Raw genomic sequence first — 57019 nt, 5'->3', positions numbered from 1 at the left:
TCCGGGCACGAGGGCGAGCCGGTGCTGCCCGGCACGTTCGTCGACTACGAGGGCTCCCCGCGCGAGTACGAGCTGAGCGTCGCGCAGACGGTGCTGCGCGTCCACACCCGCGTCGCCGACCTCTACAACGAGCCGATGGACCAGGTGGAGCAGCAGCTCCGGCTGACCGTCGAGGCGCTGCGCGAGCGGCAGGAGCACGAGCTGGTCAACAACCGGGACTTCGGGCTGCTGCACAACACCGACCTGACGCAGCGCGTCCACACCCGGTCCGGCCCGCCGACCCCCGACGACATGGACGACCTGCTCACCCTCGTCTGGAAGGACCCGGCGTTCTTCCTCGCCCACCCGAAGGCGATCGCGGCGTTCGGTCGCGAGTGCAGCGCCCGCGGCGTCTACCCCGACAGCGTCGACGTCGGCGGCCACAAGGTGCCGGGCTGGCGCGGCGTCCCGATCTTCCCCTGCAACAAGATCCCGGTCAGCAGGACCCGGACCAGCTCGATCCTGCTGATGCGCACCGGCGAGGCGACGCAGGGCGTCATCGGCCTGCACCGGACCGGGCTGCCCGACGAGTACCAGCCGGGCCTGTCCGTCCGGTACATGGGCATCGACGACAAGGCGCTCATCAACTACCTGGTCAGCTGCTACTACTCGGCGGCCGTCCTGGTCCCGGACGCGCTCGGCATGCTGGAGTCCGTCGAGATCGCGCACGGTGGTGCGGCGTAGTGCAGCCGTTCGAACTCCCCGAGTTCTACATGCCGCACCCCGCGCGGCTGAACCCCCATGCCGAGGCGGCCCGCGAGCACTCCCGCCGCTGGGCGCACGCCATGGGGATCCTCGGCCCCGACCCGACGGGGCCCGAGGTCTGGGACGAGGACGAGTACGACGCGCACGACTACGCGCTGCTCACCGCGTACACGCACCCGGACGCGCCCGGTCCCGTCCTGGACCTGGTGAACGACTGGTACGTGTGGGTGTTCTACTTCGACGACCACTTCCTCGAGCGGTACAAGCGGCCCCGCGACCTCGCGGGCGCCAAGGAGTACCTCGCGCGGCTCCCCGCCTTCATGCCGGTGAAGGCGGGGGGTCCGCCGCCCCCCGAGCCGGCGAACCCGGTCGAGCGGGGCCTCGCCGACCTGTGGGAGCGGACCGTCCCGCTCATGTCGCAGGAATGGCGGGCCCGGTTCGCCGAGAGCACCCGCAACCTGCTGCAGGAGTCGGCGTGGGAGCTGGCGAACATCGACGAGGCGCGCGTCCCGAACCCGGTCGACTACGTGCAGATGCGCCGCAAGGTCGGCGGCGCGCCCTGGTCGGCGGACCTCGTCGAGGTCGCGGCGGCCGCCGAGGTGCCGGCGCGGGTCGCCGGGACGCGCCCGCTGCGGGTGCTGAAGGACGCGTTCTCCGACGCCGTCCACCTGCGCAACGACATCTTCTCCTACCAGCGGGAGACCGAGAGCGAAGGCGAGGTCAACAACGGCGTCCTGGTGATGGAGCGGTTCTTCGGGACCGATCCGCAGCGCGCCGCGGAGATCACCAACGACCTGCTGACGTCCCGGATGCAGCAGTTCGAGCACACCGCCGTCACCGAGCTGCCCGCCCTGTTCGCTGAGCACGGGCTGAGCCCGGCGGAGCGCCGCGACGTGCTGCGCTACGCGCGGGGCCTGCAGGACTGGCAGTCCGGCGGGCAGCAGTGGCACCTGCGGTCCAGCCGGTACATGAACCAGGGGGCGGTGCCGCGGCGCGGGCTGTCGGGCCTGCCGGAGATCGCCGGGCTGCTCGGGCTCGGCACCTCTGCCGTGCGGATCCGGTCGCTGACGCGCCCGCCCGGGCCGCCGCCCGGCGGCGGGGGGTTCCGGCCGCCCGAGTTCTCCCTGCCGTACGAGCCGCTGCTCAACCCCCGGATCGCCGGGCTCCGCGCGCACACCGCGGAGTGGGCGCGCGGAACGGGCATGCTGGACGGCGCCGTCCCCGGCACGTGGACGCCGGAGGCGTTCGACGCCGCCGACTACGCCCTGTTCGCCGCGCTCACCCATCCCGGCGCACCCGGGCCCGAGCTCGAGCTGATCGCCGACTGGCACCTGTGGCGGTTCTTCTTCGACGACCTCTTCGCCGCACGGTTCAAGCGGCCCCGCGACCTGCTCGGCGCCCGCGCGTACACGGCCCGGCTGCTCGACCCGCCCGGCGGGCACGAACCGTCCGACCCGGTGGAGCGGGGCCTCGCCGACCTGCGGGCCCGCACCGCCGCCGCCATGACCGAGGACGAGCGCGCCGGGCTCGACGCGGCACTGCGGGAGCTCACCGACAGCTGGCTGTGGGAGCTGGCGGGGCTCGTCCACAACCGCGTGCCCGACCCGGTCGACTACATCGAGATGCGCCGCCGGACGAGCGGCGCCGCGTTCACCGCCGCGCTGCTGCGGCACGCCCACGCGGGCGGGCTGCCGCCGGACGTCCTCGCGGCCACGCCGATGCAGGCGCTGCACGACACGTTCGCCGACATCGCCGGGCTCCGCAACGACCTGCTCTCCTACCCCAAGGAGATCGGGCCGGAGGGCGAGCACCACAACGCGGTCGTGGCCGTCGAGCGGTTCCTCGGCTGCGGGACGCAGCAGGCCGCCGACATCGTCGCCGACCTCGTCGAGGCGCGCGTCCGGCAGTTCGAGCGGACCGCCGCGAGCGAGCTGCCGATCCTCGCCGCCGAGTCCGGGCTGGACGCCGCCGCCCGCGACGGCCTCGCCCGGTACGTCCGCGCGATGCGCGACTGGACGGCCGGCGACCTGCGCTGGTCCACGACGACCGGCCGGTACGCGCCGCCCGGCGGCACCGGCCCCGCCCCGCCGCCGGCATCCGCCGCCGGGTTCCGCGCTCCGTCCGGCCCGCCCGGACCCGGCGCGGCGGCGGCCCGCCCACCCTTCCGGCCGGTGCGCCCCGCACCGGACCGGCACAACGAGGCACAACCAGCCATCCCCGGAGGTAGCGGCACATGACCGACCCGCAGCTGGCCCTGAGCACGCGGGCAGCGCGCAATCTCGCGACGACCACCAAGTCCGTGCCGCAGATGCAGGGCATCACCCCGCGGTGGCTGCTGACCCTGCTGCCGTGGGTGCGGGCGGACGCCGGCTCCTACCGGGTGAACCGGCGGCTCACCTACGAGCTCGGCGACGGGCGCGTCACGTTCGTCAACGACGGCGCCGCCGTCCGCGTCATCCCCGGCGAGCTGGCTGAGCTGCCGCAGCTCAGCGGCCTGGACCCGATGGTGCTGGACGCGGTCGCCGGCCGGTTCACCCAGACCGAGTACGCGCCCGGCGACACCATCGCCGCCGCCGGCGACCCGCTCGACCGCGTCCACCTCATCGCGCACGGCAAGGTCGCCGAGACCGGGACCGGCGAGTACGGCGGCGAGACGCAGGTCGGGATCCGCGACGGCGGCGACTTCTTCGGCGACGACGCCCTGCTCGGCGACGCCGGCACCTGGCCGCACACCTTCCGGGCCCTCACCCCGACGATCGTGCTGACGCTGTCCCCGGCCGCGATCGTGGAGGTCACCGAGCGGTCGGAGACGCTGCGCGCCCGCCTGGAGGAGTACCGCAACGCGCCGAAGCCGCCGCAGACCCGGCACGGCGAGGCCGCGATCGACCTGGCGTCCGGGCACGAGGGCGAGCCTGCGCTGCCCGGCACGTTCGTCGACTACGAGGCCTCGCCCCGCGAGTACGAGATGAGCGTCACGCAGACGCTGCTGCGCGTCCACACCCGCGTCGCCGACCTCTACAACGAGCCGATGGACCAGGTCGAGCAGCAGCTCCGCCTCACCATCGAGGAGATCCGGGAGCGGCAGGAGCACGAGCTGGTCAACAACCGCGACTTCGGCCTGCTGCACAACGCCGACCTGCGGCACCGGATCCAGACCCGCGGCGGCCCGCCCACCCCCGACGACATGGACGAGCTGCTCGCCCGGCGCCGCAAGACCCGCTTCTACCTCGCCCACCCGAGGGCGATCGCCGCGTTCGGCCGCGAGTGCACCCGGCGCGGCGTGTACCCGGGCACCGCCGAGATCGAGGGCGGGCGGCGCATCCAGGCGTGGCGCGGCGTCCCGATCTACCCGTGCGACAAGATCCCGGTCACCCCGACCGGCACCACGTCGATCATCGCGATGCGGACGGGCGAGGACGACCAGGGCGTCATCGGCCTGCGGCGCACCGGGATCCCCGACGAGGTGCAGCCGGGCCTGTCGGTGCGCTTCACCGGCATCGACGACAGGGCGATCATGTCCTACCTGGTCAGCGCCTACTACTCGGCCGCCGTGCTGGTGCCCGACGCGCTCGGCGTCCTGGAGAACGTCGAGATCGGGCGCTGACGGGGGGACGGGGCATGTCGGTGGAGACGTCCGCCCGGTCCGCCGCCGAGATCCTGGCGTGGAGCCGGGGACTGGTGGAGCCCGCGATGCGGTCGGTGATCGGGGCGATGCCCGGTTCGATGCGCGGCATCGCCGAGTTCCACTTCGGCTGGCGCGACGAGGCGGGCCGGGCCGCGGCGGGGGCGGGCGGCAAGGCCGTCCGCCCGGCGCTGGTGCTGCTGGCGGCGGAGGCGGCCGGCGGGACGGCGGCCGCCGCCCTGCCCGCCGCCGTCGCGGTCGAGCTGACGCACAACTTCTCGCTGCTGCACGACGACGTCATGGACGGCGACCGCACCCGCCGGCACCGGCCCACCGCGTGGACGGTGTTCGGGGTCAGCGCCGCGATCCTGGCCGGGGACGCGCTGCTCGCCGGCGCCTACGAGGCGCTCGCGGAGGCGCCGTCCCCGGATCCTTCGGGCGCGGTCCGGGTGCTGAGCCGCGCGGTCCTGGAGCTGGTGGAGGGGCAGAGCGCCGACACCGCGTTCGAGGACCGCGCCGACGTCACGCTCGCCGAGTGCCTGGCGATGGCGGGCGGGAAGACCGGTGCGCTGCTCGGCGGCGCGTGCGCGCTCGGCGCCCTGTACGGGGGCGGCGCCGGGCGCGCGGCGCGGTACCGGGCGTTCGGCGAGCGGCTCGGCCTGGCGTTCCAGCTGGTGGACGACCTGCTGGGCATCTGGGGCGACCCGGAGGTCACCGGCAAGCCCGTCCACTCCGATCTGCGCAACCGCAAGAAGTCGCTGCCGGTGGTGGCGGCGCTGACGTCGGGGACGCCGGCGGGGGAGGAGCTGGCGGCGCTGTACCTGCGGCGCCGGGCGCTCGCCGGCGACGAGCCGGCCCGCGCCGCGGCGCTGATCGAGGCGGCGGGCGGGCGCGCGTGGGCGGCGGCGGAGGCGGACGCGCTGGTCGCGAGCGCCCTCACCGAGCTGGACGCGGCCGGCCCGGTCCCGGCGGCCGCCGGGGAGCTGCGGTCGGTGGCGCACATGCTCACCCATCGGGACCACTGAGGGCCCGCCGTACGGGCGCTGGAGAGGGGGCGCGGAAGGTGCCGGACAGACGTTGTCAACCCCGGGAAAACCCGGCGTCGCCGTCGTTATAGTGCGGGTGTGCCGGACCTTCACCCCCTCGAACCCACCGACCCGCGGCGGCTCGGCGGCTACCGGGTCACCGGGCGGATCGGGGAGGGCGGCCAGGGCGTCGTCTACGCCGCCGTCCCCGAGGGCGGGGGCGACCGCGTCGCGGTGAAGCTGTTCCACGCGCAGCTCACCGGCGACCCGGGCGCGGTCGGCACCTTCGCCCGGGAGCTGGAGGCCGCCAAGCAGGTCGCCCGGTTCTGCACCGCCCAGGTGCTGGACTCGGGGGCGTTCGGCACCCGGCGCTTCATCGTCAGCGAGTACGTCGACGGGCCGCCGCTGAGCGCCGTCGTCCGGGACGGCGGGCCGCGGTCGGGCAGCGCCCTGGACCGGCTGGCGATCGCGACGGCGACGGCGCTGGTCGCGCTGCACGACGCCGGGGTGGTGCACCGCGACTTCAAGCCGCACAACGTGCTGATCGGCGCGGACGGCCCGCGCGTCATCGACTTCGGCATATCGCGGGCGCTGTCGGGCGCGCAGACCGTGGTGAGCCGCGCCGTCGGGACGCCCGCGTACATGGCGCCCGAGCAGCTCCAGCCGGGCGAGCTCGGGCCGGCGGTGGACGTGTTCGCGTGGGCGTCGACGATGGTGTTCGCGGCGACGGGGCGTCCGCCGTTCGGGAACGAGTCCATCCCGGTCGTGATGAACCGGATCGCGCACGAGCCGCCGCGCCTGGACGGCGTCGAGGAGCCGCTGCGCGGGCTGCTCGCCGAGTGCTTCGCGAAGGACCCGGCGCGGCGTCCGACGGCGCAGAACGTGCTGGACCGGCTCGTCCGCCGGTCGCAGCAGACGTCTCCCGGCGGCGTCGGCGCGCCCGGTCCGCCGCGCAGCCCGGCGCCTGTGCCGGTGCAGGGTGAGGCTGCGGCGGACGTGTCGACGCTGCCGCGGGAGCGGCGGCGCAACCGGAGGCGTGCGGGCGTGCTGGCGGGCGCGGGCGCCGCGGTCGTCGCGGGCGCCGCCGTGTTCGGGATCGTGCAGTTGGCGGACGGCGACACGGGCGGCGGCGGCCCGCACGCGACGCCGCAGGGGACGGCGGGCACGGCCGCGGGCCAGGGCGGTACGGCGGAGGCGGGGCACGCCGCGGTGCCGGGGAGCGGGTCGCCGAGCACGACCGCGAGCCGGAGCCCCGGTGCGGGCCCGAGCGCGGCGACGTCGCGTCCGGCGCCGTCGAAGAAGCCGTCCGGCGGGCCGTCGGCGAGCCCGTCCTACCAGCGGGTCGAGCTGGGGCCCGGCCATTTCTCGGCGTACTGCGCGAAGCTCGGCTGGGAGTGGGAGGAGTACCGGACCACTCCGGCGCCGGGCGCGTACTGCGTGGCGCACAAGCGCGCCGCGCAGCTGATGTCGAAGGCGCAGCTCGACGCGGGATGCCGCTGGCGGTACGACGACCCCCGCGCCCGGCACTACTTCAAGGGCCAGTCGAACTACTGCTACACGCTGAAGCAGGTCTCCTAGCCCTGGCCGCTCGCCCGGCCCCGGCCGCGCGCGGTGGCGGCCAGGCCGACGATCACGATGACGCCGACGACCAGGTGCATCGCGGTCAGCGCCGCGAAGGTGCCGCCGTGCGCGGCGCGCGGGCCGGTCAGCGACACCCCGAGGACGACCGCGGCGGTGATCGCCCAGGTGCGGGCCGGACGCTTCGCGCGGCGCTCCATGACGGCCAGCAGCCCCCAGCCGGCCAGCCCCGCCACCAGCGAGGACACGACCACCATGGCGGGCCCGACGTGCTGGTCGCCGGCGTGCATGCCGGCTCCGAGGACGGGGTCGGCGACCACCCAGACGGCGAGCGCGGCGGCGGCCGCGGCGACGACGGTGAGGGAGCGCCGGATGGCGGTGCCTCCGGCGGCGGGACGGGTTCCGGTCATCTCGTTCATGACCGCAACGATCGCCGCCCGGCGCGGCGCGGCGCATCGGGCGCGGGGCTGCGGCGAGTCCGTCCGCCGGCCGGGGCCACCCCCTACTTCGGTAGGTGTCGCGGCGCGCGGGCCCGTCTTACGCTGACCCCGTGAACAGCGAGAACGCCTGCGAGGTGGAGCAGCGCGACCCGCGGCTCGCCGCCGGTGCGGCCGGGGTGATCGCCACGGTGGGGGCGCTCGGCGCGCTGACGGTGTGGGGCCGGTCCGGCGGGCCGCCGGGGGCGCTCGCCGTCGACATCGCCGCCGGGGCGCTCGCCTGCGTGCTGGCGCCGCTCGTCCTGTGGCGGCCGGTGGCGGGCACGCTCGTGCTGAGCGTGCTGGCCGCGCTGTCCCCGGCGGCGACGCCCGCGGCGACGTTCGGCGCGCTGCACGTCGCGCAGCGGCGCCGGTTCCCGGTCGCGCTGGCCGTTGGCGCGGCGGGCGTCGCCGGGCACGCGGTGCAGGGGCTGTGGCGGCCCGAGGGCGGCATCACCTACGGCTGGTGGCTGCTGGTCGTCGCCCTGGCCTACGGCGCGCTGGTCGGCTGGGGCGCGCTCGCACAGGCGCGCCGCGCGCTGCTCGCGTCGCTGCGCGAACGGGCCCGCCGCGCCGAGGCCGAGCAGGGGCGGCGCGTCGCCGAGGCCCGGATGCTGGAGCGCACCCGCATGGCCCGCGAGATGCACGACGTCCTCGCCCACCGGCTGTCGCTGCTGGCCACCTACGCGGGCGCGCTGGAGTACCGTCCGGACGCGCCGCCGGAGAAGCTCGCGCAGGCCGCCGGGGTCGTGCGCGCCGGGGTGCACCAGGCCCTCGACGAGCTGCGCGAGGTGATCGGCGTGCTGCGCGACGAGGACGCCCGCGACGACGACCGCCCCCAGCCCGTCCTCACCGACCTGCCGGCGCTCGTCGCCGAGTCCCGCGACGCGGGCGGCAGCGTGCAGCTGCGCGACGAGGTGGTCGAGCCCGCCGCGCTGCCCGCCGCCGCCGGGCGCACCGCGTACCGGGTCGTCCAGGAGGGGCTGACGAACGCCCGCAAGCACGCGGCCGGCCGCCCGGTGCGGGTGGCGGTCGAGGGGCGCCCCGGCAGCCGGCTGGTGATCGACATCCGGAACCCGCTGGCGCCGGACGGCGCCGTCCCGCTCGCCCCCGGCACCGGGACGGGCCTGGTCGGGCTGACCGAGCGGGTGCAGCTCGCGGGCGGCCGGCTGGACCACGAGATCGCCGCGGGGGAGTTCCGGCTGCGCGCCTGGCTACCATGGCCGGCGTGAACCGCCCCCTGCGCGTGCTGATCGTCGACGACGACGCCCTCGTCCGCGCCGGCCTGTCGATGATGCTGGACGGCGTGCACGGGATCTCGGTCGCCGGGGAGGCGGCGGACGGCGCCGAGGTGCCGGAGGCCGCGGACCGGCACGCGCCCGACGTCGTCCTGATGGACCTGCGGATGCCGCGCGTCGACGGCATCACCGCCACCCGGGCGCTGCGCGGCCGCGACCCCGCGCCCGAGGTCATCGTCCTGACCACGTTCGACACCGACGAGAACATCCTGCACGCGCTGCGCGCCGGGGCGAGCGGCTTCCTGCTGAAGGACACCCCGCCCGCGCAGATCGTCGAGGCGGTCCGGCGGGTGGCGGCCGGCGAGCCGATCCTGTCGCCGCGGATCACCCGCCGCCTGATGGACCGGGCCGCCACCCAGGCCGGCGCCTACGAGCGCGCCCGCGCCGCGCTCGGCCGGCTCAGCCCGCGCGAGAACGACGTGGTCGCCGCGATCGCGGCGGGCCGGTCGAACGCCGAGATCGGCGCCGCGCTGTTCATGAGCGTGGCGACCGTCAAGGCGCATGTTTCGAGCATCCTCACCAAGCTGGACCTCGACAACCGCACCCAGATCGCGCTGCTCGCCCACGACGCCGGCCTCACCTGAACCGGCGTCAGGCGGCGGCCACGCGCAGGGTCGCGGCCGTCAGCAGGAGGCACAGCGGTGTGTAGACGGCCAGGTTGAGCTTGTAGAAGGCCGAATCGCGGCTGGCGCCGACGCCGAGCGCCCAGACGACGCCGGCACCCGCGCGCAGCGCGACGCCCCCGGCGACGGCGATGCTCCCGGCCGCCGTCAGCCACCCGGGCAGGCCGGGGAGGATCAGGCCGGCCCGCGCCAGCACGGCCGCCGCGCCGACCGCCAGGACGGCGACGAGCGGCGCCAGCACCCGGGGAGCGAACGGGACGTCGGCGTTCAGCAGGCCGCGGGACAGGGCGGTGACGTCGCGCGCGGGCCAGGTGCGTCCGGTCATCCAGTACACGTGCAGGAGGGCGTCCAGGGCGAGGACCGTCGCGGCCAGGACGGCCGCCAGTTCGTAGATGTGCATGCCTGGAAGAGGACGCGACGCCCCCGTATCACTCCAGTGATCCGCGTCACTCCTCCGGCGTGAACCGCCTGACGAACCGGCGCAGCACGACGGGACCGAGCGCCCGGCGCAGCACCGGCCCCGCGAAGCGCATGCCCGGGACGCGGAACCCGGCCATGTAGGCGAAGCGCGTCGCGTCCCCGTCCCGTACCGCCGCCATGCCGAACACCAGGAAACGGCTCTGCATCAGGCACCAGCCGGGGCGCAGCACCATGTCGAAGCGCGCGCGCAGACCGGAACGGCCCCGCACCAGCGCGCGCATCCGCTCGCCCTCCCGTTCGGTGACGCGCAGGGACCGGACGTCCGGCACCAGGCCGGGGAACCCGCCCTCCGGGTCGCCCAGCACCGCCCACACGTCCTCGAACGCCGCCGGCAGGACCGCCTCCTCCAGCAGGACGCCGGGGAGCGCGGCGGCCAGCGCGCGCAGCCGGCGCACCTCGTCCAGCTCTCCGAGCGGCCACGTCACGGCGGGCTCCCTTCGTCGCGCCAGCTCAGCCGGAAGCGCGCCCGCGCCCGGAACAGCCGGGACCGGACCGTCCCCGTCGGCACCCGCAGCATCCGCGCCGCGGTCTCCTCGTCCAGCCCCTCCAGGTCGCGCAGCACCAGCACGGCGCGCTGCTCGGGCGGCAGCCGGTCGAGCACGTCGCGGACGTCGGCGGCCAGCGACGGGTCGCCGGGCGCGGGCAGATCCGCCGGCTCCGCCGGGACCGCCCGCGCCGACTGCCGGGCGGCCCGGACCGCCTCCCGGACGGCGATGACCCGCACCCACCCGAGGAGCGCGGCGGGGTCGCGCAGCGTCTTCAGGCCGCGCATGACCGCGATGAGCGTCTCCTGCGCGGCGTCCGGCGCGTCCTGCAGCGCGATCGGCCCGCAGAGCCGCCGGACGTACGGGGCGAGCGCGTCGAGCACCTCGTCCAGCGCCATCAGGTCGCCGCGTTGCGCACGCCTCACGACGTCGGGATCGGGCGCGCTCACCGGCCCGACACTACCCCCGAATGCCTCGATAGTATGTTCGAGTCGTGCATGTCCCGTTCCTGTGCCCCCGCGGCCACCGCCTCGTCCCCGGCCGCGTCATCGTCGGCTGGTCGCCCTGCGTCTGCCCGCCCTGCGGCGGCCGCGCCCGCGGCCTGCGCGGCCACCGCACCTACCTGTGCCTCGACTGCAAGGACGAGCACGTCACCACCAAGTGCTACCTGCCGTACCACGTCCCCGCGCAGGGCACCGCGTACCGCTGGCCGTGACGCCGGAGGCTAGGCTGACGATCATGACCGGACGATGGGCGCTGGGCGGCGACCTCGACGTCGCCAGGATCGGGTACGGCGCGATGCGGCTGTCGGGCTGGCCGGGCGGCCCGCGCCCCGACCGCTACACCGCCCTCGCCGTGCTGCACCGCGCCGTCGAACTCGGCGTGAACCACCTCGACACCTCGAACTACTACTCCCACGACGGGGTGTCGGCCAACGAGCTGATCCGCGAGGCACTGCACCCCTACCCGGACGACCTGGTGATCGTCACCAAGGTCGGCGCGCTCGTCGAGGGCTCCGACGTCCATCTGCCGGCCGAGGAGCACACCGGCCTCACCCCGTCCGGCCTGCGCCGCGCCGTCGAGGCGAACCTCCGCACCCTCGGCCTGGACCGCCTCGACGTCGTGAACCTGCGCATGGGCGTCTTCGGGACGTCCGAGGAGTCCCTCGCCGCGCCCCTGGAGACCCTGGCCGCGCTCCGCGACGAGGGCCTGATCCGCCACCTCGGCGTCTCCAACGTCACATCCGCCCAGGTCGCCGAGGCCCGCGCGATCGCGCCGATCGCCTGCGTCCAGAACGAGTACAACGTCTCCCTGCGCGCCGACGACCCGCTCGTGGACGCCTGCGCCGGAGCCGGCATCGCCTACGTCCCGTTCTCCCCGGTCGGCGGCTTCCAGCCGCTCACCGCCGACCACCTCGACACCGTCGCCGCCCGGCACGGCGCGACCGTCCCGCAGGTCGCCCTCGCCTGGCTGCTGGCCCGCTCCCCGAACATCCTCCTCATCCCCGGCACCGGCTCCCCGGCCCACCTGGAGGAGAACCTCGCCGCGGCCGGCCTCCACCTCACCCCCGAGGACCTCGCCGACCTCGCCTGACGCCTTCCGCGGGAACCCGGGAGCGGCCTCCAAGGGATAACCGGTGTAGACACCGCGAACCATGGGAGGCCCCCCGATGACAGAGCCGCCGACGCGACCGGCCGCGTGGTGATCGGTATCCGGGCGCGGCCGGGCCCCGCGGCGGGGACGGCGCGGGGCGACGCCGAGCCGATCCGCAGGTCCCTCGCGGAACCGGAGGCGTTCACCGCCCTGTACGACCGGCACGCGCCGGCGATCCACCGGTACGTCGCGCGCCGCCTCGGACCCGACGCCGCCGACGACCTGATGGCCGAGACGTTCCTGATCGCCTTCCGCAAGCGGGCCCGCTACGACCTGGCCCGCGCCGACGCCCGGCCCTGGCTGTACGGGATCGCGACCCGGCTCGTCGCGCGGCACCGCAAGGCCGAGACGGCCCGCTACCTGCTGCTGGAACGGCTCGGCGGCGAGACGGCGGCCGACCCCGTCGACAGCGAGGCGCGGGTGAGCGCGCAGGCGCTGCGCGGCCCGCTCGCCCGCGCGCTCGCCGGCCTGCCCGCGATCTACCGGGAACCGCTGCTCCTGGTCGCCTGGGCCGACCTGAGCTACGAGGAGGTGGCCGCGGCGCTGGAGATCCCCGTGGGCACCGTCCGGTCCCGGCTGTCGCGCGGCCGCGCCCGGCTCCGCGCGGCGCTCGGCGGCGCCGACCCCACCGAGGAGGACATCGATGGATGAGATGGCGATGCTGCGCGCGGCCGGGCCGGACGTCGCGCCGCCCACGGACGCCGCCCTGCAAGCGGGACGCGACCGGCTCACCGCCGCCGCGCGCCCCGCCCGCCGCCGGCGGCCGCGCCTCCCGAAACCGGCGGCCATGGGCCTGCTCGCCGGGGCCGCCGCGGTGGCCGGCGCCGCCGCGATCACGATCGCGCAGGTCGTCGCGCCGGACGGCCACGGGTCCGCCACGGCCGCCGCCGCCGAGGTGCTGCGCGACGCCGCGGCCACCGCCCGCAGCGCGCCGCCGGTCAGGACGGGCGCGTACAGCTACACCAGGGAACTGGTCGTCGGCACGGGCACCGGGCCGGACACCAGGCAGTGCGCGGAGACCTGGTTCCGGCGGGACGGCTCCCTGGCGGCGGGCGAGGGATACCCGGAGCGGGCCGGTGGCCGCTGCGATCCCAAGGACCACCCGAAGGGCCCCCCGCTGCCCGCGGACGGCGCCGACGACCACCGCCCGCACGCCGACGTCCGCACCCTGCCGGTCGACCCGGCCGCGCTCCGCGGGCGGCTGTACTCCGACGCCGCCCACGACCGGGGCCAGAACCCGGGCGACGGGGGCTCCCGCGACGAGCGCGTCTTCGACCGCATCGGGCGCCTGCTGCGCATGACGCTCCCGCCCGAGCTGCGGGCGGCGCTGTTCGAGACGCTCGCGACGATCCCCGGCGTCGACGTCGCCCGCGGCGAGAAGGACGCTCTCGGACGGACGGGGATCGCGCTGGCCCGGCCCTTCGGCGATGCGCGGTTCCCGGGCCGCGTGGAGATCATCCTGGCCCCCGGCACGTACCGCTACCTCGGCGCCAAGGCGGTGCAGGACATGGGGGACGGATCCGAGACCGACCTCTCGGCCCTGCTGGTCACGGCCGTCGTCCCCCGGCCCCTCCAACGCCCGTGAGCCCCCGCCCGGCCCGCCGGCCGGGCGGGGTCACGCGCTCGGCGGGAGCGGCGGCAGCGGGAGGGGCAGGCCCGGCAGGCCATCGATGCTGGTCGCGACGTGCTCCTTCTTGTGGAAGTACGCGTCGAGCGACTCGTCGTCCTCCCGCGCGAACCGCGACGCGTGCAGCGGGCGGTCCTCCTCGTACGTCATGAACGGGACCGCGTACCCGCAGGTGTCGCGGATCTTCTCGGCCCTGACGACGATGATCGCGCGCAGCCCGTGCACGGTCACGTCGATGTCCGGGAAATGCCGCATCAGCCCGTCCCAGCGCGGGTCGTCCCGGAACACCGGCTCGCCCCGCCCGTGCACCCGCACGATGTTCGGCGGACCCTCGAACGCGCACCACATCAGCGTGATCCGGCCGTTCTCCCGCAGGTGGGCGATCGTCTCGGCGTTGCTCCCGGCGAAGTCGAGGTAGGCCAGCGTCAGCTCGTCGAGCACCGCGAACGACCCGGTCAGCCCCTTCGGCGACAGGTTGACGGTCCCGTCCCCGTCCAGCGGCGCCGTCGCGGTGAAGAAGATGCGCTGCGCCTCGATGAACGCCCGCAACCTGCCCTCAATACGCTCATAACTCTTCCCCATCCCCCGAGTATGACGGCGCCGAGTGCCGTCCTCTCAGCCGAGTTCGGCGAGGGTGGTGCGGGTCTCTTCGAGGAGGGTGCGGGAAGGGGCGGGGGGCAGGGCCTTTTCCTCGACGAGTTTCCAGGTGTCCCACAGGTCGGCCTGGGCGGCGTCGATGCCGAGGGCGGTGTGGACGAGGGAGATGCGCTCCGTGACGCCGGGGAACTCCAGGACGTCGAAGGCGCCGTGCAGGCCCGGGTAGGCGCCGATGCCCATGGGGACGACGCGGACGGTCGTGCGGGCGCCGGCGGCGAGGTCGAGCAGGTGCGCGACCTGGGCGTGCAGGACGTCCGGGCGGGGGCCGGAGTAGTCGAGCATGTAGCCGTCGATGATCACGTCGAGGGTGCGGGGCTCGCCGCCGGCGCGGTGCTCCTGGCGGTTGCGGAGCAGGTCCCACTCCTCGTCGGGATCCACGCCCGGGGCGCGGTGCCCGAAGACCATGCGGGCGTACTCCTCGCACCAGACCAGCTCCGGCATCCGGGCGATGCCGAACGTGTGGACGTACGGGGACTCCGACTCGACGGTGTAGATGTCGCGGACGAGGGCCTTCAGCCGGCCGACGTGCCGCGCCAGCCACGGCGGACCGGCGGGACGGCCCGCGAGGTCGACCAGGACCGCGCGGACCCGGTCGGGCGCGCCGTAGGCGTCGAGCATCGCGCCGACCTGCTCGGGGGTGGCGTCGCCGAAGCCCGTCTCGACGCGGGCGAGCCAGTCGGCGTCGCGGCCGAGCAGGGCGGCCGCGTCGGGGTAGGACAGCTCGAGGAGCTCCCGGATCTTCCGCAGCTGCTGCCCGAGGCTGCGCGCGTTGATGTTCGGGGCTCGGTAATCCACCGGCATGCCCCCAGGGTAGGAGCAGGCCGGTTCCGGTGCGTGCCTTTTCCGTCGCCGAACGTGACCGTCACTTCAGGGTGTGCTCGGCCTGGTTCCAGAAGTCGCTGAGGGCGGCCGCGGTCGTCTCCGGCGCCTCCCAGGCGGGGGAGTGCGCCGCGCTCGGGATCACGACCCGGGCCGCGTTCAGCCGCTCCGCCATCTCCGCCTGGACGCGCGGGTCCCACACGTCGTCGTCCTCGCCGTACAGGACGAGGGTGCGCAGACCCGTGTCGCCGCAGTGCTTGGCGAGCTCGTCGACGCGGTCGGGCGCGGTGAGGATCTCGCGGGACATCCCGATCAGGCCCGCCTCGGAGTTGCCGAGCGTCCGGTCCTTCAGGAACGCCAGGATCTCCTCCTGGACGCCGCCCGCGACATAGTCGGGCTCCAGGCCGATGCTCCAGATCGCGGCCATCCCCAGCTCGGGGATCGCGTCCTTCAGCGCGCGCGCCTTGTCGGCGGAGTTCCCCGTGACGGCGGACGGCCCGGAGCTCATCAGCGTCAGCGACGCCGGGCGCTCCGGCCCCGCCAGCACCGCCTCCCGCGCCACCAGCCCGCCGAACGAGTGCCCGACCAGGTGCACCGGGTCGGGGCCGAGCGCCTCCAGCAGGCCGGCGAGGTCGTCGCCGAGGGCCGCGCGGCCGTAGGCGTCCGGGTCGTCCGGCCCCGGCGTCTGGTGCTGCCCGCGCATGTCGATCGCGACGACGCGGCGGCCGGACGAGGCGAGCGTCGGCAGCATCGCGAGGAAGTCCTCCTTGCTGCCGGTCAGGCCCGGCACGAGGAGGGCGGGACACCGCTCGGGCACCCGCGACCCCGGGAGCGCCTCCAGCGCGGCGAAGGGGCCGCGGGACGTCTCGACGGTCGTCCGGCTCACGCCGGGGGGCAGGGTCAGGAACCGGGGCGTACTCACGGAGTGCCACCATACCAACCGGGCATCCGCCGGCCACCGCCGCGAAACCCCGCGGTGGTAGCGTCGCAGCGTGCGAGCGAAGCCGGCGGTCTCGGCGCATCGACGGGACGAGGCGGGCCTGGACGGCCTGCGGGACGCGGTCGGATCGGGGGCCGAGTACGTCGAGATCGACGTCCGGCGCACCGGGGACGGACGGCTCGTCGTCCACCACGACCGGGAGATCGGCGGGGTGCCGCTGGCGCGGCTGTCCTACCGGCGGGCCAGGGAGCTGTCGCCGCGCCCGCTGCCGCTGGTCGACGAGGCCATGGAGATCATCGCCACGGCGGGCGCGCAGGGCCACCTGGACCTGAAGGAGCGCGGCTGCGAGCACGAGACCGTCGCGCTCGCGATCGAGGCGTTCGGGCCGGGCCGGTTCGTCGTGACGACCCGCGAGGTGTCCTCGCTGGTAGAGATCAAGAGGACGTTCCCGCGGACCCGGACGGCCCTGTCGGTGGGCCGCAACCTGTGGGAACCGGGCGTCGCGCGGGATCTGGCGCCGCTGCGGCAGATCCGCCGCGCCGGCGCCGACATGGTCGCGCTGAACCACCGGCTCGCCCGGGTCGGGGTGCTGCGCCAGTGCGGCCGCGCCGGGATCCCCGCGATGATCTGGACGGTCAACGCGGAGCCGCTGATGCGCCGCTTCCTCGGCGACCCCCGCGTCGCGGTCCTGGTCACCGACCATCCGACGACCGCCCTCGGCATGCGGGACGGTGCTTGATCGCGATCGCGACGTCTGAGGCCTGCGGCGCTTCCCCCTGACCGGCCGCTTTGCGCGGCCGGAGACGGACAACCGCGAGAGCACGGGGCGGGCCGTGTCTCGCGGTCGGCGTGGTCGTCAGGCCGTCTGGGTGGCCTCGGTGTCGGCGGCGGGCTTGCCGGCGCGGGTGCGGCGCCGGGTGCGGCTCCGCTTGCGCTCGGTGGCGACGGCGTCGACGACGTTGTCGGCGGCGGGCGCCTCGGCGGCCGCGGCCTCGCCGCTCTCGGTCGCCTTGCCCTCGACCGGCTTGCCCCCGCGGGTGCGGGTCCGGGCGCGCTTGCGGCGGCGGGGGCGCGGACGCTCCCGCTCCTGGTCGTCGCGGCGCGCGGTGCTGCGCGCCTTGCCCGTCTCGCCGATGTCCTCCAGCTCCTCGGCGTCCAGCCCGGCGCGCTCGTGGCGCTGCTCCTTGGGCAGGGTGCCCTTCGTGCCCTCGGGGATGCCGAGCGCCGCGAAGAAGTGCGGGGACGTGGAGTAGGTCTCCTCGGGCGCCGCGAACGGCAGGTCGAGGGTGCTGTTGATCAGCTTCCACCGGGTGAGGTCGGACCAGTCGATCAGCGTGACCGACACGCCCTCCTTGCCCGCCCGGCCGGTGCGGCCGATGCGGTGCACGTAGGTGTCCGCGCTGTCGGGGCACTCGTAGTTGACGACGTGCGTGACGTCGTCGACGTCGAGGCCACGGGCGGCCACGTCGGTGGCGACCAGCACGCCGATCTTGCCGCTGCGGAACGCGCGCAGCGCCCGCTCGCGCTGGCTCTGCCCGAGGTCGCCGTGCACGGCGGCGGCGTCGAAGCCGCGCTGGACCAGGTCGGCGGCGACCCGGTCGCAGGCCCGCTTGGTCTGGCAGAAGATCATCGTCAGCCCGCGGCCCTCGGCCTGCAGCAGCCGCGCCAGCATCTCCGGCTTGTCCATCTGGTGGGCCTGGAAGACGTGCTGGACGACCTGCGGCGTCGTCTCGGACTCGGCGTGCGCCTCGGCCCGCACGTTGGTCGGCCGGGTCAGGTAGCGGCGCGACAGCGCGACGATCTCGCCCGGCATGGTCGCCGAGAACATCATCGTCTGCCGCTGCGCGGGGATCCGGTCGATGATCCGCTCGATGTCGGGCAGGAACCCGAGGTCGAGCATGCGGTCGGCCTCGTCCAGCACCAGCACGCCGACCTGCGAGAGGTCCAGGTGCTTCTGCTTGACCAGGTCGAGCAGCCGTCCGGGGGTGCCGACGACGACGTCGACGCCCTCGCGGAGCGCGTCGATCTGCGGCTCGTAGGCGCGGCCGCCGTACACCGACAGCACGCGGGTGCCGAGCTTGCCGCCGGCGACCAGCAGGTCGTCGGTGACCTGCAGGGCCAGCTCGCGGGTCGGGGCGACGACGAGCGCCTGCGGCTTCTTGCCGCCGTGCTCGATGCGCTGGAGCAGGGCCGCGCCGAACGCCAGCGTCTTGCCGGTGCCGGTCCGGGCCTGCCCGATGATGTCGTGGCCGCCCAGCGCGATCGGCAGGGCGAGCTCCTGGATGGGGAACGCTTCCACGATGCCCTCGGCTTGCAGGGCATCTGCTATCTCGGGGACGACCCCGAGTTCACGAAAGGTAGTCAGGGCTTTCAGCCTCCAATATGCGGGGTCCTCGCTCCCCGGTGCGGCGCGGCTCGGCGCCCACGTCGGCCGGATGCCGGTGGGCGGGCCCGTCAGGGGCGCTCTCGATCGAGGTCACAGTGGCCGCCGGCAGGTCTTCGCCGTCCTGGCGCGCCCGCCGATCGCTTCCTGTGGCCGCGCGCTCGCGCGGGAGGGACCAGCCGTCAATCAAAATTTCTCGGCGACCGCAGTCAGGGGTTGAAAGCAGTCACTCGCTGTGGCTGCGTGCGGTCACACTCCGCCACGCAGTGTACCGACCGTCAGTTGCATACACCAATAGCCGATCACTGGACCCAACGTTTCCGCGTTTTCGTCTATTCCATCCCCGCCCGCCAGCGCCGATCCGCAGCGTGGAACGGGCCCGGACGGACCGCCGCGCGCCGCCGCCCCCGCGGCCACATCCGGACACCGGCGGCCGCGGACGATCACCGGTTGCCGGGGCGGCGCGCCGTGCCGCAGATTGTGGGGCGTGACCGAACCGTCCGCCGCCGCCGAACCGTCCGCCGCGCCATCATCCGCCGCAGAGCCGCCGCCATGGCGCGTCGAGGGCTTCACCGAGGTGCGGGAGCTGGGCTCCGGCGCGCAGGGCCGGGTGGTGCTGGCGCGGCACGCCGCGGTCGGCGCGCCCGTCGCGATCAAGTACCTGGTCCGCCGGGACGGCGACGGCGAGGCGATCGAGCGGCTGCGCGCCGAGGCGGTGATGCTCGGGCGGGTGGACGATCCGCACGTCGTCCGGCTCTACCGGTTCGTCAGCGCCGCGCGCGGGGCCGCGCTGGTGATGGAGGCCGTGGACGGGGTGTCGCTCCGGCGGATCCTGGCCGAGCACGGCGCGCTGGAGCCGGAGGCGGCGCTCACCGTGCTGAAAGGCTCGCTGCGCGGGCTCGCGGCGGCCCACGCGGCGGGCGTGGTGCACCGCGACTACAAGCCCGCCAACGTCGTCGTCCGGGCGGACGGGCTGAGCAAGCTGATCGACTTCGGGGTCGCGACCGTCACCGGGGACGGCGCCGGGGCCGGGACGCCCGCCTACATGGCGCCCGAGCAGTGGGAGCGGCGGCCCGCCTCGCCGGCCACCGACGTGTACGCCGCGACCTGCGTGTTCTTCGAGTGCGTGACCGGTGCGCGGCCGTTCTCCGGGGACCTGGCGGCGCTCATGGGCGGCCATCTGCGCGGCGACGTCCCGGTCGACCGGGTCCCCGAGGGGCTGCGCGACCTGCTCGCGCGGGGAATGGCCAAGTCCCCGGACGAGCGGCCGCCGGGCGCCGCCGCGTTCGCCGCCGAGCTGGAGGCGGCGGCCGCCGCGGCGTACGGGCCCGGCTGGGAGAGCCGGGGCGTGCGCGCCCTCGCGGGTGCGGCGGTGGCGTTCGCGGCCCTGTTCCCGCTGGCCGCGGCGGGGCTGGCGCCGGTGGCCGGTGGCGCCGCGGCGGGCGGTGCCGCGGCGGGCGGAGCGGCCGCGGCCGGTGGAGGCGCGGGCGCCGGTGCGGCGGCCGGCGGCGGGCTGTTCGCGGCGGCCGGAGCCAAGGCCGCGCTGGCGGTGGCCGCGGCGGCGGCGGTCGCCGCGGGTGGCGCCGGCGTGTACGCGGCGAACTCCGGGACCAAGCCGCGGCCCTCGCCGCAGGCGCTGCACGTCCGGCCCGTCTCGTTCACCCGGACGACCGACCACCCCACGACGCACGTGACGGCGAAGTACCCCCAGGTCAGCGGGCTTCCGGCGGCGCTCCAGGCGAAGGTCAACGCGGTGATCAGGGAGCCCGCCGAGACCTGGTCGCGGACGGCAGGCCCGGACATGTCCGCCTTCACCGGCCCCAGCGACCCGCCCAAGCCCTTCACCGGCGATGTGCGGTACGACATCGGGCTCTCCGGCCCGAAACTGCTCTCCGTCCGGTACAGCTTCGACGGGACGGTCCTGAACCGGAACTCCGCGCTGGTCCAGGTCGTGACGGTCGATCTCGGGACGGGGCGCGCCGTCCCCGTCCAGGACATGTTCCGCGCCGACGCGCTCACCACCGCCGCCACCCATGCCTTCACGCGACTGCTCACCGACTACGGCCCGGGAGGCGGCTCGCTGTGCGAGGGCCCGTTCTGGAACCCGGACCAGCGGCGCTACGCCGCCGTCCCGCCGGACGCCGAAGACGTCAGCCCCGGCCTGATCAGGGACGGCTCGGTGCACGCGATGCCGACGCGCAAGGGCGTCGACTTCTACCTGCCGCTGTCGCGGATGGGCTACAGCATGGCGTGCGGACGGGAGTACCGGGCGTTCAGCGTCCCGTACCGGCGCCTCGGCCGGTACCTCCGGCCGGACGTCTTCCGCGCGGCCGGGGCGCCCGTCCCCGCGCCGTCCCCCTGACCCGGGCACGGGACGGCCCCCGCCGGGACGGGCGGGGGCCGGTCGCCGATCAGGTCAGAAGGTGCGGCTGCGGCGCCGGCCGCGCCAGCCGCCGCGCCGCCACCCGCCGCCGCGGGTGTTCGCCGAGGTGAGCCCGGCGACGCAGAGCGCGGCGATCACGAGCGCGAAGACGAACGCGATGATCGAGCCGGCGCCGAGCGCGCTGGCGATCACCCCGCCGACGATCGCGCCGACGATGCCCACCCCGATCGTCAGGAGGATCCCGATCGGGTTGCGGCCGGGAACGAGGAGCCGTGCCAGGGCCCCGATGACGGCACCGACGATGATGAACCAGAGGATCGTCGAGAGCATGTCAGATCAGTCCATTCCGTTTCGGTGGGCCCGCAGTCACTCCCGGGCCCGTGGTCGCAGACCGGTATGCCCGTTCTGCCGGAATGAAACAAAGACCTGGTCAAGCGGGGTACGGTCGCGGCAAAGCCACGCCGCGCCCGCCCGTCACGCGTACTGGGAGCCGAACCCCACGCCGCGCCGCTCGTCCTCGGCGATCTCCAGGTAGCCGACCCGCTCGGCCGGGACGACGACCCGCCCCGAGCGCCGGTCCTTCAGCACGAAGACCCCGCGCGGCTCGGCCAGCGCGCCGGCGAGGGCCTCCTGCACCTCGTCGGCGGACTGGTCGGTCTCCACGACGATCTCCTTCGGCACGTTCTGCACGCCGATGCGAACCTGCACGCGCTGCTCCCCTCGTCCGTCCCGTACCCCCGCCCGGCGGGCGGTCTCTCACGATGGTCGCACGATCACCGACGCGACCACATCAGCCCGCCGCCCCGGCCCCGCGCCGACCCGAACCGTCGCGATCGCGAGCGAAGCCGGATTCGAGCGAAGCGAGAATCCGATCGCGCAGCGAGCCCCTGGGCGAGCCGGAGCGATGCAGCGATCGCACGCAGCGCCCGTTGAAGGGAAGGCGCTCTAGCGCCTGACCGCCGAGGGCGATGCAATCAGAGCGCAGGGAAGCCGGAGATGCCGCGCCAGGCGAGGCGGGCGATGATCTTCTCGGCGGTGTCCTTGGGGATGGCGCGGTGCTGCGACAGCCAGAACCGGGCGCTGACCTCGGCCATCCCGACCAGGCCCATGCCGAGCAGGTGCGCCTCGTCGCTGGCGGCGCCGGTGTCCTCGGCGATCACCTGGGCGATCATCTCGGCGCACTGCTGGTTGGCGCGGTCGACGCGGGCCCGGACGGGGGCGACGTTGCGCAGGTCGGACTCGAAGACCAGCCGGTACGCCTCGCCGTCGCCGGCGACGAAGTCGTAGAACGCCTGCATGCTCGCCTGCACGCGCAGCTTGTTGTCGGTGGTGGACTCCAGCGCGTCGCGCACGGTCTTCACCAGCGCCTCGGCGTGCTCGTCCAGCAGCGCCAGGTACAGCTCCAGCTTGCCCGGGAAGTGCTGGTAGAGCACGGGCTTGCTGACGCCGGCGCGCTCGGCGATCTCGTCCATCGCCGCCGCGTGGTACCCCTGCGCGACGAACACCTCCTGGGCCGCGCCGAGCAGTTGCCTGCGGCGCGCCAGCCGCGGCAGTCGCGTGCCGCGGGGGCGGGCGTCCGGGGTAGCCGTCACCACACTCTCCGATCACCAGATCGTGCGACGGTAGAGGGTGTCCGTCGCGGGGAAACAATCCCACCAGTCTACGCGCCGGTAACCTCGTGGGTCACTAACAAAAGACCGCCGACGTTCCTCGCGCGCGCAGGTCAGTGTATTTCCGGCGGCGGCCCGCCGCAGCCGGACGCGGCGCCCGCCCCTCCGGACGGACGCCGCGGACCGGCGGCCCGTACGGGCGCCCCTAGGGCCGGGGGTCGCCGCCGTTCACCGGTAGTCGTCGTCGTCGAGCGGGATCTCGCGGTGCTGCTCGGCGGCGTCGGCCTCGTTGACGTCCATCGGCAGCTGCGCCGCCCACTCGGTCGTCTCCTCGGCGTCCTCGTCGAGATCGGCCCGCTGCTCGGCGGTGTCGGCCTCGTTGGCGTCCTCGGGCAGCGGCTCGCGCTCCAGGTCGTCGGTCTCGCTCATCACGCGTCCTCCTCGCACGTGCCCATCGGAAGGTCCGTCACAGGCGCCCGGCCAGTTCCCGCAGCGGCGCCTCCACGGACTCGCCGTAGGTCGGGAACGCGTGCACGACGTCGGTGAGCACGCTCAGCGGCGTCTCCGCGCGGATGGCCAGCGCGATCTCGCTCATCCACTCCTCAGCGTAGAGTCCGGCCGCGGCGGCGCCGATCAGCAGCCCGCGGGAGCGGTCGGCGTACAGCTCGACCCGGCCGCGCTCGTCGGCCTCCACCGCCGCCCGCGCCGTCGCGGCGAGGTCGTACCCGGCGGTGAGCAGGTCTATTCCGAGTTCCTCGGCCTGCTTCGGGGAGATCCCGACCGCGTAGACGGTGGGCGTGGTGTACACGACCCGGGGGATCGCGCGGTAGTCGGCCGCACGGTGCTCGCCGAGCAGGTTCGCCAGGACGAGCCGCGCCTGGTAGCGGGCGGCGTGCGTGGTCCGGGCGACGCCGGTGACGTCCCCCGCCGCCCACACGTCGCCGGACGAGGACGGCACCCGGCACGTCTCGTCCACCGGCACGCCGTGGCCCGGGGACGTGGCGACGCCGAGGGTCTCCAGCCCGAGGCCCTCGACGCGGGGGCGGCGCCCGGCGGCGACGAGGATCCGGTCGGCGTCCAGCGTGCCGCCGTCCGACAGCCACAGCCGCAGCCCCGACTCCTTGCGCTCCACCTGCGACAGGGCGGCGCCGAGCCGCAGGTCGACGCCCATCCGGCGGAGCGCGTCGGCGAGCACCTCGCCCGCGAACGGGGCCTCGGCGGTCAGCAGCCGCCCGGACGCCTCGACCACCGCCACCTGCGACCCGAACGCCGCGTACACCTGCGCCAGCTCGCAGCCGACCGGGCCGCCGCCGAGGATCACCAGCCGGCGCGGCAGGTCCGGCACCGCGAGGGCGCCGTCGCTCGTCCACAGCGGGACGTCGGCGAGGCCGTCGACGGGCGGGATCACCGGTTCGCTGCCGGTGCACAGCACGAGGTCGCCGAAGCCGTGCTCGGCGCCGTCCACCTCGATCCGGCCGGGCGCGGTCACGGTGCCGCGGCCGCGCAGGACGGTGACGCCCTCCTCGGCCATCCCGGCGACGATCCGCTCGTCGGCGCGGTGCCCGGTGAGGGCGTCGCGCCGGGCGACCGCCATCTCCCAGGTCTCGCCGCGCCGCGCCGACAGCAGCAGCGACTTGGACGGGACGCACGCGAAGTACCGCGACTCGCCGCCCACCAGGCGGTTCTCGACGAGCGCGACGTCGCGCCCGGCGCGGGCGAGGCCGGTCGCGACCAGCTCTCCCGCCGTCCCCCCGCCCAGCACCACGGCGTCGTAGTGATGGTTCTGCGACAACTGATCTTCCTTCCGCACAGCGCGGGGTGTGTCCCCGCTCACATTGCGTCCCCGTGCACATGGTGGCGGAAGACGACGCCGGAGCGTGGCGGTTCGGACACATACGGCGCCCGCGAAGTGAGAGATCGTGTCAGGGACGCGGGCCGGCGGGGGTCACGGGAGGGCCCGCCGGCGCCCGTCCAGCAGGGGCTCCAGCAGGTCGCCGTCCCGCTCGACGCGGGCGAGCACCTCGTCGGGGGAGAACACCAGGTCGGCGGCGTCCTTGCAGGAGCCGAGCTCGTCCCAGGAGACCGGCGTGGACACCGACGGGCGGGCCGCGGCGCGCAGCGAGTAGGCCGCGACGGTCGTCTTCGCCGGGTTGTTCTGGCTCCAGTCGACGAAGACCTTGCCCTTGCGCAGCCGCTTGTCCATCTTCGCGACGACCAGGTCCGGATGCTCGGACGCCAGGCGCTGCGCGGCGGCCTTGGCGTACTCCGACGTCCGCGCCGCCTCGCTCGGCTCCTTGATCGGCACGTACAGGTGCAGGCCCTTCTTGCCGCTGGTCTTGGGGTAGGAGTCGAAGCCGTCCTCGGCGAGCACGTCGCGCAGCAGCGCGGCGACCTCGCACGCCTCGACGACCGTCGCGGGCGGCCCCGGGTCCAGGTCGAAGACGACCAGGTCGGGGGCGTGCGGGCCGCCGCGCGGCCCGACCTTCCACTGCGGGACGTGCAGCTCCAGCGCGGCGAGGTTCGCGCACCACACGAGCGTCGGCAGGTCGTCGACGACGACGAAGTCCGCCGTCTCGCGGCCCGACGAGCTGCCCGGCGTCGGGATCTCCGCGGTCCGCACCCAGTCCGGCGTGTGCGAGGGGGCGTTCTTCTCGAAGAACTTCCCGCCGTCCACGCCCTCCGGCCAGCGGATCCGGGTGGCCGGACGGTCCTTCAGGTGCGGCAGCATCACCGGCGCGATCCGCGCGTAGTAGTCGATGATCTCGCCCTTGGTGAACTCCGGGTACAGGTTCTTGCCGAGGTTGGACAGGCTGAGCCGGCGCCCGTCGACCTCGACCTGCCGTCCGCTCACCATGCGTGCTCCGGCGCGGGGGCGTCACTGCTCACTGGTGACCTCCAGGGGGTCCTTGTCGTCGCGCAGCCCGCGCCAGGACGGGAAGCGGAGGCGGCCGTCCCTGGTGCGGGCGCTGTAGGCGACCTCCCCGACGAGGCGCGGCTCAACCCACTGCGCGTCGCGGGCGTGCTCGCGCGGGACGGGCTCGTCGAACGGGCTGGTGGGGCGGCGCAGCGGCCACAGCGCCTCGTACAGCTCGTCGAGGACGCGGTCGCTGAAGCCGGTGCCGACGTGCCCGACGAACCCGAGCCGGCCCTTCGGGTCGTACTCGCCGAGCAGCAGCGACCCGACGCCGCCCTCGCGCCGGCCCCGGCCGGGCTTCCAGCCGCAGACGACCACCTCGCGGGTCTGGAAGTTCTTCACCTTGCGCCAGAAGTCGACGCGGCGGCCCGGCCGGTACGGGGAGTCCAGCCGCTTGGCGAGCAGCCCCTCCAGGTGCTCCTCGATGGTGAAGGCGAGCAGCTCGTCCACCTGGGTGGTGTCGCCGCCGTGCAGGTAGGGGGGCACCTCGACGGGGCCGCTGCCGGCGAGGTCGAGCTCGGCGAGCAGCGCCCGCCGCTCGGCGTAGGGGACGTCGTAGAGCACGCGGCCGTCCAGGAACAGCACGTCGAACACCACGTACCGGACGGGGACCTCGCGGATCAGCCGGGGGTGCGGACGCGACACGTGCATCCGGCGCTGGAGGCGCTCGAAGCTCGGCCGGCCCCGCTCGAACGCGACGACCTCGCCGTCGAGCACGACGTCGTGGTCGGGCAGCAGGTCGGCGAGCGCGGTCAGCTCGGGGTAGCGGGAGGTCACCTCGGTGCCGCGCCGGCCGGCCGCGCGGACCCCGTCCGGCGACACCTGCGACACCACCCGGACGCCGTCCCACTTGAGCTCCAGGCCCCAGCGCGCGCCGTCGTCGGGGAGGTCGCCGGTGGCGGCCATCATCGGCTCGACGGGCCATGGCATGGTCATACCCGCGTCTTACCCGATGCCCGCGCCCAAGAAAAGGATCAAGAGCCCGTTATGGCGCAAATCGAGCGGGGTTGCGACGCTAGGGGAGGAGCGGACCGGGCTGGGTAAGGACATCGGCATGCGCAGCATCTGGAAGGGCGCGATCTCGTTCGGGCTGGTGACGATCCCGGTGAAGCTGTACTCCGCGACCGAGCAGCGGGACGTCAGCTTCCACCAGGTGCACCGGGAGGACGGCGGCCGGATCCGGTACAAGCGGGTCTGCTCCGTCGACGGCGAGGAGGTGCCGTACTCCGACATCGCCAAGGGCTTCGAGCTGCCGGGCGGGGAGATGGTGATCCTCACCGACGAGGACTTCGCCGACCTGCCGCTGTCGACGAGCCGCCGCATCGACGTGCTGCAGTTCGTCGAGGAGTCCGAGGTCGACCCGATCTACTTCGCCAAGTCGTACTACCTGGAGCCGGACGCGCAGGGCGCCAAGCCGTATGTGCTGCTGCGCGACGCGCTGGAGAACTCCGACCAGGTCGCGATCGTGAAGGTGGCGCTGCGCCAGCGCGAGTCGCTGGCGACGCTGCGGGTCCGCGGCGGCGTGTTCGTCCTGGAGACGATGCTGTGGCCGGACGAGGTGCGCGAGCCCGACTTCCCGTTCCTGGACGAGGACATCGAGGTCCGCAAGCAGGAGCTGTCGATGGCGTCGTCGCTGATCGACTCGATGGCGGGCGACTTCGACCCGGGCGAGTACAAGGACGCCTACCGGGAGGCGCTCCAGGCGGTGATCGACGCGAAGGTCGAGGGGCGCGAGGTGACGCGGCCGTCGGAGGAGGCCGAGGAGGAGCCGGCGGCGGACCTGCTGAGCGCGCTGCGCGCCAGCGTGGAGGCCGCGAAGAAGAGCCGCGGCGGTGGCGGGGGCGGCGGCAAGGCGGCCGCGTCGTCGCGGAAGCCGGCGCAGAAGAAGACCGCCTCGCGCGGGGGCAAGACCTCGTCGAAGTCGGACGCGAAGAAGGAGCCGGCGAAGAGCCGCACCCGCAAGTCCGCCTGAGCCTGTGCTCCGGACGGCCCGCGGCCTACTCGATCGGCGCGAGGGTCGGGCGCTTGGCGGTGACCGTGTCGCCGGACGAGCGGCCGCGCAGCCGCCGGCCGATCCACGGGGCGAGGTAGCCGCGCGCCCAGCGGGCGTTCGCGAGCCGCTGCGCGCCCCGGCCCAGCTCCGGCAGCGGCGCCAGCGCCGGCTCGCGCCAGTCGCCCGCGCCCGGCACGCCGAGCGCCTCCAGCATCGCGAGGGCGACGCGGCGGTGCCCCTCCGGCGACATGTGCAGGCGGTCCACGCTCCAGCAGCGCCAGTCGCGCAGGACGTCCATGGACCACTGGTCGACGACGAACGCGCCGCGGCGCGCCGCGATCGAGCGCAGGTGCTCGTTGAAGACGGCGACGCGCCCGCGGGTGCGCCGGATGACGGGGGAGCCGACCGGGTCGACGCCGGTGAACAGCACCGCGTCGGCGCCGGTGGCGCGGATCGCGGCGACGGCCTCGTCCATCCGGGCGGCGAGGGCGTCGATGTCCAGGCCGGGGCGCAGCAGGTCGTTGCCGCCGCCCGACACCGACACGAGGTCGGGCTTCAGGTCCAGGGCGGCGGGGAGCTGCTCGTCGACGATCCGGTCGAGCAGCCGGCCGCGAATCGCGAGGTTGGCGTAGCCGAAGCCGGGCGATCCGGAGCCGTTCGCGGCGGCCCCGTGCGGGCCGGATCCGTTCGACCGGGCGGCGAGTTCGGCCGCCGCCCGGTCCGCCCAACCGCGCCAGCCCCCGCCCGCGGCGCCCGCTTCATAGGGGTCGCCGACCCCTTCGGTGAAGGAGTCGCCGATCGCCGCATAACGCGTCCAGAGCATGACGGAAATGCTATGTGACCTGCGGTGATCTCCGAGCCGTCCGGGATGTGAGTTTGTTCTCGCCGCGGGCGGCCCGGGAGGCCGGGCGGCAGGTCAGGCGTCGCGGCGGACGGCCAGCACGCGGACGAGCATCGAGGCGGCGGCGGACGGGTCGGTGCACGGCGCGATCCGCTCGCCCCAGCCGTAGAAGTACGACCACGAGCCGTCGGAACGTTCCTGCACGGCGATCACGTTCTCGTTGAACATCCGCATCTCGGGGTTGGCGACGAGCGCGGAGGGCCAGCGGTCCGGCGGCGCGGCCATCTCCACCGTCCAGCCGCGCGAGCGCAGTTCCTCGGTCAGGCGCTCCAGGTGGCCGAGGGCGATCTCGGTCTCGGTGGTCGCCAGCGTGGGCATGATGCCTCCAGGGTGGATACCCGTGAACCGTGCGGGAGAGGTCGCCGTGCGCGGGCCGTCGCGGTACGCGTCACGCGGACGGCGCGGGCCGGGGCGAACGGCATTCAGTTTCCCGCCGGGTGAGGCGGACCACAAGCGCTTTGCCATTCTTGGCGGCCCTTTTCTCCCGCGCCCTTCCGGGCCGCCCCGGGAGACCCCGCGAGGCCGCGCTCCGCCGGACGGCGGGACGCGGCCTCGCGGGGGAGCGGCCGGTGCTCAGCGCGCGGCGGCCGGCTCCGGCTCCCGCGGCGGCGCGGCGGCGCCGCCCTCGCGGATGCCGTACCGCCCGTACAGCCGGGCCAGCGGGCCGGGCGCCCACCAGTTCGCGCGGCCGAGCAGCCGCATCGCGGCCGGCACCAGCAGCGCCCGCACGACCGTCGCGTCCACCAGGATCGCGACCGCCATCCCGACCCCGGTCATCTTGATGAACGCGACGCCGGACGTGGCGAACGCGCCGATCACGACGATGAACAGCAGCGCGGCGCTGGTGATGATGGCGCCGGTGCGCTGCACGCCGGCCGCGACGGCGGCGCTGTTGGAGCCGGTCAGGTCGTACTGCTCGCGGACCCGCGACAGCAGGAACACCTCGTAGTCCATCGAGATGCCGAACAGCATGGCCAGCATCAGGATCGGCATCGACGGGGAGATCGCGCCGGTCGCGGTGAAGTCCAGCGGGCCGGACAGGTGCCCGTCCTGGAAGATCAGCACGACCACGCCGAACGTCGCCGACAGCGACAGCATGTTCATCACGATCGCCTTCAGCGGCAGCACCACCGAGCCGAACGCCAGGAACAGCAGCGCGAACGTGACGCCGCCGACGAGCAGCGCCAGCCACGGCAGCGTCCCGCCGATGCTGGACAGCTGGTCGACGACGTCGGCGGTGCCCCCGCCGACGTACGCGCGGGCGCCGGGCGGCGCCGGGACGTCCCGGACGCGGTGGACCAGGTCGCGGGCGGCGGCGGAGTCGGCCTGCGCGGAGTAGGTGACCGCGATCCGGGTCGTGGTGCCCTTCGCGCCGGTGACGGTGGCGCCGGTCGCGCCGGGCAGCGCCGCGAGCCGCTCCCCGTAGGACTTGAGGGCGGCCCGGTCGGACGTACCGGTCACGACGGTCTGGATCGCCTCGGTGGGGTTGCTCGGGAACTGCGTCCGCATGGTCTCGGCGACGACCCGGGCGTCGGCGCCGGACGGCAGCACCTTGGCGTCGATGCCGCCCCAGTTGATGTGCAGGAAGGGGCCGGCGAGGGTGAGCAGCAGCGCGACGCTGGCGACGGCGTAGACGACCGGGCGGCGCATCACGCTGTGCGCGAGCCGGCCCCACCAGCCGTCCGACCCGTTCTGCGCCTCGGCGGGAGCGCCCTTGCGGCGGCGCCGGATGGCCAGCGCGTTCACCTTGGTGCCGAGGACGGCGAGCAGCGCGGGGAGCACGGTCAGCGCGCCGAGCATGCAGACGAAGACGGTGGCGATGCCGCCGTAGCCCATGGAGACCAGGAAGTTCTGGTCGAACAGCAGCAGCCCGGACAGCGACACCGCGACCGTGACGCCGGAGACCGCGACCGTGCGGCCGGCGGTGGCCATCGTCGCGGCGAGCGCGTCCTCGGTGGTGGCGCCGTCCCGGCGGACCTCCTCGCGGAACCGGCTGACCATGAACAGGCCGTAGTCGATCGCGAGGCCGAGGCCGAGGAAGGTGGTGATGTTCACCGCGAAGATCGACACGTCGGTGACGTAGGTGAGCAGGTGCAGCGCGGTGAACGAGCCGAGGATGGCGAGGCCGCCGACCAGCAGCGGCAGGCTCGCCGACACCAGCCCGCCGAAGATCAGCACCAGCAGCACCAGCAGCACCGGCATCGCCATGCCCTCGGCGCGGCCGATGTCGGACGAGACGCGCTCGTTGATCGCGGTCTGGGTGCCGGTCTGGCCGCCCACCTTGGCGGTGAGCCCGCCGCCCACGCCGGTGAGGTCGTCCTTGACCGCGTCGTAGGAGTCCTGCCGCGCGCCCTCGTCCTTGCCGGCGAGCTGCAGCACGGCGTAGGTGGACGTGCGGTCCTTGCTGACGAACTGCGGCGCCTTGGTCGTCCAGTACGTGGACGTCCCGGCGATCTTGCCCGCCGGCAGCGCGGCCAGCGCCTTCTCCACGGACGCGCGGTAGGACGGGTCGTCCACCGTCATGCCGGGGCGCCCCTTGTAGAGGATCACCACGTCGGCCTGGTCGCGTCCGAGGTCGCGCTCGGCGATCTTCGTCGCCCGCGCGCTCTCGCTGCCGGGCGTGTCGAAGCCGCCGGACGAGGTGAGCGCGCCGAACACGCCCGTCCCCCAGACGCCGGCGAAGACCAGCGCGGCGCCCGCGACCGCGAGGACCCACCGCCGGCGGCGGTGCACCCATCGGCCCCATCGCTCGAACATCGTCGTTCCCCCTACCTGTTACACCACGTCACATCGGTGAACGCCGTAAACTAGCGAACGCTGTAAACTTTGCATATGACGTTCACTTTCGTCAATGGTGTTTTTGGGGAATCATGCGGGAGCGGCCGGTGACGGCCACCTCGGGGAGGAAGTGGGGCGGAGCGTGACGACACGGCGTGACCGGCTGCGCGAGGCGACGGTCCGGGAGATCTCCGAGACCGCGCGGCGGATCCTGGTCGAGCAGGGGCCCGAGGCGGTGACGCTGCGCGCCATCGCCCGCGAGATGGGGATGACCGCGCCCGCGCTCTACCGCTACTACGACAGCCACTCCGAGCTGCTGCGCCACGTCGTCGGCGACATCTACACCGAGCTCACCGCCGAGCTCCAGGCGGCGATCGCGCGGGTGCCGCACGACGACATGAGCGGCAAGTTCATGTCGGTCGCCCGGCAGTTCCGGCGCTGGTCGCTCGGGCACCCGCGCGAGTACGCGCTGCTGTTCGGCGCGCCGATCGGCGGCCTCGACCCCGACGAGCAGACCGACTTCGCCGAGCGGTGCGCCCGGCAGTTCGGCTGGACGTTCATGGCGCTGTTCCTGGAGCTGTGGCAGAAGAAGCCGTTCCCCGTCCCGTCGGACGACGAGATCGACCCCGTCCTGCTGCCCCAGCTGCGCCGCTACCGCGAGGAGCGGCTCGGCGTGGCGCTCCCGCTCGGCGTCCTCCAGCGCTTCCTCCAATGCTGGGTGCGCCTGCAGGGCAGCGTCAGCCTCGAGGCGTTCGGGCACCTCAGCTTCGCCCTGGAGGACGCCGCGCCCATGTTCGAGCTGATGCTCCAGGAGATCGCCCCGCCCCTCGGCCTCACCTACACCCCGCCCAAGGAGTAGGCAGGCCGGCCCGAGTGCACCCGGGCAGCACGAAGCCCCCGGATCCGGGCGGATCCGGGGGCTCGGTGGCGATGCGTCAGTAGGAGGGCTGGCTCGGATCGATCTGGTTCACCCAGGCGAGGATGCCGCCACCGACGTGCACGGCGTCGCCGAAGCCGGCGCTCTTCACCACGGCGAGGGCCTCGGCCGACCGGACGCCCGACTTGCAGTGCAGGACGATCTTCTTGTCCTGCGGCAGCCGCTCCAGCGCCGAGCCGTTCAGGAACTCGCCCTTCGGGATCAGCGTCGCGCCCGGGATCGAGACGATCTCGTACTCGTTCGGCTCGCGGACGTCCACCAGGAAGATGTCCTCACCGCGGTCCTGCATGCCCTTGAGGTCCACGACGGTGATCGTCGAGTCCTTGACGGCCTCGGTGGCCTCCTCCGACACCGCGCCGCAGAAGGCCTCGTAGTCCTCCAGCAGCTCGGTCTGCGTCGGGTTCTTGCCGCACAGCGGGCACTCGGGGTCCTTGCGGACCTTGACCGACCGGTACGTCATCTCCAGCGCGTCGTAGATCATCAGCCGGCCGACCAGCGGCTCGCCGATGCCGGTCAGCAGCTTGATGGCCTCGTTCACCTGGATCGAGCCGATCGACGCGCACAGCACGCCGAGCACGCCGCCCTCGGCGCACGACGGCACCATGCCGGGCGGCGGCGGCTCGGGGTAGAGGCAGCGGTAGCAGGGGCCGTGCTCGGCCCAGAACACCGACGCCTGCCCGTCGAACCGGTAGATGGAGCCCCACACGTACGGCTTGCCGAGCAGCACCGCGGCGTCGTTCACCATGTAGCGGGTCGCGAAGTTGTCGGTGCCGTCCAGGATCAGGTCGTACTGGGCGAACACGTCCATGATGTTGTCGCGGTCGAGCGCGAAGTCGTGCACGACCACGTCGATCAGCGGGTTGATCTCGCGGACCGTGTCGGCGGCCGACTCGACCTTCGGCTTGCCGAGCGACGACTGCCGGTGGATGATCTGGCGCTGCAGGTTCGACTCGTCGACGACGTCGAAGTCGACGACGCCGAGGGTGCCGACGCCGGCGGCGGCCAGGTACAGCAGCGCGGGGGAGCCGAGACCGCCCGCGCCGACGACCAGGACCTTGGCGTTCTTGAGGCGCTTCTGCCCGGACATCCCCACGTCGGGAATGATGAGGTGCCGCGAGTAGCGGTTGACCTCGTCGCGGGTGAGCTCCGCTGCGGGCTCGACCAGAGGTGGCAACGACACGGTGGGTGCTCCTGTGCTGACGCTCGGCTGTAACGGGGGCGGGACGTCGTCGTCCCCTCACGGGACAACCTTGCCATGTCCGCGCGCATTCCCCTTGCCACGGGCCGCATGGATCGGGACACACCGGGCACCTGACCCCACGTACGGACCTCGTACGGAAGAAGGAGCCATGGGCATCCTCGACAAGCTCAAGAACAAGGGTCAGAAGGCCAAGGGCCAGGGGAAGGAAGAGGCCGGGCGCCGTTCCGGCGACCCCTACCTGGAGGCCGAGGGCCGCAAGGACCAGGCCGCCGGCGGCGCCAAGCAGGTCGGCGAGCAGGTCAAGGACGCGGCGAAGGAGGCCCGCCGGACCATCGACCGGTGATCTCCGCCGCCCGCGCGGCGCGACCGGGGCCCCTCTTCGGAGGGGCCCCTCCGCGCGTCCGGAGCGGGGGCGTCCGGGGCGGTCCGCGGCGGCGGCGTCCGGGTTAGGACGGGCGCCCTCACCCCGATGGAAGGGTGGAATGTCATGAACCAGAGTTAATCTTGGCTGTTGTGGCATTCCTGCCCCCCTCCCAGCAGCCGCCCCCGCCCGGCCCGCCCCTGCGGCCCGGCCACCCGGCTCCCCCCGGCCCGCCGCCGGGCGCGCCTCCGGGCCGCCCGCCCGGGCCGCCGCCCCGCATGCCCGCCGGACCGCCCCCGCGCATGCCCGCCGGTCCACCCCCGCCGCCGGCTCCGCCCGGTACCGGCGCGCCCCTGGCCACCGTCCTCGGGCTGCGCGCCCGGCAGTGGATGGTCGTCGCGATCGTCGTCGGCTGCGTCTACCTGGTCAGCGGCACGATCGCGATCGTCGGCGCATGGGGCGAGCTGCACCGCGACCCCACCAACGCGGAGCTGGAGTGGGCCGCGAAGGCGGAGGTCGCGCGGCGCTGGCAGGCCTGGCCCGCCGAACGGATCTTCCCGTCCAAGATCACCTACAGTCCGGCGGAGGGGCGCACCGAGTACGCGTCGCGGACCGGGATCGTCCCCGACACCAACTGCGCCACCGGCGTCGACCAGGAGCTCGCGCAGCCGCTGATCCAGCAGGGCTGCAAGGCCGTGCTGCGCGCCACCTACACCGACCGGCTCCAGGGCATCGCCGTCACCGTCGGCGTCGTCGTGTTCGCCGACCCGTGGGCCGCCGACCGCGCCTTCAAGACGATCCCCGGCTCGCACGGCGCCACCGGCGGCTCCGTCCGCCCCGCGCTGCGCGCCGCCCCGTTCCCCGGCACCGCGTCCGCCCGGTTCACCGACGCCGCCCGCCAGGACCGCACGTCCGGCCGCGGCGGCCCCTACGTCGTCCTGACCACCTCCGGGGAGACCGACGGCCGCCCGGCCGCGGCCGTCCGGAAGGAGCGGCCCGGCGAGCCGTTCGCGATCGCGCCGCAGCTCGGCGACACCATCGCCCGGACGCTGTCCGCCAAGGCCCTGCCCGACTGCCACGAGAGCGGGTGGAAGTGCTGACGCGGGCGCGGACGCGCCGCGCCCGCCCCGCCCGCCGGCGCGGCGCGGCCGCCGTGCTGGCGGCGGCGCTCGCCGGCGCGTGGCTCCCGCTCCTCGCGCCGCCCGCGCACGCCGACGAGATCAGGGACCGGCAGCGCGGCGTCCTGGACGAGCTCGGCATGGACGCCGCCTGGAAGGTCACCAAGGGCGGCAACGTCACCGTCGCCGTCGTCGACTCCGGCGTCGACCCCAACCAGAAGGACATCGCCGGGTCCGTCACCGTCGGGCCGAACATGCTCGCCGCCATCGACGGCGGCAGCAAGCCCGCCCACCTGCACGGCACCAACATGACGTCGCTGATCGCCGGGCACGGCCACGGGCCCGGCGGCCGCGCCGGGATCATCGGGATCGCCCCGGAGTCGCGCGTCCTCGCGATCCGCGTCATCGGCGAGAAGGAGGACCCGAGCTACGCGCGCTACCGCAGCTCGCGGGAGGCCGAGGACGCCGTCGCGAAGGGCATCCGGTACGCCGCCGACCACGGCGCCGACATCATCAACCTGTCCCTCGGCAAGATCAGCGTCCCCGGCCGGGACACCGAGATCCCCGCGGAGCGCGACGCCATCGGGTACGCGATCGGCAAGGGCGTCGTCGTGGTGTCGGCGGTCGGCAACAACGGCGACGACAGCGGCCTCGTCGACGGCGACGGCTTCTCGCCGTACTCCTACCCGGCGTCCTACCCGGGCGTCATCGCCGTCGCCGCGACGCAGCCGTCGCACGAGCGGGCGCCGTTCTCCAACCGGAACCTGTCGGTCGTGCTGTCCGCCCCCGGCGCGGGACTGCCCGTCGCCGGGCCCGGCGACTCCTACTACGTCTCCGACGGGACGAGCGACGCCAGCGCGCTGGTCTCCGGCATCGCCGCGCTGATCCGCGCGCGGCACCCCAACATGGCGCCCGCGCTGGTCTCCCAGGCCCTCATCGAGAGCACCCGCTTCGGCCCGAAGAACGGCTACGGCCCCGACGTGGGCTTCGGCGAGGTCAACGCCGAACGCGCCCTCAACGCCGCCGACACGCTCGCCAAGGGCGCCTCCACCGCGTCCGCCGGCCGGCCGGGCGGCAAGCGCTTCGGCGACCGCGACCCGGGGCCGGTCACGATCGTCCACCGGCCGGTCTGGGTGACGCCCACCGTCATCGCCGTCACCCTGATCGGCGTCGGCGGCGTTGTCGGCGCGGCCGTCATCGCGCTCGCGTTCCACCGCCGCCACCCGCGCGCCGTGCCCGCGGGCATGGCGCCTCCCGGTCCCGGGAGCCCGCCGGGCCCGCCGGGCGGCGGGTTCGGGCCGCCGCAGGCCCGTCCCGGGCCCGGCGGCGGCGGGTTCGGCGCGCCCGCGCCCCGTCCGCCGGCGCCCGCACCACCCGTGACCTCGGGCGACACGCCCCGGCAGCCGGGCGGCGCACCGCCCGCCTTCGCCCCGCCGGACCCGGCGGGGACCCGGCCGCCGGGCACGGCGAGATCCGTACCGCCCGCGCCGGGCGCGCGGCCGTCGTTCGGCGCGCCGGACGAACCGCCCGGCGGACCACCCGCCTGACCGGCCGGTCACCCGGCGCCGCCGGGGGCCCGTCGGTTACGCTCCGCACGTGGCGCGCGCGGAGATCACACCCCCGGACACCGGACCGGACGAGGCCCCGGACGCGCCGTCCGGCCGGCGGCCGCCGCGCGCCGCCGCGCCGCTGCTGGCCGCCGGATGCGCGGCCGTCCTCGCCGTCGCGGGCGCCCGGCTGGCCGCCGAGACGACGCGCGGGCCGACCGGCGCCGAGCGGTCCGCCGCCGTCACCGCCGAGATCGGGCTCCGGTACCGGTCCTGGCCCGCCGGGAAGATCTTCCCCGCCGCACTCCGCTACAGCCTCGACGAGGGCTCGGCGGAGGCGGCGCGGCGCGTCGGGATCGGCACCGACACCCGCTGCGGCACCGCCGTCGACGCCCGGCTGTCCGGGACCCTGACCTCGCGCGGCTGCCGCGCGGCGCTCCGCGCCACCTACCTCGACCAGGCGCAGGGCCTCGCCGTCACCGTCGGCGTGATCGCGTTCCGGGACGCCGCGTCCGCGCACGCCGTCCTCGCCTGGTTCCCGCCGGACGCGCCGTCGCCCGGCCTGCGGGCGCTGCCGTTCCCCGGGACGGTCGCGGCGCGGTTCGCCGACGCGGCCCGGCAGGCGTCCGCCGCCGCGCAGCGCGGCCCGTACGTCGTCGCCGCGACCGCCGGGTACGCCGACGGGCGGCCGACGCTGCGCGCCGCGCGGCAGCTCCCCGACCTCGCCGAACTCGCGCCGCAGCTCGTCGACGGGGTGCTGCGCCCGCTCACCGCGCCCGCCCGGATCCGCTGCGGCACCCGGGAGTGGTCGTGCTGAGACGGCTCGGCGCGGCGCTGGCCGCGGCGGCGCTGGCCGTCCCGCCGCTCGTCCCCGGCGCCGCCCGCGCCGACCAGGTCCGCGACGCGGTGACGCGGGTGCTGGAGTCGCTGGACGTCCCGCAAGCGTGGGCCCTTGCGCGCGGCGCGGGCACGACCGTGGCCGTGCTGGACTCGGGCGTGGACGCCGGGCAGGCCGACCTCGCCGGCTCCGTCACCACCGGACCCGACTACACCGCGGGCGCGTCGCCGCGCGGCGTCCCGCCGAAACGGCTGCACGGCACCAACATGGCGTCCATCATCGCCGGTCACGGGCACGGCCCCGGCGGCGCCCTCGGCGTGGTCGGCGTCGCGCCGCAGGCCCGGCTGCTGTCCCTGCGGGTGATCCTGGAGCGCGACGAACCGGGCTTCGCGGCGTTCACCGGGAACCGCCGCTACGCCGGCACGATCGCCGACGGGATCCGGTACGCCGTCGGCCACGGCGCCGACGTGATCAACCTGTCGCTCGGCCGCTCGTACCCGACCGAGCGCGAGCGGGCCGCGGTCGCCTACGCGATCTCCCGGAACGTCGTGGTGGTCGCGGCGGCCGGCAACGGCGGCGCCGGCCGGACGGCCCGGCGCGGCGGCCACGCCCGCTACACCTACCCGGCGTCGTTCCCCGGCGTCATCTCCGTCGCGGCCGTCGACGCCCAGGGCCGCCACGCGGGCTTCTCGAACCGCAACTCCGCCGTCGTCGTGTCGGCGCCCGGCGTGCAGATCATCGGCGCGGGCCCCGGCGACCGGTACTGGATCGGCGACGGCACCAGCCCCGCGACGGCGTTCGTGTCGGGCGTCGCGGCGCTGGTCCGGTCGCGGCATCCCGGGCTCGCCCCGGCGCTGGTCGCGCAGGCGCTCGCGGCGAGCACCCGGCACCGCCCGGCCCGCGGCTACGACCTCGGCGTCGGCTTCGGCCGGGTCGACGCGCTCGCCGCGCTGACCGCGTCCGACGCGCTCGCGGGCGCCCGGACGGCCGGCGCGGGCCTGGCCCCGGGACGCCGGTTCGCGGCGGGGGACGTCCGGCCCGTCCAGGTCGTCCACCGGTCCGGCGCGGTGGTGCTGACCTGCGTCGCCGTGTGCCTGCTGTGCCTGGCCGGGCTGGCGGGCGCCGGGTGGCGGTATCGCGGCGCGGCCTGGAGAATCGTGGCATGTGGTCGGAACCTGACGAGTACGCCGAGGCGGTCCTGGACACGGTGGACCGGATCCCGCCGGGCCGCGTCCTCGCCTACGGCGACATCGCCGAGATGGTGGGGCGGGGCGGGCCGCGGCAGGTCGGACGGGTGATGTCGCTGTTCGGCGGCGGCGTGCCGTGGTGGCGGGTGATCCGCGCGGACGGCCGGCCGCCGAGCTGCAACGAGGTCGAGGCGCACGAGCACTACCGCGCCGAGGGCACCCCGCTGCGCCCGGACGGCCGCCGCGTCGACATGGCCCGGGCGCGCTGGTCCGGGCTTTCCTGAACCGCCGGCCCGTCAGGGGGTGCGGGCGGGGTGCAGGCGGCGGGCCGCCAGCACCACGACCAGCAGGACGGCGGGGCTGAGCGCCGCCGCGGCCACGGGCGCGTGCGCCATCAGCGCCCCGGCGACGGCGGCGCCCGCGGCGAGCGCGAGGATCACCGAGGTCCGCAGCCCGGCCGCCGCGGTGTTCCCGGCGGTGAGCCCGCCCATGATCGAGGTGAGCGTGCCGGTGACGAACGTGGTGGTGATGCCGTCGGCGGCCATGCTGCGCGCCGCCGCCGTCTGCGCGCCCATCGCGGTGGACGACAGCGCGATCAGCAGGAGCAGCCCGGTGCCGTGCGGTTCGGCGCCGGCGAGCGCCCACCCCGCGAAGAACACCGTCTGCAGGGCGAGCACGATCACCAGGACGGCGGTGACGCGGGACGGCCAGACGTGCCCGGGGTCGGTGCGCCCGGCGACGCGGAACCCGGCGAGCAGCCCGAGCGCGAACGCCAGCGTGGCGATCCCGCAGCGGGCCAGGTCGATGCCGTGCGCCTCGCCCGCCGCGAGGCCGAACAGCACGATGTTGCCGGTCATGTTGGCGGTGAAGACCTTCTCCATGCCGAGGAAGCCGACGATGTCGGTCGCGCCGGCGCCGAACGTCAGCAGCACCAGCAGCACGGCGCGCAGCCGGACGGGGGAGAGGGCGGGCCGGCCGGGGGCCGCCGCGCCGGGGGTGCCGGGCGCGGCGGCCGTGGACAGGTCGGACGAGGTGGTCACCTTGCTCCTTCGCGTGGGGGATGGGACGTCGCGCGGGCTGACGGGGCGCGGGCGGGCGCGTCAGTAGATGATCAGGCCGGCGACGGTGGCGACCGCGAGTCCCGCCACCACCGGCACGAACGAGCGCCGGACGAGGTCCATGACCGGCACCCGGGCGAACCCGGCGACCGCGAGCAGCGACGACCAGGCGATCAGCACGCCGCCGCCGGACCACACGCAGCCCATCTGGCCGATCGCGGCGAGCAGCGCCGGGTCGACGCCGGACGTCGGGCCGAGCGTGCCGGCGAGGGAGCCGGTGAGCGGCAGCCCCGCGAAGCCCGACCCGTCCAGCCCGGTGATCATGCCGATGAGCAGGACGCCGAAGCCCACGACGTAGCGGCTGTCGGGGATGGCGCCTTCGAGGTGCGTGACGGACTCGAACAGGAACCCGGGCGCCTTCGCGCCGTCGCCGAGGCTCATGATCTTGCCGGCGAAGTCGGCGTTGCCGATGAAGAAGAACCCGGCGATCGGGATGACGACGCCCATCGCGCGGACGGCGAAGACCAGGCCGTCGACGATGTGGTCGGCGCACGCCTGCAGGGCGCCGCCGGCGTCGCGGGCGAGGGCGGCGGCGAGCAGCAGCGCGACGGTGACGCCGCCGACCAGCGCGGCGGCGTCGCCGCCGACGACCTCGGGGACCGCGTCGGTGAACTTGCCGAGCAGCATGTAGCCGACGAGCCCGACGAGCGCGAGCGGGATGATCGCCGCGAACGCCTTGGACCGCTTCGGGCAGTCGTCGCCCGGCCGGTCGCCGCCGTTCAAGGACTTGAGCGCGGCGGCGGCCATCGCGTCGCCCGGCTCACCGCCGGACCGCCCCGATCCGCCGGAAGACGTTCCGCCGGATGACGTTCCATCGGACGGTGGCCCGCCGGACGGGCCGTCGCCGTTGCGCGGCGCCGGGACGGTGACCGAACCGGCACCGGAGCCCGCCCCGGGCCCCGAGCCGGGGGCGAGGACGGCGACGGAACTCTCGCCCTCGGCGGTGGTTGCTGCGGGCGCGGGCTGCAGGATGCGGCGCAGCGGCAGGCCGGGGATGAGCGAGCGGCGCGCCGCGGGCGCGGCGGTCTCCGTCTCGCCCGCCTCCCAGCGTTCGAGGAGCAGCGCGTCCGGCTTGCGGTACTGCGAGCGGGTCATCAGGTAGCCGAGGAACAGCGCGACGCCGCCGGTGATCAGCGACAGGACCATCGCCTTGTCGGCGACGGCGTCGGTGCGGACGTTGGCGGCCTTGGCCGACAGGCCGGGCGCGACCTGGATGACGTAGTCGCTGGACAGCGCCATGCCCTGACCCGCGACGGCGATGGCGAGCGCGGCGGCGATCGGCGGCAGCCCGGCGGCGATCGCCGCGGGCAGCAGGATCGCGCCCATCAGCGGCACCGCCGGCGTCGGCCAGAAGAACAGGCTGATCGCGTAGGTGACGAACGCCAGCACCCAGAACGCGGAGTGCCCCGACCGCATGACCAGGCGGAACGGCTCGACCATGCGGCGGTCGGCGCCGAGCGCGCGCAGCGCGCCGAGCAGCGCGGTGACCAGCGCGATGATGAGGAAGATGTTGAACAGCTCGGAGGCCGAGGTCAGGCTGGCATTGAAGATGGACTCCAGTCCCTTGACGAAGCTTCCGGTGAACGTCCAGGCCGTCAGGAACGTGGCCGCGATGGCCGGTATCACGACGTTCTTGCGGGCGATCATGACGGCGATGATGAGGACTATTCCGGACAGATAGACCCAGTGAGCGGCTCCCACGGGCGCGCCACCTCCCTGTCGGCGCCGTCTGTGAGGCGATCGGCGCAACGGTTGCAGAGAATCTGGTCGATCCCTCCTCGGTGAGCAATGAGGAACGTGCACACGGCACAGCCAGTCATTTTGTGCACGATGTCGGACTCGTTGGCAAGCATTGGGAAGTGTCCGTTCTGTGTGTGCACAGTGCCCAAGGAAGGGTGACGATCTTCGGCATTCGGCCCGTATCGGGGCGGTTCGCGGCCCGCCGAAACTGGGCGGCATGTCAGTACGGAACGCAACGTCGGCGGGCTTCGGGCACCCCGGCCGCGGCCCCGCCGCCGCCTCCCGCGCCATGGTCGCCTCCAGCCACCCCGCGGTCAGCCTGGCCGGGGCGCGCGTGCTCGCCGAGGGCGGGAACGCGGTGGACGCGGCGCTCGCCATGGCGGCCCTGTCCTGGCTGGCGCTGCCCGGCCAGTGCGGCGTCGGCGGCGACGCGTTCGCGCTGCTGCGCCGCCCCGACGGGTCGGTCGCCACGTTCAACGGCAGCGGCTTCGGCCCGGACGGCGGCGAACCCGCCTTCTACCGCGACCGCGGCCTCACCGCCGTCCCGCTGGAGGGCGCGCTCGCCGTCGCCGCCCCCGGCGCGGTCGCCGCGCTCGCCGCCCTGCACGCCGACTCCGCGTCCCGCGGCCTCCCCGAACTGTGGGCGCCCGCGATCGACGCCGCCGAGAACGGCCTGCCCTGCACGCTGAAGACCCGCGCCGACATCGTCGAGCGCCGCGACGCCCTCGCCCGCGACGCCGGCACCGCGGAGGCGTTCCTGCCGGGCGGCCGCGTCCCGTCCGCCGGCGAGCCGCTCCACCAGCGCGAACTCGCCGCGACGCTGCGCCGCCTCGCCGCCGACCCGAACGACCTGTATGCGGGCGGGCTCGCCGAACGGTGCGTGGACGCGCTCGTCGCCGCCGGCGCCCCGTTCTCCGGCTACGAGTGGATGGCGAGCGGACGCTCCGCCGCCGAGACCCCGCTGACCCGCACCTACCAGGGCGCCACCGTCCACCTCACGACGCCGCCGACGCCCGGCTGGATGGTCGCGCAGCAGGCCGGCCTCTGCGACGGCGTGCTGTCCGGGCTGCCGTGGCTGTCGGCCGAGGCCGTCCACCGGATGGCGTCCGCCGCCCGGCTCGCGTTCGCCGACCGGTTCGCCGGATGCGGCGCCGACGGCGACCACTGGCGCGGCCTGCTCGCCGACGGTGCGATCGCCGCCGCCCGCGCCCGCCTCGACGGCGGCGAGCTGCCCGCCACCGCGCCCTCGCCGGTGCCGGCCGGCGGCGACACCACGTCCATGGTCGCGGTGGACGAGGAGGGCCGCGCGGTCAGCCTCATCCACTCGCTCGCCTTCACCTTCGGCGCCCGGATGACCGTCCCCGGCACCGGCGTCGTGCTGAACAACCGGCTCGGGCGCGGCGCCTACCTCATCGACGGGCACCCCAACGAGGTCCGGCCGCGCCGCCGCCCCCTGCACACCCTGAACGCATGGCTCGTCACCGACTCGGCGGGCCGCCTCCTGCACGTCGGCAACACCCCCGGCGGCGACGGCCAGGTGCAGTGGAACATGCAGCTGCTCTCGCACCTGCTCGACCACGGCCACGACCCCGCGACGGCCGTCGCCGCGCCCCGCTTCACCGTCCACCCCGGCAGCGACGCCGACGTCCTCGGACGGCCGCCCGAGCTGCGCGTCGAGTCCCGGCTCGGCGCCGCCCGGATCGAGGCGCTCCGCGCGTCCGGGCACGACGTCGCCGTCCAGGACGCGTGGGACGCGGGCGGCAGCGCGCAGATCATCTCCGTCGCGGGCGGCGCGCTGCTCGGCGCGTCCGACCCCCGCCAGGACGGGGTGGCCCTCGGTGTCTGAAACCCCGGTGTCCACGCCGAACCCGGCGCCGCGTCCGCAGGGCGCCTACGTGACCGCCGTCGCCGAGCCGCTGCGCGCGGGAGACGTGCTGCTCACCAGCGCCGGCATGACGCCCCGCGAGGACGGCCGCCTCGTCGTGACCGGCCTCGTCGGGCGGGACCTGGACGTGGCGCAGGCCCGCGGCGCCGCCGCGCTCGCCGCCCGCAACGCCGTCGCCGCGGTGACCGCCGGGGACGCCGGGCGGGTCCGGCGCTGGCTCCGGATGACCGTGTACGTGGCCTGCGCCGACGGGTTCACCGACCTGTCCGCCGTCGCCGACGGGGCCTCGGAGGTCCTGGACGCCCTCGGGCTCGGACGGCCCGCACGCAGCGCGATCGGCGTCCGCGCGCTGCCCGGCGGCGCCCCGGTGGAAGTCGAGCTGACCGCGATCGCCGCACCGAACGTGGAGGACGAGTGACCGTGCACGAAGGGCTGAGCCTCATCGGCGGGGAATGGGTTCCCGCCTCGTCGGGAGTGACGTTCCGGCGCCATAATCCGGCCGATCTCGGCGACGTCGTCGGGGAGTTCCCCGAATCGTCGGCAGCGGACGTCGAAAAGGCCGTCGCCTATGCCGTCGAAGGCGCTGCGGAATGGGGCGCGGTGGCCGCCGAGAAGCGCGCCGACGTGCTGGAGGCGGCCGCCCGGTGGCTGGAGGACCGGGCGGCCGACCTGGTCGGCGAGCTGGTGCGCGAGGAGGGCAAGACCCGCGCCGAGGCGGCCATGGAGGTCTCCCGCACGCCCCGCAACCTGCGTTTCTACGCCGCCGAGGCCCACCGGATCACCGGCGACAGCTACCCGTCCACCGACGGCGGCCTCGTCTACACGCGGCGCGAGCCCGTCGGGGTGGTCGGCGCGATCACGCCGTGGAACTTCCCGCTGAACATCCCGTCCCGCAAGATCGGCCCGGCGCTCGCGGCGGGCAACGCGGTGGTCTTCAAGCCGTCGCCGGTGACGCCGCTGCTGGCGCAGCGGCTCGTCGAGGCGCTGCTCGCGGGCGGGCTGCCGCCGAAGGCGATCGCGCTGGTGCACGGCGGCGCCGAGGCCGGTGCGGCGGTCGCGGCCGACGAACGGGTCGGCGCGGTGACGTTCACCGGCTCGACCCGCGCGGGACGGGCCGTCCACGCGGCGGTCGGGCCGGCGCGGCGCGCGCAACTGGAGATGGGCGGCAAGAACCCGGTCGTCGTCATGGACGACGCGGACCTGGACCGCGCCGCGCAGATCATCCTGAAGGGCGCGTTCGGGCTGTCCGGCCAGGCGTGCACCGGCACCAGCCGGGTCATCGCGCACGACGCCGTCCACGACGAGCTGCTCGACCGGGTCGCGCGCGCCGCCGAGGCCCGGGTCGTCGGGAACGGCCTGGACGACGGCGTCCAGATGGGCCCGCTCGCCGCCGACTTCCAGCTGGAGAAGTTCCTCGACTACGTCCGGATCGGGGAGGAGGAGGGCGCCGAGCTCGTCACCGGCGGGCGGCGCCTGCCCGGCGACGGCTACTTCGTCGCCCCCGCCGTCTTCGCCGGCCTCGCCCCGGACATGCGGATCACCCGCGAGGAGATCTTCGGGCCGGTGCTGGGGTTCCAGCGGGCGTCCGGCCTGGACGAGGCGGTCGACCTGGCGAACGGCACCGACTACGGGCTGTCCGCCGGGATCGTCACCCGCGACCTGGACCGGGCGCTGGAGTTCGCGCGCCGTTCTGACAGCGGGCTGGTGAAGGTGAACCAGCCAACGTCCGGAATGGCGATGACCGTCCCCTTCGGCGGCCTCAAGGACTCCAGCACGCAGACGTTCAAGGAGCAGGCCGGCCCCTCGATGATGCTCTTCTACCTGCGCGAGAAGAGCGTCTACATCACCCCCTGAAACCCCCCTGAAAAAGGATTCCCCGCACCACCGGAAGGAGCAAGGAAATGGCAGAGCTGCTGTCCAAGGAGGAGTTCCGCGCCGCGCTGGAGAACGCGATCAAGGGGCGCGAGGCGAAGAACGCCTCGTTCAGCCAGGCGTGGGCCAACGGTGAGCTGAAGCGGGAGCACTTCGCCCGCTGGGCGGAGAACCACTACCACTACGTCGGGCCGTTCGCCGACTACCTCGGCTACGTCTACGGCAACACGCCCGACGAGTTCACCGGTGCCAAGGACTTCACCCTGCAGAACATGTACGAGGAGGAGCTCGCCGACATCCGCCACACCGACCTGCTCATCCGGTTCGCCGAGGCGTGCGGCACCACCAAGGAGCGGGTCGAGAACCCCGACAACATGAACGCCATCACCCGCGGCCTGCAGGCGTGGTGCTACGCGGTCGCGATGCGCGAGCACTTCGTGGTCGCCACCGCCGCCCTCGTGGTCGGCCTGGAGTCGCAGGTGCCGAGCATCTACAAGAAGCAGATCGTGCCGCTGCGCGAGGTGTACGGGTTCACCGAGGACGAGATCGAGTTCTTCGACCTGCACATCACCTCCGACGTGGTGCACGGCGAGCGCGGCTACCAGATCGTCCTGGACCACGCCGACACGCCCGCCCTGCAGCAGCGCTGCCTGAAGCTGTGCCGGTGGGGCGCGGACATGCGCTTCTCCTACACGCAGGGCCTCTACGACACCTACGTCAAGCCCGACCTCGTCGGCGCCTGATCCGATCCCGACCCGGCGGCGGGGCCCCGCGGCCCCGCCGCCGCACCACACGCGAGGAGGAGCACGTGGACGAGGAGTGGGTGGAGGCGGCGTCGCTGGCGCAGCTGCGCAAGCGCAAGCGGCTCGGCGTGAGCGTGGCCGGGCGGCCGGTCGCGCTGTTCCTGGTCGGCGACGACGTCTACGCGCTGGACGACGTGTGCGTCCACAAGCAGCGGTCCCTGTCGAAGGGGACGGTGCTGAACGGGCGGGTGATCTGCCCCGGCCACCAGTGGCTGATCGATCCGGCGACCGGGCGCGTCGAGGACCGGGACGAGTGCCAGCCGAGCCACGCCGTGCGGATCGCCGGCGACGCCGTCTACGTGGACCCGCGCCCCCGCGTCCTGGAAGAGGAGCACTAGATGACGACACGCACTTCTTCGGGGGGTACAGGGGGGTCGTCCCCCCTGAGGGAACTCGAGTCGGTCGTGGTGGCCGGGGCGGGGCAGACCGCCGCCGTCGCCGCCCGCACGCTGCGCCGCCGCGGCTTCGAGGGCCGCGTGACCCTGGCCGGCGCCGAACCGCACGTCCCGTACCAGCGGCCGCCGCTGTCGAAGGAGTACCTGGCGGGCGAGGACGGCCGCGACGAGCTGTACCTGCTCACCCCCGACTGGTGCGAGAGCAACGGTGTGGAGCTGCGGCTCGGCGCGGCGGCGACCGCGATCCGGCCCGCCGAGCGGAGCCTGGAGCTGGCGGACGGCTCGTCCCTGCGGGCCGACGCGCTGCTGATCGCGACCGGCGGGCGGCCGCGCCGGCTGCCCGGCATCGAGGGCGACCGCGTCCGCTACCTGCGCACCATCGACGACGCGGACCGGCTGCGCGCCGAGCTGCGGCCCGGCGCGCGGGTCGTGGTGATCGGCGCCGGGTTCATCGGCTGCGAGGTCGCGTCCACCGCCATCGACCTCGGCGCGCAGGTCACCCTGGTCGAGCAGGCGGGACGGCCGCTCGGGCACGTCCTCGGCGACCTGATGGGCGACGTCATGGCCGCGCTGCTGCGTACCGGCGGCGTCGACCTGCGCACCGGTGAGAAGGTCGAGGGCTACGCCGAGACCGCGTCGGGCGCGGTCGTCACGACCAGCGGCGGCGCGTCCCTGGAAGCGGACGTGGTCGTCGTCGGCGCCGGCATGGTGCCCAACGTCGAGGCCGTCACCGGCGCGGGCATCGACACCGCGGGCGGGATCCCGGTCGACGAGTACTGCCGCACGTCCGTCGACGGCGTCTACGCGGCCGGCGACGTCGCCCTGCAGTGGCGGCCCGACCTCGGACGCCGCGTCCGCGCCGAGCACTTCGACAACGCCAACGCGCAGGGAATGGCCGCCGCGAAGAACATCCTCGGCGGGAAGTCCGCGCACACCGCGCCGCACTGGTTCTGGTCCGACCAGTTCGGCCGCAACCTCCAGCACGCCGGGCACTGCGACGGCGCCGACCGGGTCGTCGTCCGCGGCCGCGTCGAGGACTTCGACTTCATCGCCTTCCACCTCGCTGGCGGCGTGCTGCGCGGCGCGTTCGCCATCGACCGCGGCGGCGACCTCGCCGTGGCGCGGCAGCTCATCGGCGCCGGCGCCGCGCCCGACCCGGACGTCCTGCGCGACGAGGACGCCGACCTCACCGAGATCTTCGACACCCTCTGACCCCCAGCCCCACGCACCCTGAGGAGCGACCGATGGAATACCAGCCCGTGGCCCGGTCGGGCCAGGTGCCCGAGGGCGTCGTCCGCCGCTTCTTCGTGGGCGAGGCCGAGGTGGCCGTCGCCCGCTGGGACGGCGAGGTGCACGCCATGTCCAACTACTGCACCCACCTGGACTGCCTGCTGTCGTCCGGCAGCGCCACCGAGGACGGCCTGCTGTGCTCCTGCCACGGCAGCGTCTTCGACTTCGCCACCGGCGAGCCGATCACGCCCCCCGCGACCAAGGCGATCCGCGTGTACCCGGTGAAGGAGGAGGACGGGCAGATCCTCGTGCACGTCCCACCCGAGGACGCCGCGAACGGCGGCCCGCGCCGCCGCAATCTCGCCCGCGGATGACCGCGGTCGACCGGGGACACGGCGCCCGGAGCCGCGACGAGGCGGGGCGCGGGCCGTGGGCGGCGCTCGTCCCGCTGCTGCTCGGCACGTTCACCGGGACCGTCGCGAACACCATCGTCAACGTCCCGCTGACGCTGATCCTGCGGGACCTGCACGCCCCGATCTCCGCCGGGACCCTGGTCGTCGTCGCGTTCACCCTCACCTTCGCGGTGCTGCTGCCCGTCTCCGGATGGCTCGGCGACCGGATCGGCCCGCGCCGGGTGTTCGTCGCGGCGATGCTCATGCTGGCGCTCGCCTCGGCGGGCGCCGGGCTCGCCGGGACGCTGCCGCTGCTGGTCGCGGCGCGGGCCGTGCAGGGCGTCGCGACCGCCGCGATGCTGCCCGCCGTCATGGCGCTGATCGCCGTCCGGTTCGACGGCGACCGGCGCGGCCGCGCCCTCGGCCTGTGGGCCGCCGCCAACGGCGTCGGGCAGGCCGCCGGGCCCGCGCTCGGCGGCGGCCTCGCCACCTGGTTCGGCTGGCACGCGGTGTTCTGGCCGGTCGTGCCGGTGTGCCTGGCCGCCGCCGTCCTCGCGGTCCGGTTCGTCCCGCCGGGGCGGGCGCGGGCCGTTCCGCTCGACTGGCGCGGCGCCGCGCTGCTCACCCTCGCCGCCGCGTTCGGCCTCGGCGCCACGTCCGCCGCCGCCAGCCTCGGCGCCGCCTCGCCCGTCGTATGGTGCGGCGCCCTAGCCGGGCTGCTCGCCGCCGTCGGCTACGTCGCGTCCTCGCGGGGACGGCCCGACGCGTTCCTGCCGCCGCGCCTGCTCATCGAGACCCGCTACCTGCGGTCGTGCCTCAGCGTCCTCGCGCAGATGTTCTGCCTCGGCGCGACGCTCCTGGCCGTGCCCGTGTACCTGACCACGCAGCGGCACACCGCCACCCTCGTCGCGGGCGCCTATCTGCTGAGCCTGCCGCTCGCTATGTCGCTGCTCGGGCCCGTCACCGGCCTGCTGATGGAACGGCTCGGCGCCCGGACGGTCCTGCGCGGCGGCCTCGCCGTCCTCATCGCCGGTCAGGCGCTCGTCGCCGCCGTCCTCGCCTGGTCCGGGACGATCGCGCTGCTGCTCGCCGCGCTGGCGCTCACCGGGGCCGGCGTCGCGTTCGTCCAGACCCCCGCCGCGACCGGCGCCACCCGCTCGGACGCCGGACGGATCGGCGCCGGCCTCGGCCTGTTCAACCTGCTGCGCTTCGGCGGCTCCGCGGTCGGCGCCGCGTGGGTCGGCGCCGTCCTCGACCACGCCCCCGCGTTCGGCCTGGTCTTCACCGTCTGCGCCGCCACGGCCGCGCTCGGCCTCCTGGCCTCCTTCGCCGGCCCCGACCCCCTCCGTTGACTTGCGGCGTGTCGTCCTCAAGACCGCGCTCTTAAGGACGACACGCCGCAAGTGAACGTGGTTCGGTCAGCGGGGGGCGGCGGCGGGCGGGGCCATCTCGTCGGCGAGGGTGCCGGTGACCGTCGCCAGCGTGTCGATGTGCAGCGCCAGCCAGAACATGAACTGCGCGTCCGCCGACCGGATGTCCATCCGCAGCGCCCGCGACGCCCGGTCCAGCTTGTAGAGCATCGTGTTGCGGTGCATGCCGAGCTCGCGCGCCGCCGCGTTCAGGTTCCCGGACGTCCTGATGTACGCCAGGACGATCTGCTCCAGGTCGCCGCCGTTCGCGCGGCGCAGCGGGGCGAGCGTCTCGTGCGCGAACGACTTGGCCTCCGCGCTGCCCGCGACGTCCTTCAGCGCGGCGAACACCCGCAGGTCGTCGTAGCCGCACACGGGCGCCGCCGAGGTGTGCCAGGCCAGACCCATCGCGAGCCGCGCCTCGTGGTACCCGGCCGCGACGCCCGCCGCGCCCGGGCCGGGGCGGCCGTGCGTGACCCGCAGGTCGTCGCCGAGCCGCGGGCGCAGCGCCCGGTGCAGCCGCTCGGCGAACCGGGCCGCCTCGGCGCGCTGCTTGAGCGGGTCCGGCCCGGCCGCCACCTGCCGGATCACCACGATCGTGGAGCCGATCGCGGCGGTCAGCGTGCAGCCGGCGGGCTCCAGCGTCTGCGCGGTGCGCGTCGCGGTGACGGTCCGGCGCAGGTAGTCGCGGCCGACCGGCAGCAGCGCCGCCGCCGACACCACGTGCACCGCGTAGTGGCCGTCGACGTCGAAGTCGTGGTGCCGGGCGCGCGCGCCCAGCTCGTGGGGGTCGGCGAACCGGCCGTGCACCAGGGCCTCGACGAAGTCGCCGCGCGCCCGCTCCTCCGCGGCCCGCACCGACCGCTGCCGCAGCATCTCCGACCCGATCAGCGTCGCGCCGTGCTCGGCGACGACGCGGTGCTGCGCGAGGTCGTGCGGGTCCGGCGGGCACGTCCGCTCCACCATCACCAGCCGCCCGAACGGCTCGCCGCCGACGACCACGGGCGTGATCAGCGCGTTCAGCGTCACGCCGGGCTCGACGGCCAGCTCGGTCTCGGCGGCGTGCGCGTGCCCGTCCAGGACGGCGTCCGGCCCGCGCGGAGCCGGTGCGGGGAGCGCGGCCTGCACGGCGCCCGGGTCCGGGGCGGGGCCGTCCGGTGTCTCCGCCCACGCGAGGCGCTCGCCGTCGGCGTCGCAGATCAGCACCGAGCAGCGCGACAGCCCGACGATCGCGTGCGCCATCGCCGGGATGCCCGGCCCGTGCGCGAGGACCTCGGCGAGCGTGCGGTGCACCCGCGTCCCGTACTCCAGGATGTGCGCGGCCTGCGCGAGCGCCTTCTGCCCGACGAGCCGGCTCACCGTCCGGTAGTCGGCCTCGGCGGGCAGCTCCAGCAGCGGGACGCCCGCCGCGTCGGCGGCACGGGCCGCGGCGGAAAGGTCGGTGCCGGTGCCGGTTCCAGTGCCGGTTCCGGTGCCGGTGCCGCGCGGGCGCCAGGCGAGCAGTGCGGCGGCCTCCCGGCGGGCGAGGCCGGCGACCACCGCGGCCGCCTCGTCCGGCGCGGCGAGCGCGGCCACCGGCAGGTGGACGGCGACGCCGGCGAGATCGGGCCCGGTGCCCGGGTCGGCGCGGACCTCCGACAGCGGCAGGCACCAGCCGACGCCGCGGTCGAGGCCGGACGCCCCGGCGGTGAGGGTGCCGCGCAGCAGCGGCTCGGCGAGCAGGGTCCGCACCGGTACCTGGTCGCCGGCGGGGGCCGGTGCGGGGGTCGTCGGGGATACCGATGGTTGTGCCATGTGCCCACATCCCGTCCGGATCGTTCGGCAGAGTGTACATAGCCCCGGTGGCGGCGGGCCTCCGAGACTGACGGGAGTCAAGGCAATGCGTGGCGGACGGTGCGAGCCGGCGCTCCATCCGTTGGCCACATCCTGCGCGACAATTCCGATTCCGGCAATACCCAATCTTCGGCGCCGTGGAAACGGCGGCGAGGGTAGGCCGGGACGGCGTTTCCGCTCGAGACGACCGGAGGTCCCGTGCACACCGTTCACCGGCTCACCCTGGAAGACGCCCTGGTCATGCTGACCGCAGCCGAGGAGGAGGCGCGGCGGATCGGCGTGAAGCAGACGATCTGCGTCGCCGACGACGGCGCCCACCCGATCGCGCTGCACCGGATGACCGGCGCCCGCCTCACCGGCGTGGAGATCGCGATCGCCAAGGCGTTCACCGCGGCCGGCCACCAGCGCGACACCCACAGGTTCAACGAGCCGCCGAACGGGCCCGCGCTGCCCGGCAACGAGGCGTTCGGCATCAGCCACATGCTGCCCGGCAAGTTCGCGATCTTCGTCGGCGGGTTCCCGATCGTGCACGAGGGCGAGGTCGTCGGCGCGGTCGGCGTCAGCGGCGGCAACGGCGACCAGGACAAGGCCGTCGGCGCCGCCGCCCTCCGCGCCTTCCAGGAGAAGATCGCGACCGCCTAGAAGGCCCCGCCGGGCCGGGCGGTGCGCGCACCGCCCGGCCCGGCGGGGATCAGCCCGCGGACCAGGGGCGCAGGCGCTCGAACGCCGCCGCCGCGGCGAGGACGCGGGCGTCCTCGTGGCGGCGCCCGACGATCTGCAGGCCGGTCGGCGCGCCGCCCGCCCGCCCGGCGGGCACCGACACCGCCGGATGCCCCGACAGGTTGAACGGGAACGTGACGGCCAGCGCGCCCCAGTGGTCCACGGGGCGCCCGGCGATCTCGGTGGGCATCGGCCCCTCCGCCGGGAACGCCGGGGCCTGCGTCGCCGGAGTCAGCAGCAGATCGAACCGGCCGAACGCCTCGGCGAGCGTCTCGACCAGCCGCGCGCGGGCCTCGTGCGCGTCCACCAGGGCGTCCGCGTCCAGCGCCTGCGCCGCGTCGCCGTAGCGGCGGACGGTCGGGTGGACGGACCCGAGCCGGTCGTCCGGCGCGGCCCGCAGCTCGGCGTGGACGTCCGGGACCGACAGCGTGCGGAACGCGGCCCCGCAGGACTCCAGCCGGAGCCCGGCGGGCACCTCCCGCGCGCCGGTCCCGGCGACGAACGCCTTCGCCGCGTCCCCGACGACCGCCGCGACCTCCGGGTCGCACGGCGCGCAGCCGAGGTCGGGCGACCATGCGACGCGGAGTCCGTGCAGGTCCTCGCGTTCCAGTGCCGTCTCGAACGGGACGGCCGGGGCGGGCAGCGACGCGCGGTCGTACTCGTCCGCGCCGCAGACGCAGTCGAGGAACCGGGCGGTGTCGCGCACCGTGCGGGTGAGGACGCCGTAGTGGTCGTTCTCGGCGGTGCCGCGGTGCCGGGGCCCGCGCGGAACGCGCCCGTACGTCCCCTTGAACCCGACGAGCCCGCAGTAGGACGCCGGGATGCGCAGCGAGCCGGCGCCGTCCGTGCCGGTCCCGAGCGGCACCATGCCGGACGCGACCGCCGCGGCAGAACCGCCGCTGGACCCGCCCGGCGTCAGCTCCGGCGCGTGCGGGTTGCGGGTGACGCCGTGCAGGACGGACGCGGTGAACGACGCCCGGCCGAACTCCGGCGAAGCGGTGAGCCCCACCGGGACCGCCCCGGCCGCGACCGCCCGCGCGACGATCGTCGAGGTGCGGTCCGCGATCCGGTCCGCGTGCAGGACGCTGCCCATCGCGTACGGCCAGCCGGCGACGGCGTGCAGCTCCTTCACCGCGAGCGGGACGCCCGCGAGCGGACCGGGGTCCTCGCCGCGCGCCACCATCGCGTCGATCGCCTCGGCGCGGGCGAGCGCGCCGTCCGCGTCCAAATGGACGAACGCGCCGAGGTCCCCGTCCAGCCGGGCGATCCGGTCCAGCGCCGCCGCGACCGCGTCGCGCGCCGCCAGGGCGCCGGTCCTGACCCGTTCCGCGGTCTCCACCGCGTCCGGCGCCGCGCTCACAGCGCCACCGCCGCGACCGCCGTGGCCACGACCAGGCCCGTCACCACCGGCACGAACAACCGTCTGGCCAGGTCGATGACCGGCACGCCGGTGAGGCCCGCGACGACGATCAGCGACGACCAGATGACGAGCGTCCCGCCGCCGGTCCAGCTCGCGCCGTTCTGCGCGATCGCGGCGAGCGTGGCGGGGTCGGCGCCCGCCGCGTGCCCGAGCTCCCCGGCGAGCGAGCCGGTGAACGGCAGCCCGGGCCAGCCGTTGCCGTCCAGCCCGATCACCATGCCGACCAGCAGCATCGCGAACGAGGCGAACACCGGCACGTGCGGGATGTGGTCCTGGACGCGCCCGATCGCGTCCAGCAGCAGCGCGGGGCCCTTCGCGCCGTCCGGCATCCCGAGGATCTCGCCGGAGTAGTCCGACAGGCCCACGTAGACGAACCCGGCGATCGGGATGACGACGCCCATCGTCCGGAACGCGAACCCGATGCCGTCGGTGAAGTGGTCGGCGCAGCTCTGCAGCCAGTTCCGGCGGTCCGCGACGACCGCGACGGCGACCAGCGCCAGCGCCGCCGTCCCGCCGACGAGCGGCGCGCCCTGCCCGTCGTCGATGTCGGGGACGAGGGAGGTGAACCGGCCGAGGAGCATGACGGCGAGCAGCGCGGCGAACGCCAGCGGCACCGCCACCGCCACGATCCGGGCCCGCGCGCCGGGCCTGGCGGGCTCCTCCTCAGGGCCCGCGGGACCCGTCGCGGTCAGGGTCGCGGTCGCGGCGCCGCCGTCCGCGCCGCCCACCATCCTCCCCGCCTCGCGGTGCGTCTCGGCATGGACGTCGCCGTCGCCGGCGGCGGCGAGGTCCAGGGTGGCGGCCGCCGCCACCACCGGGTCGAGCAGCTTGGTGCGGACGTCGCGCAGGTAGGACACGCCGAGCGCGACCACCCCCGCGATGAGCGAGATGATCAGCGCGCGGTCGGCGATCGCGCCCGCGGGCACGTGCGCGCCCTGCGCGGACAGCCCGGACGCCACGCCCATGATGTAGTCGGAGCTGAGCGCCATGCCCTGCCCGGTGATCGCGATCGCGATGGCGGCGGCCAGCGGCGGCAGCCCGACCCGGACCGCCGCCGGCAGCAGGATCGCCGCGATCAGCGGCAGCACCGGCGTCGGCCAGAACGACATCGACAGCAGGTAGGTGACGACGGCGAGCACCAGGTAGGCCAGGTGCCCGTTGCGGACGAGCCGCTGCAGCGGCCGCACCATCATCAGGTCGGCGCCGAGCCCCCGCATGGCGCCGAGCATCGCGGTGACGATCGCGATGATGAGGAAGATCGGCAGCAGTTCGCGGGCCGCGACGATCCCGGCGTTGAAGACCGCCGCGATCCCGGTCGTGACGCTGCCGCTGTAGACCAGTGCCGTGACGAACGTCCCGCAGACGGCGAGACCCACGACGTTCTTGCGCGCCACGACGGTGGCGATGAGGGCGGCGAGGCCCAGGAGATAGATCCAGTGCGCAGGCGACAAGGGGTGAAACCTCCCACCTCCCCGGGACGCGGCCGTCCGCGTTCCGTGCACGGGGGTTCCCGCGACTCTTCATGATCGGTTGCGCGGGCCGCAACGGAAGAGCGCACATCGCGGCGGGTCCGCGTTTGTGCAGGCTGCCGAGTCCCGTGTCGCACGCGTTCGCCGCCCGTCACCTTCGCGACATGCGCCCGTTGTGGTCCGAGGAGCCCCGGTGATCTGCTCCAATGAAATGTTGTGCCGCCTGCTTCCTACCGTCTCGTCCGCCGCGCGGGTCCCGCGCGCGCCGTCCCGCCCCTGCTCGACGAGCGGCAGCGGCGGGTCGTCGAGCACGCGGGCGGGCCGATGCTGGTGCTGGCCGGGCCGGGCACCGGGAAGACCACGACGATCGTCGAGGCGGTCGTCGACCGGATCGAGAACCGGGGCGCCGACCCCGAGCGGGTGCTGGTGCTCACGTTCAGCCGGAAGGCGGCCGGGGAGCTGCGGGAGCGGATCACCGGCCGGCTGCACCGCACGACCCGGACGCCGCTGGCGCTGACGTTCCACAGCTACGCGTACGCGCTGCTGCGCCGCGACGCGGTGCTGAACGAGGAGCCCGCGCCGCGGCTGCTGTCCGGCCCGGAGCAGCTCCTCGAAGTGCGGCGGCTGCTCGAAGGCGAGCTGGCGGACGGGGCGCGGGAGTGGCCGGAGCGGCTGCGGGCGGCGCTGGCGACGCGCGGGTTCGCCGAGGAGCTGCGCGACTTCACGCTACGGGCCGTCGAGCGGCAGTTCACCGCGGAGGAGCTGGTCGCGCTCGGGCGGATGCGGGGCCGCGACGACTGGCCCGCGATCGGCGCGTTCATGGAGCGGTACGTCGAGCGGTTCGCGCTGGACCCCGTCCCCACCTACGACTACGGCGAGCTGATCTACATGGCCGCCGGGATGCTCGCCGACGAGGAGGTCCGGATCCGCGAGCGCGACGCCTACGACGTGGTGTTCGTGGACGAGTACCAGGACACCGACCCGGCGCAGGAGGCGCTGCTGCACCTGCTGGCGGGGGAGGGCCGCGACCTGGTCGTCGTCGGCGACCCCGACCAGTCGATCTACGGGTTCCGGGGCGCGGACGTGCGCGGGATCCAGGAGTTCGCGAACCGCTTTCCCACGCTGGACGGCCGGCCCGCGCCGGTGGTGGCGCTGCGCACCTGCCGCCGCATGGGGCCGGAGATCCTGGAGGCGTCGCGGCGGATCGCGCGCCGCCTGCCCGCCGGTTCGGCCGGCGCCGCCGAGCACCGGGCCCTCCTGACGCCGGACGAGGCCGAGGAGGGCGGGGCCGCGCCTTCCCGGGGGGGCGCGCCCTCCGGGCCCGCCGACGAAGTGCGCGCCGTCATCGCGGACTCCGAGAGCCAGGAGTCGGCGCTGGTCGCGGACGAGCTGCGCCGCGCGCACCTGCTCGACGGCGTGCCGTGGTCGCGGATGGCGGTGCTGGTGCGCAGCGCGGTCCGGCAGGTGCCGGTGCTGCGGCGGGCGCTCGCGCAGGCGGGCGTCCCCGTCGTCGTCGCGGGCGACGAGGTGCCGCTGATGCAGGAGCCCGCCGTCCGGCCGTTCCTGGTGCTGCTGCGGGCCGCGCTGAAGAAGGGCTACCTGGACGAGGTCGTCGCGGAGGACCTGCTCACCGGCCCGCTAGGCGGCGCCGACGCCCTCGCGATGCGGCGCCTCAAGCGCGCGCTGCGCGACCTGGAGGAGCTGTCGGGCGGGCAGCGCCCGCTGGGCGAGCTGCTGATCGCGGCGGTGAACGACCCGCGCGAGCTGACGCTCGTCCACGAGAAGGTGCGCGCCCCGGCGGAACGGGTCGCGAACCTGATCGACGTGGCGCGGCGCTGCGTCCACGACGGCGGGTCCGCCGAGGACGTCCTGTGGGCGGTGTGGCAGGAGAGCGGGCAGGCGGACGTCCTGCTGGAGCAGAGCGTCAAGGGCGGGACGCGCGGCGCGTCCGCCGACCGGGACCTGGACGCCGTCGTCGCGCTGTTCGACCACGCGGCCCGGTTCGTCGACCGGCTGCCGCAGGCCGGCCCCGAGCTGTTCGTCGACGACATCGCCGCGCAGGAGATCGCCGGGGACACCCTCGCCGAGCAGGCGCCCGAGGGCGAGGCGGTCCGGATCCTCACCGCGCACCGCTCCAAGGGGCTGGAGTGGGACGTCGTCATCGTCGCCGGCGTCCAGGAGGGCGTCTGGCCGGACGTGCGGCTGCGCGGCTCGCTGCTCGGCGTCGAGGAGCTGGTCGAGCACGCGGCGGGCGCCGAGCCCGACTCCGACGCGGCGGCCGGCGCGTCCATGGCGGCGAAGATGCTGGACGAGGAACGCCGCCTGTTCTACGTCGCCGTCACGCGCGCGCGCAAGCGGCTCGTGGTGACGGCGGTCGGCGGCGACGACACCGAGGAACGGCCGTCCCGGTTCCTCAACGAGCTGCTGCCCGGCGCGATCGAGCAGTCCCAGCTGGACGAGAAGACCCGCTGGCTGTCGCTGTCCGCGCTGGTCGCGGACCTGCGGTCGGTCGTGTCCGACCCGACCCGCCCCGAGCCGCTGCGCCGCGCCGCCGC

55 protein-coding genes (2 of these 55 running past the window's edge) are annotated in these 57019 nt (G+C 75.0%); 31 read left to right on the top strand and 24 right to left on the bottom strand.

Annotated elements, in window-relative coordinates; translation table 11 throughout:
* From J4709_RS16440 to J4709_RS16420, 5 genes are all read left to right on the top strand, one after another.
* Positions 1-723: the 3' portion of a family 2B encapsulin nanocompartment shell protein gene (locus J4709_RS16440; RefSeq protein WP_208241534.1), read on the top strand. The gene continues 711 nt to the left of window position 1, outside the view; the window shows 723 of its 1434 coding nt (coding positions 712-1434); the start codon falls outside the window, past its left edge; the stop codon is at positions 721-723.
* Positions 723-2981 (top strand): terpene synthase family protein, encoded by a 2259-nt coding sequence (locus tag J4709_RS16435; protein WP_208241533.1) that lies wholly within the window; start codon positions 723-725, stop codon positions 2979-2981. Before J4709_RS16440 ends, J4709_RS16435 begins: the two co-directional genes overlap by 1 nt.
* Positions 2978-4348 carry a family 2B encapsulin nanocompartment shell protein gene (locus tag J4709_RS16430; protein ID WP_208241532.1) on the top strand — a complete coding sequence of 457 codons (1371 nt, stop codon included), beginning with the start codon at positions 2978-2980 and terminating at the stop codon, positions 4346-4348. The genes J4709_RS16435 and J4709_RS16430 overlap by 4 nt, the downstream gene beginning before the upstream one ends.
* 14 nt (positions 4349-4362) lie before the next feature.
* A complete protein-coding gene (locus J4709_RS16425) occupies positions 4363-5391 on the top strand; it encodes a family 2 encapsulin nanocompartment cargo protein polyprenyl transferase (RefSeq protein WP_208241531.1) in 1029 nt (342 codons plus the stop codon).
* A gap of 99 nt (positions 5392-5490) precedes the next feature.
* A complete protein-coding gene (locus tag J4709_RS16420) occupies positions 5491-6969 on the top strand; it encodes a serine/threonine protein kinase (RefSeq protein WP_208241530.1) in 1479 nt (492 codons plus the stop codon).
* Here the strand turns inward: J4709_RS16420 and J4709_RS16415 are convergent.
* Positions 6966-7388: a DUF6069 family protein gene (locus tag J4709_RS16415; protein ID WP_232383540.1), complete on the bottom strand. Its 423-nt coding sequence runs from the start codon at positions 7386-7388 to the stop codon at positions 6966-6968. The genes J4709_RS16420 and J4709_RS16415 overlap by 4 nt on opposite strands.
* A gap of 131 nt (positions 7389-7519) precedes the next feature.
* On the opposite strand from J4709_RS16415, the gene J4709_RS55590 reads away from it, so the two are divergent.
* Both J4709_RS55590 and J4709_RS16405 read left to right on the top strand, forming a co-directional pair.
* Positions 7520-8677, top strand: a complete 1158-nt coding sequence (locus tag J4709_RS55590; protein WP_208241529.1) for a sensor histidine kinase — start codon at positions 7520-7522, stop codon at positions 8675-8677.
* Positions 8665-9327, top strand: coding sequence for a response regulator transcription factor (locus J4709_RS16405; protein WP_208241527.1), 663 nt, complete (start codon positions 8665-8667; stop codon positions 9325-9327). Before J4709_RS55590 ends, J4709_RS16405 begins: the two co-directional genes overlap by 13 nt.
* A 7-nt stretch (positions 9328-9334) precedes the next feature.
* Here the strand turns inward: J4709_RS16405 and J4709_RS16400 are convergent, their stop codons facing one another.
* The 3 genes from J4709_RS16400 to J4709_RS16390 are packed head-to-tail and all read right to left on the bottom strand — an operon-like array spanning position 9335 to position 10780.
* Positions 9335-9766 carry a DUF3995 domain-containing protein gene (locus J4709_RS16400; protein ID WP_208241525.1) on the bottom strand — a complete coding sequence of 144 codons (432 nt, stop codon included), beginning with the start codon at positions 9764-9766 and terminating at the stop codon, positions 9335-9337.
* A 46-nt stretch (positions 9767-9812) separates the two neighbouring features.
* On the bottom strand, positions 9813-10271 hold the full coding sequence (locus tag J4709_RS16395) for a hypothetical protein (RefSeq protein ID WP_208241523.1): 459 nt from the start codon (positions 10269-10271) through the stop codon (positions 9813-9815).
* Positions 10268-10780: an RNA polymerase sigma factor gene (locus J4709_RS16390; protein WP_208241521.1), complete on the bottom strand. Its 513-nt coding sequence runs from the start codon at positions 10778-10780 to the stop codon at positions 10268-10270. The genes J4709_RS16395 and J4709_RS16390 overlap by 4 nt, the downstream gene beginning before the upstream one ends.
* A 44-nt stretch (positions 10781-10824) precedes the next feature.
* On the opposite strand from J4709_RS16390, the gene J4709_RS16385 reads away from it, so the two are divergent.
* The 4 genes from J4709_RS16385 to J4709_RS16370 all read left to right on the top strand — a co-directional run bounded on the left by J4709_RS16385 (position 10825) and on the right by J4709_RS16370 (position 13569).
* Positions 10825-11046, top strand: coding sequence for a hypothetical protein (locus J4709_RS16385; protein ID WP_173099154.1), 222 nt, complete (start codon positions 10825-10827; stop codon positions 11044-11046).
* A 23-nt stretch (positions 11047-11069) separates the two neighbouring features.
* Positions 11070-11924 carry an oxidoreductase gene (locus tag J4709_RS16380; RefSeq protein ID WP_208241520.1) on the top strand — a complete coding sequence of 285 codons (855 nt, stop codon included), beginning with the start codon at positions 11070-11072 and terminating at the stop codon, positions 11922-11924.
* Positions 11925-12032: 108 nt separating this feature from the next.
* Positions 12033-12635: an RNA polymerase sigma factor gene (locus tag J4709_RS16375; protein WP_307801293.1), complete on the top strand. Its 603-nt coding sequence runs from the start codon at positions 12033-12035 to the stop codon at positions 12633-12635.
* Entirely contained in the window at positions 12628-13569 is a 942-nt protein-coding gene (locus J4709_RS16370) for a CU044_5270 family protein (protein ID WP_208241519.1), read from the top strand. Before J4709_RS16375 ends, J4709_RS16370 begins: the two co-directional genes overlap by 8 nt.
* Before the next feature lie 30 nt (positions 13570-13599).
* On the opposite strand, the gene J4709_RS16365 is transcribed toward J4709_RS16370, so the two are convergent.
* The 3 genes from J4709_RS16365 to J4709_RS16355 all read right to left on the bottom strand — a co-directional run bounded on the left by J4709_RS16365 (position 13600) and on the right by J4709_RS16355 (position 16009).
* Positions 13600-14193 (bottom strand): pyridoxamine 5'-phosphate oxidase family protein, encoded by a 594-nt coding sequence (locus tag J4709_RS16365; protein ID WP_208241518.1) that lies wholly within the window; start codon positions 14191-14193, stop codon positions 13600-13602.
* A gap of 33 nt (positions 14194-14226) precedes the next feature.
* Entirely contained in the window at positions 14227-15069 is an 843-nt protein-coding gene (locus J4709_RS16360; RefSeq protein ID WP_208241517.1) for a helix-turn-helix domain-containing protein, read from the bottom strand.
* Between the two features lie 61 nt (positions 15070-15130).
* Positions 15131-16009 (bottom strand): alpha/beta fold hydrolase, encoded by an 879-nt coding sequence (locus J4709_RS16355; protein ID WP_208241516.1) that lies wholly within the window; start codon positions 16007-16009, stop codon positions 15131-15133.
* A gap of 70 nt (positions 16010-16079) precedes the next feature.
* On the opposite strand from J4709_RS16355, the gene J4709_RS16350 reads away from it, so the two are divergent.
* Positions 16080-16766 (top strand): glycerophosphodiester phosphodiesterase, encoded by a 687-nt coding sequence (locus J4709_RS16350; protein WP_208241515.1) that lies wholly within the window; start codon positions 16080-16082, stop codon positions 16764-16766.
* A 117-nt stretch (positions 16767-16883) separates the two neighbouring features.
* Here J4709_RS16350 and J4709_RS16345 read toward each other — a convergent pair whose 3' ends face one another.
* Positions 16884-18326 carry a DEAD/DEAH box helicase gene (locus J4709_RS16345; RefSeq protein ID WP_307801292.1) on the bottom strand — a complete coding sequence of 481 codons (1443 nt, stop codon included), beginning with the start codon at positions 18324-18326 and terminating at the stop codon, positions 16884-16886.
* Positions 18327-18897: 571 nt separating this feature from the next.
* Here J4709_RS16345 and J4709_RS53345 point away from each other — a divergent pair.
* Positions 18898-20772 (top strand): serine/threonine-protein kinase, encoded by a 1875-nt coding sequence (locus tag J4709_RS53345; protein ID WP_307801291.1) that lies wholly within the window; start codon positions 18898-18900, stop codon positions 20770-20772.
* Positions 20773-20826: 54 nt separating this feature from the next.
* On the opposite strand, the gene J4709_RS16335 is transcribed toward J4709_RS53345, so the two are convergent.
* The 7 genes from J4709_RS16335 to ligD (J4709_RS16305) all read right to left on the bottom strand — a co-directional run bounded on the left by J4709_RS16335 (position 20827) and on the right by ligD (J4709_RS16305) (position 26253).
* Positions 20827-21123, bottom strand: a complete 297-nt coding sequence (locus tag J4709_RS16335) for a GlsB/YeaQ/YmgE family stress response membrane protein (protein WP_173099176.1) — start codon at positions 21121-21123, stop codon at positions 20827-20829.
* A 144-nt stretch (positions 21124-21267) separates the two neighbouring features.
* A complete protein-coding gene (locus tag J4709_RS16330; protein ID WP_173099177.1) occupies positions 21268-21501 on the bottom strand; it encodes a DUF3107 domain-containing protein in 234 nt (77 codons plus the stop codon).
* Positions 21502-21767: 266 nt separating this feature from the next.
* Positions 21768-22385 carry a TetR/AcrR family transcriptional regulator gene (locus tag J4709_RS16325; RefSeq protein WP_208241514.1) on the bottom strand — a complete coding sequence of 206 codons (618 nt, stop codon included), beginning with the start codon at positions 22383-22385 and terminating at the stop codon, positions 21768-21770.
* A 246-nt stretch (positions 22386-22631) separates the two neighbouring features.
* Positions 22632-22832 carry an Rv3202a family protein gene (locus J4709_RS16320; protein ID WP_208241512.1) on the bottom strand — a complete coding sequence of 67 codons (201 nt, stop codon included), beginning with the start codon at positions 22830-22832 and terminating at the stop codon, positions 22632-22634.
* A gap of 37 nt (positions 22833-22869) precedes the next feature.
* Positions 22870-24195 carry a dihydrolipoyl dehydrogenase family protein gene (locus J4709_RS16315; protein ID WP_232383539.1) on the bottom strand — a complete coding sequence of 442 codons (1326 nt, stop codon included), beginning with the start codon at positions 24193-24195 and terminating at the stop codon, positions 22870-22872.
* Between the two features lie 153 nt (positions 24196-24348).
* Positions 24349-25257: a non-homologous end-joining DNA ligase gene (gene ligD, locus J4709_RS16310; protein ID WP_208241510.1), complete on the bottom strand. Its 909-nt coding sequence runs from the start codon at positions 25255-25257 to the stop codon at positions 24349-24351.
* A gap of 21 nt (positions 25258-25278) precedes the next feature.
* On the bottom strand, positions 25279-26253 hold the full coding sequence (gene ligD, locus J4709_RS16305; protein ID WP_173099181.1) for a non-homologous end-joining DNA ligase: 975 nt from the start codon (positions 26251-26253) through the stop codon (positions 25279-25281).
* 118 nt (positions 26254-26371) lie between these two features.
* On the opposite strand from ligD (J4709_RS16305), the gene ku reads away from it, so the two are divergent.
* Positions 26372-27289, top strand: a complete 918-nt coding sequence (gene ku, locus J4709_RS16300) for a non-homologous end joining protein Ku (RefSeq protein WP_208241508.1) — start codon at positions 26372-26374, stop codon at positions 27287-27289.
* A gap of 25 nt (positions 27290-27314) precedes the next feature.
* Here ku and J4709_RS16295 read toward each other — a convergent pair whose 3' ends face one another.
* The 3 genes from J4709_RS16295 to J4709_RS16285 all read right to left on the bottom strand — a co-directional run bounded on the left by J4709_RS16295 (position 27315) and on the right by J4709_RS16285 (position 30968).
* Entirely contained in the window at positions 27315-28133 is an 819-nt protein-coding gene (locus tag J4709_RS16295; protein WP_208241506.1) for an SGNH/GDSL hydrolase family protein, read from the bottom strand.
* 93 nt (positions 28134-28226) lie between these two features.
* Positions 28227-28529, bottom strand: a complete 303-nt coding sequence (locus J4709_RS16290; protein WP_208241504.1) for a hypothetical protein — start codon at positions 28527-28529, stop codon at positions 28227-28229.
* A 255-nt stretch (positions 28530-28784) separates the two neighbouring features.
* Positions 28785-30968, bottom strand: a complete 2184-nt coding sequence (locus tag J4709_RS16285) for an MMPL family transporter (protein ID WP_208241502.1) — start codon at positions 30966-30968, stop codon at positions 28785-28787.
* A gap of 163 nt (positions 30969-31131) precedes the next feature.
* Here J4709_RS16285 and J4709_RS16280 point away from each other — a divergent pair, with 163 nt between their 5' ends.
* A complete protein-coding gene (locus J4709_RS16280) occupies positions 31132-31848 on the top strand; it encodes a TetR/AcrR family transcriptional regulator (protein ID WP_208241500.1) in 717 nt (238 codons plus the stop codon).
* 76 nt (positions 31849-31924) lie between these two features.
* Here the strand turns inward: J4709_RS16280 and moeZ are convergent, their stop codons facing one another.
* Complete coding sequence (gene moeZ, locus J4709_RS16275; protein ID WP_208241498.1) at positions 31925-33106, bottom strand: adenylyltransferase/sulfurtransferase MoeZ; 1182 nt, start codon at positions 33104-33106, stop codon at positions 31925-31927.
* 169 nt (positions 33107-33275) lie between these two features.
* Here moeZ and J4709_RS16270 point away from each other — a divergent pair, with 169 nt between their 5' ends.
* The 6 genes from J4709_RS16270 to J4709_RS16245 all read left to right on the top strand — a co-directional run bounded on the left by J4709_RS16270 (position 33276) and on the right by J4709_RS16245 (position 38462).
* The gene (locus tag J4709_RS16270) at positions 33276-33470 is read left to right on the top strand and encodes a CsbD family protein (RefSeq protein WP_173099188.1); all 195 of its coding nucleotides are present in this window, start codon (positions 33276-33278) and stop codon (positions 33468-33470) included.
* Between the two features lie 320 nt (positions 33471-33790).
* Entirely contained in the window at positions 33791-34588 is a 798-nt protein-coding gene (locus J4709_RS16265; RefSeq protein ID WP_208241497.1) for a hypothetical protein, read from the top strand.
* Positions 34576-36153: a S8 family serine peptidase gene (locus tag J4709_RS16260; RefSeq protein WP_307801290.1), complete on the top strand. Its 1578-nt coding sequence runs from the start codon at positions 34576-34578 to the stop codon at positions 36151-36153. Before J4709_RS16265 ends, J4709_RS16260 begins: the two co-directional genes overlap by 13 nt.
* A gap of 49 nt (positions 36154-36202) precedes the next feature.
* On the top strand, positions 36203-36970 hold the full coding sequence (locus tag J4709_RS16255) for a hypothetical protein (RefSeq protein WP_208241496.1): 768 nt from the start codon (positions 36203-36205) through the stop codon (positions 36968-36970).
* Positions 36964-38289: a S8 family serine peptidase gene (locus J4709_RS16250; RefSeq protein WP_307801289.1), complete on the top strand. Its 1326-nt coding sequence runs from the start codon at positions 36964-36966 to the stop codon at positions 38287-38289. Before J4709_RS16255 ends, J4709_RS16250 begins: the two co-directional genes overlap by 7 nt.
* Complete coding sequence (locus J4709_RS16245; RefSeq protein ID WP_307801287.1) at positions 38199-38462, top strand: MGMT family protein; 264 nt, start codon at positions 38199-38201, stop codon at positions 38460-38462. Before J4709_RS16250 ends, J4709_RS16245 begins: the two co-directional genes overlap by 91 nt.
* Positions 38463-38474: 12 nt before the next feature.
* On the opposite strand, the gene J4709_RS16240 is transcribed toward J4709_RS16245, so the two are convergent.
* Both J4709_RS16240 and J4709_RS16235 read right to left on the bottom strand, forming a co-directional pair.
* Positions 38475-39218 (bottom strand): YoaK family protein, encoded by a 744-nt coding sequence (locus J4709_RS16240; RefSeq protein WP_208241492.1) that lies wholly within the window; start codon positions 39216-39218, stop codon positions 38475-38477.
* Between the two features lie 60 nt (positions 39219-39278).
* Positions 39279-40997, bottom strand: a complete 1719-nt coding sequence (locus J4709_RS16235; RefSeq protein WP_208241490.1) for a hypothetical protein — start codon at positions 40995-40997, stop codon at positions 39279-39281.
* Between the two features lie 256 nt (positions 40998-41253).
* Between J4709_RS16235 and J4709_RS16230 the strand changes: the two genes are divergently transcribed.
* The 8 genes from J4709_RS16230 (at position 41254) to J4709_RS16195 (ending at position 48965) form a co-directional block, all read left to right on the top strand.
* Positions 41254-42882 carry a gamma-glutamyltransferase gene (locus tag J4709_RS16230; RefSeq protein WP_208241488.1) on the top strand — a complete coding sequence of 543 codons (1629 nt, stop codon included), beginning with the start codon at positions 41254-41256 and terminating at the stop codon, positions 42880-42882.
* Entirely contained in the window at positions 42875-43339 is a 465-nt protein-coding gene (locus J4709_RS16225) for a RidA family protein (RefSeq protein WP_208241486.1), read from the top strand. Before J4709_RS16230 ends, J4709_RS16225 begins: the two co-directional genes overlap by 8 nt.
* Complete coding sequence (locus J4709_RS16220) at positions 43336-44775, top strand: aldehyde dehydrogenase family protein (protein ID WP_307801286.1); 1440 nt, start codon at positions 43336-43338, stop codon at positions 44773-44775. Before J4709_RS16225 ends, J4709_RS16220 begins: the two co-directional genes overlap by 4 nt.
* Positions 44776-44822: 47 nt before the next feature.
* Positions 44823-45536, top strand: coding sequence for an iron-containing redox enzyme family protein (locus J4709_RS16215; protein ID WP_173099194.1), 714 nt, complete (start codon positions 44823-44825; stop codon positions 45534-45536).
* A gap of 65 nt (positions 45537-45601) precedes the next feature.
* Positions 45602-45934 (top strand): Rieske (2Fe-2S) protein, encoded by a 333-nt coding sequence (locus J4709_RS16210; protein WP_208241484.1) that lies wholly within the window; start codon positions 45602-45604, stop codon positions 45932-45934.
* A gap of 66 nt (positions 45935-46000) precedes the next feature.
* On the top strand, positions 46001-47203 hold the full coding sequence (locus J4709_RS16205; protein ID WP_208241480.1) for an NAD(P)/FAD-dependent oxidoreductase: 1203 nt from the start codon (positions 46001-46003) through the stop codon (positions 47201-47203).
* A gap of 32 nt (positions 47204-47235) precedes the next feature.
* Complete coding sequence (locus J4709_RS16200) at positions 47236-47595, top strand: Rieske (2Fe-2S) protein (RefSeq protein WP_208241478.1); 360 nt, start codon at positions 47236-47238, stop codon at positions 47593-47595.
* On the top strand, positions 47592-48965 hold the full coding sequence (locus tag J4709_RS16195) for an MFS transporter (protein ID WP_208241469.1): 1374 nt from the start codon (positions 47592-47594) through the stop codon (positions 48963-48965). The genes J4709_RS16200 and J4709_RS16195 overlap by 4 nt, the downstream gene beginning before the upstream one ends.
* 66 nt (positions 48966-49031) lie before the next feature.
* On the opposite strand, the gene J4709_RS16190 is transcribed toward J4709_RS16195, so the two are convergent.
* Positions 49032-50816 carry a PucR family transcriptional regulator gene (locus tag J4709_RS16190; protein ID WP_208241467.1) on the bottom strand — a complete coding sequence of 595 codons (1785 nt, stop codon included), beginning with the start codon at positions 50814-50816 and terminating at the stop codon, positions 49032-49034.
* A gap of 237 nt (positions 50817-51053) precedes the next feature.
* Here J4709_RS16190 and J4709_RS16185 point away from each other — a divergent pair, with 237 nt between their 5' ends.
* On the top strand, positions 51054-51497 hold the full coding sequence (locus J4709_RS16185; protein WP_208241465.1) for a GlcG/HbpS family heme-binding protein: 444 nt from the start codon (positions 51054-51056) through the stop codon (positions 51495-51497).
* 49 nt (positions 51498-51546) lie between these two features.
* On the opposite strand, the gene J4709_RS16180 is transcribed toward J4709_RS16185, so the two are convergent.
* Entirely contained in the window at positions 51547-52935 is a 1389-nt protein-coding gene (locus J4709_RS16180; RefSeq protein WP_208241463.1) for an amidase, read from the bottom strand.
* Complete coding sequence (locus J4709_RS16175; RefSeq protein WP_232383537.1) at positions 52932-54446, bottom strand: hypothetical protein; 1515 nt, start codon at positions 54444-54446, stop codon at positions 52932-52934. The genes J4709_RS16180 and J4709_RS16175 overlap by 4 nt, the downstream gene beginning before the upstream one ends.
* 234 nt (positions 54447-54680) lie before the next feature.
* On the opposite strand from J4709_RS16175, the gene J4709_RS16170 reads away from it, so the two are divergent.
* On the top strand, positions 54681-57019 hold the 5' portion of the coding sequence (locus J4709_RS16170) for an ATP-dependent helicase (RefSeq protein WP_307801285.1). Its footprint extends 880 nt past the window's final position; only the first 2339 of its 3219 coding nucleotides appear in the window; it begins with the start codon at positions 54681-54683; its stop codon lies off the right edge, out of view.

It is taken from the genome of Actinomadura violacea (genome assembly GCF_017573465.1).
In the GTDB taxonomy this organism is placed as follows: Bacteria; Actinomycetota; Actinomycetes; order Streptosporangiales; family Streptosporangiaceae; genus Spirillospora; species Spirillospora violacea.
Note: the sequence above shows the minus strand (reverse complement) of the source record. Positions and strands in the feature narration are given on the sequence as shown.

Excerpts from the sequence above, each read along its gene's own strand:
- J4709_RS16430 (WP_208241532.1), top strand. The coding sequence starts at position 2,978 with ATGACCGACCCGCAGCTGGCCCTGAGCACGCGGGCAGCGCGCAATCTC.
- J4709_RS16425 (WP_208241531.1), top strand. The coding sequence starts at position 4,363 with ATGTCGGTGGAGACGTCCGCCCGGTCCGCCGCCGAGATCCTGGCGTGG.
- J4709_RS16415 (WP_232383540.1), bottom strand. The coding sequence starts at position 7,388 with ATGAACGAGATGACCGGAACCCGTCCCGCCGCCGGAGGCACCGCCATC.
- J4709_RS16405 (WP_208241527.1), top strand. The coding sequence starts at position 8,665 with ATGGCCGGCGTGAACCGCCCCCTGCGCGTGCTGATCGTCGACGACGAC.
- J4709_RS16400 (WP_208241525.1), bottom strand. The coding sequence starts at position 9,766 with ATGCACATCTACGAACTGGCGGCCGTCCTGGCCGCGACGGTCCTCGCC.
- J4709_RS16380 (WP_208241520.1), top strand. The coding sequence starts at position 11,070 with ATGACCGGACGATGGGCGCTGGGCGGCGACCTCGACGTCGCCAGGATC.
- J4709_RS16370 (WP_208241519.1), top strand. The coding sequence starts at position 12,628 with ATGGATGAGATGGCGATGCTGCGCGCGGCCGGGCCGGACGTCGCGCCG.
- J4709_RS16365 (WP_208241518.1), bottom strand. The coding sequence starts at position 14,193 with ATGGGGAAGAGTTATGAGCGTATTGAGGGCAGGTTGCGGGCGTTCATC.
- J4709_RS16360 (WP_208241517.1), bottom strand. The coding sequence starts at position 15,069 with ATGCCGGTGGATTACCGAGCCCCGAACATCAACGCGCGCAGCCTCGGG.
- J4709_RS16335 (WP_173099176.1), bottom strand. The coding sequence starts at position 21,123 with ATGCTCTCGACGATCCTCTGGTTCATCATCGTCGGTGCCGTCATCGGG.
- J4709_RS16320 (WP_208241512.1), bottom strand. The coding sequence starts at position 22,832 with ATGAGCGAGACCGACGACCTGGAGCGCGAGCCGCTGCCCGAGGACGCC.
- ligD (WP_208241510.1), bottom strand. The coding sequence starts at position 25,257 with ATGGTGAGCGGACGGCAGGTCGAGGTCGACGGGCGCCGGCTCAGCCTG.
- ligD (WP_173099181.1), bottom strand. The coding sequence starts at position 26,253 with ATGACCATGCCATGGCCCGTCGAGCCGATGATGGCCGCCACCGGCGAC.
- ku (WP_208241508.1), top strand. The coding sequence starts at position 26,372 with ATGCGCAGCATCTGGAAGGGCGCGATCTCGTTCGGGCTGGTGACGATC.
- J4709_RS16295 (WP_208241506.1), bottom strand. The coding sequence starts at position 28,133 with ATGCTCTGGACGCGTTATGCGGCGATCGGCGACTCCTTCACCGAAGGG.
- J4709_RS16290 (WP_208241504.1), bottom strand. The coding sequence starts at position 28,529 with ATGCCCACGCTGGCGACCACCGAGACCGAGATCGCCCTCGGCCACCTG.
- J4709_RS16285 (WP_208241502.1), bottom strand. The coding sequence starts at position 30,968 with ATGTTCGAGCGATGGGGCCGATGGGTGCACCGCCGCCGGCGGTGGGTC.
- J4709_RS16270 (WP_173099188.1), top strand. The coding sequence starts at position 33,276 with ATGGGCATCCTCGACAAGCTCAAGAACAAGGGTCAGAAGGCCAAGGGC.
- J4709_RS16265 (WP_208241497.1), top strand. The coding sequence starts at position 33,791 with ATGCCCGCCGGTCCACCCCCGCCGCCGGCTCCGCCCGGTACCGGCGCG.
- J4709_RS16230 (WP_208241488.1), top strand. The coding sequence starts at position 41,254 with ATGTCAGTACGGAACGCAACGTCGGCGGGCTTCGGGCACCCCGGCCGC.
- J4709_RS16215 (WP_173099194.1), top strand. The coding sequence starts at position 44,823 with ATGGCAGAGCTGCTGTCCAAGGAGGAGTTCCGCGCCGCGCTGGAGAAC.
- J4709_RS16200 (WP_208241478.1), top strand. The coding sequence starts at position 47,236 with ATGGAATACCAGCCCGTGGCCCGGTCGGGCCAGGTGCCCGAGGGCGTC.
- J4709_RS16195 (WP_208241469.1), top strand. The coding sequence starts at position 47,592 with ATGACCGCGGTCGACCGGGGACACGGCGCCCGGAGCCGCGACGAGGCG.
- J4709_RS16190 (WP_208241467.1), bottom strand. The coding sequence starts at position 50,816 with ATGGCACAACCATCGGTATCCCCGACGACCCCCGCACCGGCCCCCGCC.